At 64.5% G+C, this 56,093-nt stretch carries 64 protein-coding genes and 2 pseudogenes (1 of these 66 running past the window's edge); 55 read left to right on the top strand and 11 right to left on the bottom strand.

What is annotated here, in order from left to right:
* Positions 1-3 precede the first annotated feature (3 nt).
* Entirely contained in the window at positions 4-1,308 is a 1,305-nt protein-coding gene (hemL, locus tag QMC81_04395; GenBank protein ID MDI6906717.1) for a glutamate-1-semialdehyde 2,1-aminomutase, read from the top strand.
* A 135-nt stretch (positions 1,309-1,443) separates the two neighbouring features.
* On the opposite strand, the gene QMC81_04400 is transcribed toward hemL, so the two are convergent.
* Complete coding sequence (locus QMC81_04400) at positions 1,444-1,869, bottom strand: Hsp20/alpha crystallin family protein (GenBank protein MDI6906718.1); 426 nt, start codon at positions 1,867-1,869, stop codon at positions 1,444-1,446.
* Positions 1,870-2,053: 184 nt separating this feature from the next.
* Positions 2,054-2,488 carry an Hsp20/alpha crystallin family protein gene (locus tag QMC81_04405; protein MDI6906719.1) on the bottom strand — a complete coding sequence of 145 codons (435 nt, stop codon included), beginning with the start codon at positions 2,486-2,488 and terminating at the stop codon, positions 2,054-2,056.
* A gap of 138 nt (positions 2,489-2,626) precedes the next feature.
* Between QMC81_04405 and QMC81_04410 the strand changes: the two genes are divergently transcribed.
* Positions 2,627-3,172: an NUDIX hydrolase gene (locus tag QMC81_04410; GenBank protein MDI6906720.1), complete on the top strand. Its 546-nt coding sequence runs from the start codon at positions 2,627-2,629 to the stop codon at positions 3,170-3,172.
* A gap of 44 nt (positions 3,173-3,216) precedes the next feature.
* Here QMC81_04410 and QMC81_04415 read toward each other — a convergent pair whose 3' ends face one another.
* Positions 3,217-3,834, bottom strand: coding sequence for a septum site-determining protein MinC (locus QMC81_04415; protein MDI6906721.1), 618 nt, complete (start codon positions 3,832-3,834; stop codon positions 3,217-3,219).
* 149 nt (positions 3,835-3,983) lie between these two features.
* Here QMC81_04415 and galT point away from each other — a divergent pair, with 149 nt between their 5' ends.
* The 3 genes from galT (at position 3,984) to QMC81_04430 (ending at position 7,954) form a co-directional block, all read left to right on the top strand.
* Positions 3,984-5,036 carry a galactose-1-phosphate uridylyltransferase gene (galT, locus tag QMC81_04420; GenBank protein MDI6906722.1) on the top strand — a complete coding sequence of 351 codons (1,053 nt, stop codon included), beginning with the start codon at positions 3,984-3,986 and terminating at the stop codon, positions 5,034-5,036.
* Positions 5,029-6,537, top strand: a complete 1,509-nt coding sequence (gene glgA, locus QMC81_04425; protein MDI6906723.1) for a glycogen synthase GlgA — start codon at positions 5,029-5,031, stop codon at positions 6,535-6,537. The genes galT and glgA overlap by 8 nt, the downstream gene beginning before the upstream one ends.
* A gap of 226 nt (positions 6,538-6,763) precedes the next feature.
* On the top strand, positions 6,764-7,954 hold the full coding sequence (locus QMC81_04430; GenBank protein ID MDI6906724.1) for a Xaa-Pro peptidase family protein: 1,191 nt from the start codon (positions 6,764-6,766) through the stop codon (positions 7,952-7,954).
* Positions 7,955-7,976: 22 nt separating this feature from the next.
* On the opposite strand, the gene QMC81_04435 is transcribed toward QMC81_04430, so the two are convergent.
* Positions 7,977-8,579 (bottom strand): TIGR04086 family membrane protein, encoded by a 603-nt coding sequence (locus QMC81_04435; protein MDI6906725.1) that lies wholly within the window; start codon positions 8,577-8,579, stop codon positions 7,977-7,979.
* 144 nt (positions 8,580-8,723) lie between these two features.
* Between QMC81_04435 and QMC81_04440 the strand changes: the two genes are divergently transcribed.
* Together QMC81_04440 and QMC81_04445 are read left to right on the top strand one after the other, a co-directional pair.
* Positions 8,724-9,356: an ATP-binding protein gene (locus QMC81_04440; protein MDI6906726.1), complete on the top strand. Its 633-nt coding sequence runs from the start codon at positions 8,724-8,726 to the stop codon at positions 9,354-9,356.
* Positions 9,334-10,191, top strand: a complete 858-nt coding sequence (locus QMC81_04445; GenBank protein MDI6906727.1) for an endonuclease/exonuclease/phosphatase family protein — start codon at positions 9,334-9,336, stop codon at positions 10,189-10,191. Before QMC81_04440 ends, QMC81_04445 begins: the two co-directional genes overlap by 23 nt.
* Here the strand turns inward: QMC81_04445 and QMC81_04450 are convergent.
* The 6 genes and pseudogenes from QMC81_04450 to QMC81_04475 form a co-directional block, all read right to left on the bottom strand.
* Positions 10,075-10,371, bottom strand: a pseudogene (locus QMC81_04450) (sigma factor-like helix-turn-helix DNA-binding protein). The gene QMC81_04445 and the pseudogene QMC81_04450 sit on opposite strands and share 117 nt — an antisense overlap.
* Entirely contained in the window at positions 10,307-11,893 is a 1,587-nt protein-coding gene (locus QMC81_04455; protein ID MDI6906728.1) for a recombinase family protein, read from the bottom strand. The pseudogene QMC81_04450 and the gene QMC81_04455 overlap by 65 nt, the downstream one beginning before the upstream one ends.
* Before the next feature lie 23 nt (positions 11,894-11,916).
* Positions 11,917-12,123, bottom strand: a complete 207-nt coding sequence (locus QMC81_04460) for a hypothetical protein (GenBank protein MDI6906729.1) — start codon at positions 12,121-12,123, stop codon at positions 11,917-11,919.
* Between the two features lie 489 nt (positions 12,124-12,612).
* Complete coding sequence (locus QMC81_04465; protein ID MDI6906730.1) at positions 12,613-12,747, bottom strand: hypothetical protein; 135 nt, start codon at positions 12,745-12,747, stop codon at positions 12,613-12,615.
* Between the two features lie 27 nt (positions 12,748-12,774).
* Entirely contained in the window at positions 12,775-13,164 is a 390-nt protein-coding gene (locus QMC81_04470; protein MDI6906731.1) for a 4Fe-4S binding protein, read from the bottom strand.
* A gap of 108 nt (positions 13,165-13,272) precedes the next feature.
* Positions 13,273-13,617 (bottom strand): annotated as a pseudogene (locus QMC81_04475) (sigma-70 family RNA polymerase sigma factor).
* Between the two features lie 173 nt (positions 13,618-13,790).
* Between QMC81_04475 and mobAB the strand changes: the two are divergent.
* The 19 genes from mobAB (at position 13,791) to QMC81_04570 (ending at position 31,734) form a co-directional block, all read left to right on the top strand.
* Positions 13,791-14,888 (top strand): bifunctional molybdenum cofactor guanylyltransferase MobA/molybdopterin-guanine dinucleotide biosynthesis adaptor protein MobB, encoded by a 1,098-nt coding sequence (gene mobAB, locus QMC81_04480; GenBank protein ID MDI6906732.1) that lies wholly within the window; start codon positions 13,791-13,793, stop codon positions 14,886-14,888.
* Positions 14,889-14,896: 8 nt separating this feature from the next.
* Complete coding sequence (locus QMC81_04485; GenBank protein MDI6906733.1) at positions 14,897-15,427, top strand: YqeG family HAD IIIA-type phosphatase; 531 nt, start codon at positions 14,897-14,899, stop codon at positions 15,425-15,427.
* A complete protein-coding gene (locus QMC81_04490; GenBank protein MDI6906734.1) occupies positions 15,420-16,313 on the top strand; it encodes a shikimate dehydrogenase in 894 nt (297 codons plus the stop codon). The genes QMC81_04485 and QMC81_04490 overlap by 8 nt, the downstream gene beginning before the upstream one ends.
* Positions 16,314-16,370: 57 nt before the next feature.
* Positions 16,371-17,537 carry a chorismate synthase gene (gene aroC / locus QMC81_04495; GenBank protein ID MDI6906735.1) on the top strand — a complete coding sequence of 389 codons (1,167 nt, stop codon included), beginning with the start codon at positions 16,371-16,373 and terminating at the stop codon, positions 17,535-17,537.
* Entirely contained in the window at positions 17,534-18,082 is a 549-nt protein-coding gene (locus QMC81_04500) for a shikimate kinase (GenBank protein MDI6906736.1), read from the top strand. The genes aroC and QMC81_04500 overlap by 4 nt, the downstream gene beginning before the upstream one ends.
* Positions 18,042-19,142, top strand: coding sequence for a 3-dehydroquinate synthase (gene aroB, locus QMC81_04505; protein MDI6906737.1), 1,101 nt, complete (start codon positions 18,042-18,044; stop codon positions 19,140-19,142). Before QMC81_04500 ends, aroB begins: the two co-directional genes overlap by 41 nt.
* A gap of 17 nt (positions 19,143-19,159) precedes the next feature.
* Complete coding sequence (locus tag QMC81_04510; protein ID MDI6906738.1) at positions 19,160-20,851, top strand: ATPase, T2SS/T4P/T4SS family; 1,692 nt, start codon at positions 19,160-19,162, stop codon at positions 20,849-20,851.
* Positions 20,852-20,858: 7 nt separating this feature from the next.
* A complete protein-coding gene (locus tag QMC81_04515) occupies positions 20,859-21,953 on the top strand; it encodes a type IV pilus twitching motility protein PilT (GenBank protein MDI6906739.1) in 1,095 nt (364 codons plus the stop codon).
* 194 nt (positions 21,954-22,147) lie between these two features.
* On the top strand, positions 22,148-23,380 hold the full coding sequence (locus QMC81_04520; protein MDI6906740.1) for a type II secretion system F family protein: 1,233 nt from the start codon (positions 22,148-22,150) through the stop codon (positions 23,378-23,380).
* 109 nt (positions 23,381-23,489) lie between these two features.
* Positions 23,490-23,996 carry a type II secretion system major pseudopilin GspG gene (gene gspG / locus QMC81_04525; protein ID MDI6906741.1) on the top strand — a complete coding sequence of 169 codons (507 nt, stop codon included), beginning with the start codon at positions 23,490-23,492 and terminating at the stop codon, positions 23,994-23,996.
* Positions 23,996-24,748 (top strand): prepilin peptidase, encoded by a 753-nt coding sequence (locus QMC81_04530; GenBank protein ID MDI6906742.1) that lies wholly within the window; start codon positions 23,996-23,998, stop codon positions 24,746-24,748. Before gspG ends, QMC81_04530 begins: the two co-directional genes overlap by 1 nt.
* A 38-nt stretch (positions 24,749-24,786) precedes the next feature.
* Positions 24,787-25,305: a prepilin-type N-terminal cleavage/methylation domain-containing protein gene (locus tag QMC81_04535; protein ID MDI6906743.1), complete on the top strand. Its 519-nt coding sequence runs from the start codon at positions 24,787-24,789 to the stop codon at positions 25,303-25,305.
* 4 nt (positions 25,306-25,309) lie between these two features.
* Positions 25,310-25,699 carry a type II secretion system protein gene (locus tag QMC81_04540; protein ID MDI6906744.1) on the top strand — a complete coding sequence of 130 codons (390 nt, stop codon included), beginning with the start codon at positions 25,310-25,312 and terminating at the stop codon, positions 25,697-25,699.
* The gene (locus QMC81_04545; GenBank protein ID MDI6906745.1) at positions 25,696-26,220 is read left to right on the top strand and encodes a prepilin-type N-terminal cleavage/methylation domain-containing protein; all 525 of its coding nucleotides are present in this window, start codon (positions 25,696-25,698) and stop codon (positions 26,218-26,220) included. The genes QMC81_04540 and QMC81_04545 overlap by 4 nt, the downstream gene beginning before the upstream one ends.
* A gap of 68 nt (positions 26,221-26,288) precedes the next feature.
* Positions 26,289-27,587, top strand: a complete 1,299-nt coding sequence (locus tag QMC81_04550) for a polymer-forming cytoskeletal protein (GenBank protein MDI6906746.1) — start codon at positions 26,289-26,291, stop codon at positions 27,585-27,587.
* 119 nt (positions 27,588-27,706) lie between these two features.
* On the top strand, positions 27,707-28,633 hold the full coding sequence (gene pilM, locus QMC81_04555; protein ID MDI6906747.1) for a pilus assembly protein PilM: 927 nt from the start codon (positions 27,707-27,709) through the stop codon (positions 28,631-28,633).
* A complete protein-coding gene (locus tag QMC81_04560) occupies positions 28,633-29,328 on the top strand; it encodes a PilN domain-containing protein (GenBank protein MDI6906748.1) in 696 nt (231 codons plus the stop codon). Before pilM ends, QMC81_04560 begins: the two co-directional genes overlap by 1 nt.
* Positions 29,309-30,088, top strand: coding sequence for a hypothetical protein (locus tag QMC81_04565; GenBank protein ID MDI6906749.1), 780 nt, complete (start codon positions 29,309-29,311; stop codon positions 30,086-30,088). The genes QMC81_04560 and QMC81_04565 overlap by 20 nt, the downstream gene beginning before the upstream one ends.
* A gap of 194 nt (positions 30,089-30,282) precedes the next feature.
* Positions 30,283-31,734: a TldD/PmbA family protein gene (locus tag QMC81_04570; protein MDI6906750.1), complete on the top strand. Its 1,452-nt coding sequence runs from the start codon at positions 30,283-30,285 to the stop codon at positions 31,732-31,734.
* A 40-nt stretch (positions 31,735-31,774) separates the two neighbouring features.
* On the opposite strand, the gene QMC81_04575 is transcribed toward QMC81_04570, so the two are convergent.
* Positions 31,775-31,930: a hypothetical protein gene (locus QMC81_04575; GenBank protein MDI6906751.1), complete on the bottom strand. Its 156-nt coding sequence runs from the start codon at positions 31,928-31,930 to the stop codon at positions 31,775-31,777.
* 172 nt (positions 31,931-32,102) lie between these two features.
* Between QMC81_04575 and QMC81_04580 the strand changes: the two genes are divergently transcribed.
* The 29 genes from QMC81_04580 to argR all read left to right on the top strand — a co-directional run.
* Positions 32,103-33,455, top strand: coding sequence for a TldD/PmbA family protein (locus QMC81_04580; protein MDI6906752.1), 1,353 nt, complete (start codon positions 32,103-32,105; stop codon positions 33,453-33,455).
* 25 nt (positions 33,456-33,480) lie between these two features.
* On the top strand, positions 33,481-33,933 hold the full coding sequence (aroQ, locus tag QMC81_04585) for a type II 3-dehydroquinate dehydratase (GenBank protein MDI6906753.1): 453 nt from the start codon (positions 33,481-33,483) through the stop codon (positions 33,931-33,933).
* The gene (locus QMC81_04590; protein MDI6906754.1) at positions 33,930-35,003 is read left to right on the top strand and encodes a Xaa-Pro peptidase family protein; all 1,074 of its coding nucleotides are present in this window, start codon (positions 33,930-33,932) and stop codon (positions 35,001-35,003) included. Before aroQ ends, QMC81_04590 begins: the two co-directional genes overlap by 4 nt.
* A gap of 43 nt (positions 35,004-35,046) precedes the next feature.
* A complete protein-coding gene (gene efp / locus QMC81_04595; GenBank protein MDI6906755.1) occupies positions 35,047-35,604 on the top strand; it encodes an elongation factor P in 558 nt (185 codons plus the stop codon).
* A gap of 122 nt (positions 35,605-35,726) precedes the next feature.
* Complete coding sequence (locus QMC81_04600) at positions 35,727-36,137, top strand: hypothetical protein (protein MDI6906756.1); 411 nt, start codon at positions 35,727-35,729, stop codon at positions 36,135-36,137.
* A gap of 139 nt (positions 36,138-36,276) precedes the next feature.
* Positions 36,277-37,272, top strand: a complete 996-nt coding sequence (gene spoIIIAA / locus QMC81_04605; protein ID MDI6906757.1) for a stage III sporulation protein AA — start codon at positions 36,277-36,279, stop codon at positions 37,270-37,272.
* Positions 37,266-37,784 (top strand): stage III sporulation protein AB, encoded by a 519-nt coding sequence (locus tag QMC81_04610; protein MDI6906758.1) that lies wholly within the window; start codon positions 37,266-37,268, stop codon positions 37,782-37,784. The genes spoIIIAA and QMC81_04610 overlap by 7 nt, the downstream gene beginning before the upstream one ends.
* 31 nt (positions 37,785-37,815) lie before the next feature.
* Positions 37,816-38,019, top strand: coding sequence for a stage III sporulation protein AC (spoIIIAC, locus tag QMC81_04615; GenBank protein MDI6906759.1), 204 nt, complete (start codon positions 37,816-37,818; stop codon positions 38,017-38,019).
* Between the two features lie 40 nt (positions 38,020-38,059).
* Positions 38,060-38,437 carry a stage III sporulation protein AD gene (spoIIIAD, locus tag QMC81_04620; GenBank protein ID MDI6906760.1) on the top strand — a complete coding sequence of 126 codons (378 nt, stop codon included), beginning with the start codon at positions 38,060-38,062 and terminating at the stop codon, positions 38,435-38,437.
* 14 nt (positions 38,438-38,451) lie between these two features.
* On the top strand, positions 38,452-39,642 hold the full coding sequence (gene spoIIIAE, locus QMC81_04625) for a stage III sporulation protein AE (GenBank protein MDI6906761.1): 1,191 nt from the start codon (positions 38,452-38,454) through the stop codon (positions 39,640-39,642).
* A 25-nt stretch (positions 39,643-39,667) separates the two neighbouring features.
* The gene (locus QMC81_04630; GenBank protein ID MDI6906762.1) at positions 39,668-40,249 is read left to right on the top strand and encodes a stage III sporulation protein AF; all 582 of its coding nucleotides are present in this window, start codon (positions 39,668-39,670) and stop codon (positions 40,247-40,249) included.
* A gap of 20 nt (positions 40,250-40,269) precedes the next feature.
* Positions 40,270-40,887: a hypothetical protein gene (locus tag QMC81_04635; GenBank protein MDI6906763.1), complete on the top strand. Its 618-nt coding sequence runs from the start codon at positions 40,270-40,272 to the stop codon at positions 40,885-40,887.
* Between the two features lie 53 nt (positions 40,888-40,940).
* Positions 40,941-41,486 carry a SpoIIIAH-like family protein gene (locus QMC81_04640; GenBank protein MDI6906764.1) on the top strand — a complete coding sequence of 182 codons (546 nt, stop codon included), beginning with the start codon at positions 40,941-40,943 and terminating at the stop codon, positions 41,484-41,486.
* A 183-nt stretch (positions 41,487-41,669) separates the two neighbouring features.
* Complete coding sequence (gene accB / locus QMC81_04645) at positions 41,670-43,559, top strand: acetyl-CoA carboxylase biotin carboxyl carrier protein (GenBank protein MDI6906765.1); 1,890 nt, start codon at positions 41,670-41,672, stop codon at positions 43,557-43,559.
* A gap of 29 nt (positions 43,560-43,588) precedes the next feature.
* Positions 43,589-44,935: an acetyl-CoA carboxylase biotin carboxylase subunit gene (accC, locus tag QMC81_04650; protein ID MDI6906766.1), complete on the top strand. Its 1,347-nt coding sequence runs from the start codon at positions 43,589-43,591 to the stop codon at positions 44,933-44,935.
* A gap of 69 nt (positions 44,936-45,004) precedes the next feature.
* Complete coding sequence (locus QMC81_04655) at positions 45,005-45,412, top strand: Asp23/Gls24 family envelope stress response protein (GenBank protein MDI6906767.1); 408 nt, start codon at positions 45,005-45,007, stop codon at positions 45,410-45,412.
* Positions 45,413-45,430: 18 nt separating this feature from the next.
* Positions 45,431-45,961: an alkaline shock response membrane anchor protein AmaP gene (amaP, locus tag QMC81_04660; protein MDI6906768.1), complete on the top strand. Its 531-nt coding sequence runs from the start codon at positions 45,431-45,433 to the stop codon at positions 45,959-45,961.
* A gap of 12 nt (positions 45,962-45,973) precedes the next feature.
* On the top strand, positions 45,974-46,189 hold the full coding sequence (locus QMC81_04665) for a DUF2273 domain-containing protein (protein ID MDI6906769.1): 216 nt from the start codon (positions 45,974-45,976) through the stop codon (positions 46,187-46,189).
* 4 nt (positions 46,190-46,193) lie between these two features.
* Entirely contained in the window at positions 46,194-46,637 is a 444-nt protein-coding gene (gene nusB, locus QMC81_04670) for a transcription antitermination factor NusB (protein MDI6906770.1), read from the top strand.
* 204 nt (positions 46,638-46,841) lie between these two features.
* Positions 46,842-48,071 carry an exodeoxyribonuclease VII large subunit gene (xseA, locus tag QMC81_04675; GenBank protein ID MDI6906771.1) on the top strand — a complete coding sequence of 410 codons (1,230 nt, stop codon included), beginning with the start codon at positions 46,842-46,844 and terminating at the stop codon, positions 48,069-48,071.
* Positions 48,072-48,137: 66 nt separating this feature from the next.
* On the top strand, positions 48,138-49,010 hold the full coding sequence (locus QMC81_04680) for a bifunctional 5,10-methylenetetrahydrofolate dehydrogenase/5,10-methenyltetrahydrofolate cyclohydrolase (GenBank protein ID MDI6906772.1): 873 nt from the start codon (positions 48,138-48,140) through the stop codon (positions 49,008-49,010).
* Positions 48,998-49,633 (top strand): cyclodeaminase/cyclohydrolase family protein, encoded by a 636-nt coding sequence (locus QMC81_04685; GenBank protein ID MDI6906773.1) that lies wholly within the window; start codon positions 48,998-49,000, stop codon positions 49,631-49,633. Before QMC81_04680 ends, QMC81_04685 begins: the two co-directional genes overlap by 13 nt.
* 56 nt (positions 49,634-49,689) lie before the next feature.
* Positions 49,690-49,914, top strand: coding sequence for an exodeoxyribonuclease VII small subunit (gene xseB, locus QMC81_04690; protein MDI6906774.1), 225 nt, complete (start codon positions 49,690-49,692; stop codon positions 49,912-49,914).
* Positions 49,911-50,810, top strand: a complete 900-nt coding sequence (locus tag QMC81_04695) for a polyprenyl synthetase family protein (protein MDI6906775.1) — start codon at positions 49,911-49,913, stop codon at positions 50,808-50,810. The genes xseB and QMC81_04695 overlap by 4 nt, the downstream gene beginning before the upstream one ends.
* A 767-nt stretch (positions 50,811-51,577) precedes the next feature.
* The gene (locus QMC81_04700) at positions 51,578-52,171 is read left to right on the top strand and encodes a hypothetical protein (GenBank protein MDI6906776.1); all 594 of its coding nucleotides are present in this window, start codon (positions 51,578-51,580) and stop codon (positions 52,169-52,171) included.
* A gap of 57 nt (positions 52,172-52,228) precedes the next feature.
* Complete coding sequence (gene dxs / locus QMC81_04705) at positions 52,229-54,130, top strand: 1-deoxy-D-xylulose-5-phosphate synthase (GenBank protein MDI6906777.1); 1,902 nt, start codon at positions 52,229-52,231, stop codon at positions 54,128-54,130.
* An 11-nt stretch (positions 54,131-54,141) separates the two neighbouring features.
* Positions 54,142-54,954: a TlyA family RNA methyltransferase gene (locus QMC81_04710; GenBank protein MDI6906778.1), complete on the top strand. Its 813-nt coding sequence runs from the start codon at positions 54,142-54,144 to the stop codon at positions 54,952-54,954.
* Positions 54,955-54,976: 22 nt separating this feature from the next.
* Positions 54,977-55,828, top strand: coding sequence for an NAD(+)/NADH kinase (locus QMC81_04715; protein MDI6906779.1), 852 nt, complete (start codon positions 54,977-54,979; stop codon positions 55,826-55,828).
* A gap of 12 nt (positions 55,829-55,840) precedes the next feature.
* Positions 55,841-56,093 carry the 5' portion of an arginine repressor gene (argR, locus tag QMC81_04720; GenBank protein MDI6906780.1) on the top strand. 206 nt of this gene lie beyond the right edge of the window, so the window shows 253 of its 459 coding nt (coding positions 1-253); it begins with the start codon at positions 55,841-55,843; its stop codon lies beyond the right edge, outside the window.

The following is a 56,093-nucleotide window of genomic DNA, read 5'->3' on the forward strand; positions in this document are numbered from 1 at the left end:
GGGATGGCCCTGTTGGCCTCTAGAGAGGATAACAGGTCGCGTGAACTTTTTCGCCGGGCGCAGCAGGTAATCCCCGGCGGGGTAAACAGCCCGGTACGGGCGTTCCGTGCCGTGCAGGGAAACCCGCCCTTCATCGCCCGCGCCGAGGGGGCCTGCATCTTCGATGTCGACGGCCGTCGCTACATTGACTATGTGAGTTCCTGGGGGCCGATGATCCTGGGACACGCGCACCCGGAGGTCCTCGCCGCCATTAAGGCGGCGGCCGAGAGGGGAACGAGCTACGGGGCGCCGACGGCGTCCGAGGTCGAGATGGCCGAGCTGATTGTCGACGCGCTCCCCGGCATGGAGATGGTGCGCCTGGTGAACTCCGGCACCGAGGCCACGATGAGCGCCATCCGCCTGGCCCGTGCGGTCACCGGGCGGGAGAAGATCGTCAAGTTCGCGGGCTGCTATCACGGGCATGCCGACGCCATGCTGGTCGCCGCGGGTTCGGGCGCTCTGACCCTCGGGGTGCCGTCAAGCCCGGGCGTGCCGGCCCAGACGGCCGCGCATACCATTGTGGTGGGCTACAACCACCTGGAAGACGTGGAGGAGACCCTGCGTGCGAACCCCGGCCAGGTTGCGGCCGTCATCGTTGAGCCCGTGGCCGGCAACATGGGTGTTATCCCTCCTCAGTCCGGCTTTCTGGAAGGGCTGCGGCGGCTGACGGCGGAATACGGCGCCCTGCTCATCTTCGACGAGGTCATTACCGGTTTTCGGCTCGCCTACGGCGGCGCGCAGACGCTATACGGCATCACGCCGGACCTGACATGCCTGGGTAAAATTATCGGCGGCGGGCTGCCGGTAGGGGCTTACGGCGGCCGGCGGGAAATTATGGAGCGGGTCAGCCCGTCCGGGCCCGTCTACCAGGCCGGAACCCTGTCGGGGAACCCCTTGGCCACGGCCGCCGGCATCGCCACGCTGCGCGCTCTGGAACGCCCGGGCGTCTACGAGGAACTGGAGCGCAAAGCGGCGCTCCTGGCCGACGGCATCGGGGATGCGGCCCGCGCCGCCGGGGTGCCCGTTACCCTGAACCGGGTGGGCTCGATGATGAGCACTTTCTTCACCGCCGTTCCGGTAACCGATTTCGCGAGCGCCTTGACCTCCGATACGGCGCGCTTCGCCCGCTTCTTCCACGCCCTGCTCGACCACGGAGTCTACATCGCTCCGGCCCAGTTCGAGGCGATGTTCGTCTCCCTGGCCCACACGGAGGAAGATATCGCCCGCACGGTGGAGGCCTTTGAGGCCGCCTTCCGCGCCGCGGCCTGAACGCGGTATTAGAAATAAGGAATTAGAAATTGGAAATTGGAGTTAGAGATTACAGGCCGGTTCCAATTACCGATTACCGATTTCAAAAAAAGGGGGGCTGGTGAGGCCCCCTGCTGCCGATACCGCGCTCGGCGGCTATTCGATCTTGATCTGGTGCTCCTTCTTGCGCCCTTCATCGTTTATGGGCACCCGCACCTCTAAGACGCCGTTTTTGTATGTGGCCTTCGCCTGCCCGGGCTTGACCTCCATCGGCAGGGGCACGGTCCGGGAAAAGCTGCCGAAGTACCGCTCGCTCAGGTAATAGTCTTCGTCTTTGACCTCCTTTTCCCGCTGGACGTCGCCCCGGAGCGTGATCGAGTCGGCGGTAAGTGTCACGTCAATATCGTCCTTGGAGGCGACGCCCGGTATTTCCGCCGTGACGACGACGTCGTTACCCTCCTGGGTGATGTCTATGCGCGGGATGCCGATGTCACGGCCCGGCCGCAAGAAGTCCCACATACGGTTCATCTGCTCGCGAAGGCTCTGAAGTTCGCCAAACGGGTCCCATCTTCTCACACTCATGTGGTGCACCTCCTGTTTTAGGATATGGGGATTCATGGTTGCCAATATCGTAAGTAAATCCACCAATGCAGACAAGTTCTTGTGCGCTCAATCACAAGCTGCATACCCCGGCGTCATCTGTTGTACCAAAAAGGCTGTCGCCAGAAGCGCCGGGAAAAGCCGGGAGGCCGAAAGGCTGGTGTCGTTACTGGATGGGCACGCGGTAGGGCTGCCGTCCGCGGTTGACCTCGGTCTTGGGAAGATGGATCTCCAGCAGGCCGTTTTCGTAGGAAGCCCTGGCCTCCTCGGGCTTGACCTCCACCGGGAGAGGCAGGGTACGGGAGAACCGCCCAACAAAACGCTCGGCGTGGATGAAGTCCTCATCCCGGGCATCGTAGTTACGCTTCAATTCGCCTCGGATGGTGAGGGAGTCCGGGGTGACGTGGATCTCAATGTCGTCCTTGGACGCCACCCCCGGCAGTTCCGCCGTGGCAATGAGTTCGTCGGGTGTTTGGTGCAGGTCGATACGGGGCGCCCCGCCGTCACGGAAGGTGACGGGGCGCAGGAAGTCCCACATGCGGTTCATCTGTTCGCGGATGCTTGAAAGCTCGCTAAGAGGATCCCAGCGTCTGATGCTCAAGAATAACGCCTCCCTCAGGGTTTGTTTGTGTCCTTAAGATTCCCCGCCGGCCGGAGTGTATACGCCAGGGGCAGGGCCTTGCTGGCGCGGGCGGCATGCATTGGGTAAAATAGTAGGGATTGATTAAGAGACGGGGGAGTGGCTGTGGATCTTACCGAGAAGCGCCTGGAAAGCTGTTATGTATACCGCGGCAAGGTCCTGAATATGCGGGTCGACACCGTCGAACTGCCCGGCGGGAGACGCGGCACGCGGGAGGTGGTGGAATACGCGGGGGCGGTGGCGGTCGTGGCTCTGGACAGAGACGGGCGGGTGCTGCTGGTACGGCAGTATCGTTACCCCGTGGGCCGAGAATTGATTGAGATCCCGGCGGGCAAGCTTGAACCGGGTGAAGATCCGGCGGCCGCGGCGCGGCGGGAACTCGCGGAGGAAACAGGATCCACCGCCGGGCGCCTGGAGAGGCTGCTGCGCTTTTTCTCGACACCGGGGTTTACTTCGGAGGAGATGCACCTTTACCTGGCCACCGACCTTGAGCCGGGGCCGGCGGCGCCTGATGAGGATGAGTTCGTCGAGTTGGTCAGGGTGCCGCTGGATACAGCCCGGCGCATGGTGGAGCGGGGGGAGATCTGCGACGCGAAGTCCATCGTGGGTATTCTTACGGTCTGCGACCGCCTGCAAGACCGTTGAAAAACGAAGTTTTCAACGGTCTTGCAGGCCTCTAACGGGCTTCCTCAGCCCTCCAGTACCACCTTGCCGTCCTTAAGGCGGGCGGTGTGCAGGGTCTGGCTGCCGGGAGAGGTGTGCAGGTCGTCGGCCAGGACCCCGGCGATCGAGAGCATCGGGGATCCAAAGCCAAGGGCGACGACCACCGCCTCCGGGTCGCCAACGGTGCCGGCGCGGACCGTGCCGGTGCAACGGCCCATAACGAGGATGCTGCCGGCTGCGTCGACCCTGGCTCCGGGGTGGATATCACCCAGGACGACAACGTGGCCGTGGTCGCAACGGACATCCTGCCCGGAACGCAGGCTCCGGTCCACGAGCACCGCGGGTTCAGCGTCGGGAAGGCCCGGGAAGGCCGGGGCCTTCCCGGCGACCGGAACCGGGCGCGCCACGGTCCGGGGTTTGTCCTTGATGGGGATAAGCCCGTAACGGCTCACCAGTTGCTCAAGTTCCTGCTGCTGTTCCACCGGAATAGGGGCTGCGGCGGGGCGAAAAGTGAACCGGGCGCCCCGGAAAAACCCTCGTGCCTGTTCTAGTTTTTGATGCAGGTTGGCCTTGATGTCTTCAAAGTCCGCCGGGGGCAGGTAGATGACCAGCCCCTGTCGCGTTCCCTTAATCTGCACTTCCATGGCCAAATCGACCACCCCGCCTAAGAACTGCCAATAGTAGTGGTTTTTCGATAGGGACAGACATTTTCCCTCCCCTTCTGCATAAAAAAAAATCATCCCGTGCACGCTCACCTTTAGGTGTTTGGAAATCGCGCGAAGGAGGTCCCCGCATGCCGGAGTGGAGGAAGGATCCGGTTGTCAACCGCTGGGTGGTCATCGCCACGGAACGGGCCAAGCGGCCGACCGATTACCGCTGTACGGTTGACGAACTGAACCCCCAGGCCTGCCCGCTCTGTGTAGGGCACGAAGGTCAGACGCCACCCGAGATCCTGGCTTTCAGGGAGCCGGGAACGGCCGCCGACCGGGAAGGCTGGTGGGTCCGGGTGGTCCCCAACAAGTTCCCCGCGGTGCGGGCCGACGAAAGGCTTTTTTCCTGGTGGGACGGCGTTTACGAGGCGATGAACGGGGTCGGGGCGCATGAGGTAATTGTCGAGACGACGGAGCACGTGAGCAGCCTGGCGACCCAAAGTGACAAGCAGGTTGAAGAAGTGGTCTGGGCCTGGCGTGCCCGGTTGCTTGACCTCCGGAAAGACAGCCGCTTGAAGTACATCCTCATTTTTAAAAATAAAGGCCGGGTTGGGGGGGCCTCCCTGGAACACGCCCACTCCCAGCTGATCGCCACCCCTATGGTTCCGGTGGATATCGCCCAGGAGGTGACCGGCGCGGAGGAGTACCGCCGCCAGAAAGGCACCTGCGTGTACTGTGACGTTATCGCCCAGGAGACGGCACAGGACCAGCGGGTGGTTATCGATGGGGAAAGGTTCATCAGCCTGGCGCCCTTCGCCTCCCGCTTCCCGTTTGAAATGTGGATCCTTCCGAAGCGCCACCAGCCGGACTTCGGCCAGATCGTGGAGGAAGACGTCCGCGACCTGGCCCGTATTTTGCGGAGTTCTTTGGGCAAGCTGGCGGCCACGGTATGCGATCCGCCGTACAATATCCTCCTGCATACCGCACCGGTCAACGTGGAAGATGCCGGCCATTATCACTGGCACCTGGAGATACTCCCGCGTCTGACCGTCATGGCCGGCTTTGAACTGGGCACGGGGTACTTCATCAATCCCACACCGCCCGAACTCGCCGCGCGGGCGTTGCGGGATGCTTCGGCCGTGGCCCCGCACATGGCCGCGGCGGAAGCGGGAAGGGAGGCACGGCCGTATGTTTGATCGCCCGTTGAAAATCCTGCTGGTGGCCGCGGAGGTGGTACCCTTCGCCAAGACGGGGGGGCTGGCCGACGTCGCGGGCTCCCTTCCCAAGGCGCTGGCCACCGTGGTTGACCACGGTCTGCCGCGGAACGATGTCCGGGTGGCCATGCCGCGGTACAAGATGATCGAGGGAGCACAATACGTCACCGACTTCCCGGTTCCCGTCGCCGATAGCCTGCGCACGGCGGTCGTGCGCAAGAAGGAGATCGACGCTCACTTCCAGGGCACGCACGCCGCGGTCCCGGTGTACATGATCGACAACTATCACTATTTTTACCGTGACGGCATCTACGCCTTCCAGGACGACGCCGAGCGGTACACCTTCTTCTGCCGCGCCGTCCTGGAGATGCTGCCGCGACTGAACTGGCAGCCGGACATCATCCACTGCAACGACTGGCAGACGGGGCTCGTCCCGCTTTACCTGCACCATCTCTACGGCGACCGTCCCTTCTACCGGCGGATCGCCACCCTGTTCACCATCCACAACCTGCAGTACCAGGGGAATTTCCCGCGTGAGGTCCTGCAGGTGATCGGCCTGGGGCCGGAATTCTACCACCCCGACCGGCTGGAGTTTTACGGCACGGTGAGTTTTATGAAGGCCGGCCTGCTGTGGGCCGATGTCCTGAACACCGTGAGCCGGACCTACGCCCGGGAAATCCAGACCCCCGAGTTCGGCGAGAGGATGGACGGCATCCTGCGTCTGCGGGCCAAGGACCTGTACGGGATCGTCAACGGGATCAACTACCACGAGTTCGACCCGAAATCCGATCCCCGCCTGCACCGTAACTACGACGCCGAGCACCTGGAACACAAGAAGGAGAACAAGTACACGCTGCAGCGGGAGATGGACCTGCCGATCAAGGACGTCCCGGTGCTGGGGATCATCTCCCGCCTGGTGAACCAGAAGGGCCTGGACCTGATCGGGGAAATCATCGATGAACTGATGCATCTGGACATCCAGGTTGTGGTCCTGGGGACAGGCGACCAGTATTACCACCAGCTCTTTTCCACCATTAAGGCCCGGTACCCACAGAAAATGGGGCTGCACCTGGGCTTTAACGCCGTGCTGGCGCAGCGCATCTACGCCGGGGCGGACATGTTCCTGATGCCGTCCCGCTTCGAGCCCTGCGGGCTCGGCCAACTCATCGCCCTGCGTTACGGGACGATCCCCATCGTCCGCGAGACCGGCGGCCTGGCCGACACGGTGACGGAATACAACCCGGCGACCCGGGTCGGGAACGGCTTCGCCTTCCACGAGTACAGCGGGCGCGCGCTCCATGACACGATCACCCGCGCCCTGCGGCTCTATCGGGAGGACGCCGGCGCCTGGCAGCAACTGGTGCGCAACGCCATGGAGATGGACTTCTCCTGGGCGCGTTCCGGCGTCGAGTACCTCCAACTCTACCGCACGGCCATTGAGAAGCACATTGAGGAGCAGAAGAGGGCCGCCCGCATCGCGTAGCAGCCGGCGGACGATCTCTTGCGGACTGTTCATGGGCGCTTCTTCGGACCGGATGCCGCCTGGCCGGCATCGGGCAAGGTCCCGGGGAAGCGCCCCTTCACGTCCAGCCGGGCCGTTGGGTGAGGCCTGGAGGGGGTTCACGGCCGCCGGGCGACTTCTCGGCGGGCGTTTCTTTACGGTCCGGCGCCGTCCCGGCTAGAATCGGGAAAACGAAGGAGGGGAAACGATGACCGATACCGCTCAACGCCGTGCCGAGTACCGGCGCCGGCAGACGGCCTTCCAGCGCCTCCTGGCGGAGAACGGGCTGGACGGAGCGATGATCGTGGAGGCCGCGGACCTGGTCTACCTGACCGGCACCCATCAGAATATGCACCTCTACGTCCCGGCCGAAGGACAACCGCTGTTGATGGTCCGGCGCGACCTGAACGCGGCGCGGGAAGACGCACTGGTGGATAATATCGTGCCCCTGCGCAGCTTCCGCGACCTCCCGCGGCTGATGGCCGAGGCCGGGCTGCGCCCGCCGGCCCGCCTGGGCCTGGAGTTCGACATCCTGCCGGTGGCCTTTTTCCAGCAATACCAGCGGGTCTTCCCGGAAACCCGTTTCGCCGACTGCTCCGCTATCCTGCGCCGCCAGCGGGCGGTCAAGAGCGACTACGAGCGGATGCTGCTGCGCGAGGCGGGCCGGCGCATGGACGCCCTCTACGCCCGCCTGCCCGAAGTGATCGCCGTCGGCCGCGGCGAGGCCGAAGCGGCCGGGCGCTTCGAGGCGCTCGCGCGGACGGCCGGGCACCAGGGGCTGGTGCGCATGCGGGGCTTCAACGCGGAGATCTTCTGGGGGCATTTCCTGGCCGGGGAGAGCGCGGCGCGGCCGGGACCCTTCGACGGCGCGGCCGGGGGGCCGGGACCGGGACCCGCGTTCCGCTTTGGCTCAAGCGGACGTCCGATCATGCGCGACGAGCCGATCCTCGTGGACTATCCGGGGGTTTTCGACGGCTACCTTGTCGACATCACCCGCATCGTGGTCGTCGGCCGCCTGAGCGCGGAGCTGGTGAGGGCGCATGAAGTGGCGCTGGAGATCCAGGAGCATCTGGTGCGGGAGGCGCGGCCGGGAGCGACGGCGGGCGCCCTCTACGACCTGGCCCTCGGGATGGCCCGCGACGCGGGGCTGGATGCCTACTTTATGGGATACGGCAATCCCGTGCCGTTCGTCGGGCACGGGGTGGGGATCGAGCTGAACGAATGGCCGGTGATCGCCCGCGGCGCCGCGGACGTGCTGGAGGAGGGGCATGTCCTGGCCCTGGAGCCGAAGTTCGTTTTTCCCGGTCAGGGCATGGTGGGGATCGAGAACACCTTCATCGTTGGCGCGGCCGGCCTGGAGCGGATCACCAACTTCCCGGACGCCGTAATGGAGATCTAACACCCCGGCACGAAGGGGTTTCTCAGGCGGTTACCCCAAAGATGCCTCCCAGAACTCCTGCGGACGCGGTCAGGAGCAGCTTGGTTCCGATGCCGAGCAGGGTAAGCGGCTCGGAGAGGATGAAGGCGGATACGAACAAGGTGAGCAGGAAAAAGCCGAGGCCGACGGCAAGCCCGTGCCAGAGACCTTTGCCCCCCGCCTGGCGCGAAGCGGCCGAGGCGCCGAAGGCCACGCCGAAGAAGATGGCGAAGGACGTGGCCCAGGGAAGCAGGGCCTCCGAAAGGCTGGAAAAGTAAAAGACGACAGAGGCGAAAAGGCTCAGCGCAATCACGCCGAGCACGGCCAGGAGCAGGCCCCGTCCGACCGCTTGCCAGTTTAGGAGCCCCGCCCGCGGTGTTTCATTGTTAAAGGCCATAAAGCATTCTCCTCCCGGGCATTCGTCTGACGCATTGTTATGCCGCGCGAGCCCGGGATATGTTTTCTTTTTGCCGCCCGGCACCGGCGCGGGAGGCCTGAATGGGACGGCCGCCTCGGTGGAGAGGCGGGACAGCCGGACAAGGGGACCGAGGACGGACGTGAAGCGGTCCAGGACGTCGATATCCCTCAGGATCTCGATTCCCAGCATCCTTCCTTCCGCCCGGGCGAACGCGGCGGCGATCCGCATAGGGAACCGGATACCTAGTTAAGAATGAGGTTGAGGCTGTGGGCGAGCGGGAGCACAAACATAAACACTAGCACCGCCCGAACGGGGCGGCAAGGGGGAAAGGAAGTGCGCGTGGGGCTGACCGGCGCGCAAGGGGTGGGAAAGACCACCTTGGCGCGGGAACTGGCTCGGATCCTGGGCTGGCGTTTGATCGAAGAGCAGGCGCGCGTCGTTTTCGCGCGCTGCCCGCAGACCAAGGGTAAGTTCAGCAGCGCCTTTCAGTGGCGTTGCCTTGCGGAGCAGATCAGGCTGGAGGAGGATGGGGACGACTTCATCGCCGACCGGACGGTGATCGATAACGCCGCCTACTGGATCAAGTGGCGCATGGCGCACTCTTCGAGTGCCGAGAACCTCGCCTATTACCGGCGCTGCCAGGCCCAGGCCGCGAAATACGACCTCGTGATCTATGTGCCGCCGGAGATCCCCCTGGTCGCCGACGGCTTCCGCAGTACAAACACGGAATACCAGGCGGAGATGGACTGGCTGATCAGCACCCTGATGCGAGGCCTGGTGCCCCCGAAACGCCGCCTGACCGTTACCGGCTCCATGGACGAGCGGGCGGCCCGGGTACTGGAGCGCATCAAGAAGCTGGCATCGATGCCACAAGCTTCATATACTGGGTGGTATGAAGGACCGGGGGAGTGGGCCGATGCGCCTCCGCGTGATGACCTACAACATGCGCCACGGCCAGGGCATTGATGGCCGGGTGTCGCTGAGGAGGGTACGCCGGACCATCGCCGGGGCGGTCCCCGACCTGGTAGCGCTGCAGGAGGTCGACCGCCTGGTATGGCGGTCGGGTTTCGTCCCCCAAGACGCTTGGCTGGGCCTGTCGCTGAAAATGTACCGGGCTTTCGGCCCTGCCATCCGGTGGAGGGGGTTTACGGCTTTCGGGAACGCCATCCTCAGCGGCCGGCCTCTTCTGGGTGCGGTGAACTACTCCCTTCCCGGCAAAGGGGAAAGGCGGGGCCTCCTGGTGGCCCGCCGGCCGGACTTCACGCTGGCCTGTACCCATCTGGGGCTGGACGCCGGGGAGCGCCGGGAACAGGTGGCGGCGATCCTCGAGATCCTCCGCCGCTACGACGGGCCGCTCATCCTGGCCGGAGATTTTAACTGCCGCAGGGAAGACCCCGAGCTGGAGGAACTGCATTCTTTCCTGCGGGATACGGCGCCGGACGCCCTACCCTACACCTACCCGGCCGAGCGCCCCTCGGTGAAGGCTGATTACATCTTTGTTTCCCCGCATTTTACCTGCCATAGCCTTTACGCCCCTCATTCGCCCGCATCGGATCACCTCCCACTGTGCGCCGACCTCGAGGTCGTGCTCCTGGAAGACTGCGGGCTTATTGGTCAGAAGGCGTCACTGGGCGCTTTCCAGACCGAATTCCCTGGTGAGCTTGGTGAGAGCGCGTTTTTCGATACGGGAGACATAGCTCCGGGAAATACCCAGCTTGCGGGCTATTTCCTGTTGGGTACGCTTAGCACCGTCGACCAGGCCGAAACGCAGGGCGATGACTTTCTTCTCCCGCCGCGTTAGGTGTTTGAGTTTATTCCGCAGGCGGTCCTGCTCGAAAATGGTCTCCACGTGGGCCTCGACCGCCTCCGGTGCGGTTCCCAGCACATCGCTGAGAGTGATCTCATTGCCTTCCTTGTCAACCCCGATCGGGTCCTGGAGGGAGACCTCCGCCCGCGTCTTTTTCACGGCACGCAGGTGCATCAGGATTTCCTTCTCGCTGACACCAGGTAAAATCTCCGCCCCGGGAGACCCTGACGTGGATGGTGACCTCCTCTCCGGGACCGATCAGGACGGCGTCAACCATGCGCTCTACTAACCGCCGTCGGTTTTCGGTTTCAAGGTCGTCCATGGCGTCAAGTATTCGGCAGGCGGCGGCAATGAGTTCCCGGTTGTTCCGGTGCAGGTTAAGGAGCCTGGCCTCGAGCCTTTTACGTTCCTCGGCCAGGGCCGCGGTCCGGACCGACGTCTGCCGCAGGACGGTCTCCCACTCCCGGCGGTCACACAGGCCGGCGGCGAAGGCCCGGCTGGCGGCGGCACGCCGCTCTCCCAGGCGGCCCGTCTCCTTCTCCAGACGGGCCAGGGCGGCCTCGGGGTCTTCCGCCGGGAGGTCCCGAGTATCGCGGAGGACCTCCGCCAGGCACTCCGGGGCGTAGAGGGTTTCCTTCGTCCAGGCCCAGACCGCCCCTTCCAACAGGCCGGCGGACCAGCGCACCTTTTCCGGATGGGTCCCGGGGCAAAAGTAGTAGGCGTAGGGATGAGGGCGGGCGCGGACCTGTTGGGCCCGGGCGGGGGCCCCGCAGACGGCGCAGCGGACCAGTCCCTTGAGGAGGTAGGCCCGCCGGCTGCGCGACCCCTGCCGCGCCAGGCCGGCCGCGACCCGCTCCTGGGCGGCCTGCCAGCGGGCGGGATCCACCAGGGGCGGGACGGGCACCGCGATCCATTGGTCCCGGTCGCGCAGGAGCGGGCGCCGCCTTTCTTCGGGGGGGCGGTAACGGTTAAGGGCCAGATCCTTGCAGTCATAACGGTTGGCCCAGAAGATGCCGGTGTAAACGGGGTTGGTCAGGATTTGCCGGATAACCTGGCGGTGCCAGTGCGGGGCGCTGCGTGGGGGGATTCCGAGGGCGTCCAGACGGCGGGCAATGGCGACGTAACTCAGTCCGTCCCTGACAAACAGGTCGTAGATCGTCCGCACCACCGCGGACTCCGCCGGGTGGGGGACAAGCGTCGCCGCTTCCGGGTCGTAGGCGTAGCCGTAGGGGCGGTGGGCCTGCGGCATCCGCCCGGCGCGAGCCTTCTGGATACGGCCCGCCATGGTCCGTTCGCGGATTTTCTCCTTCTCATACTGGGCCACGGCCCCGCGGATGGCATAGAAAAGCTGCCCCTCCGGCGTGTTCCGCCACTCGAAGTTAACAAACTCCAGGGTGGCCCCGGAGCGCTCTATCTCCTCGGTGATGAGGAGTTGGTGGACAACGTTGCGGGCAAAGCGGTCCGGATCCAGAACCACGATCAGGTCGACCCCGCCCTGCCTTAGCGTCTCACGCAACCGGGTGAGGCCGGGCCTGGCCAGTACCGCCCCGCTGACCCCTTCGTCCCGGTAGACGGCTACTTCGGTGGCCCCGAGCCGCCGCGCGCGCTCTTCACAGGCGGCCGCCTGGTAGTCCAGGCTGTAGCCGCATTTCGCCTGTTCTTCCGATGAGACGCGGACGTAGATCGCCGCCCGCACGGTCCGGCCGCCACCCTCCGCCTTTACCGCCGGGGCGCCCCTTTGCGCCGGTATAACCCCCGCCGAAGGATCGTCAGCCAACGGGCCAGGTCGCGCAGGCAGGCCAGCTTGTGCCGCCGCTCCTCGCCCGGAGTGGCGACGGGGACAAGTCGCAGCCTGGCTGCCCGCCGCTGGGCCTTGGCGGCTTTGCCCCGGGACTTGGCGGGCGCTTTATTTCCTTTTTTAGGCACTGTTTTCACGGGATCTCCCCTCCCCATTCCCGATGTATGGTCCGAACCTCCGTGGCTGACCAGGGATTTCATGGCATCATGCCGGGGCTGCTATTCTTAGCCGGCGGGCAGGGGAATATATCCAAAAAGGGAGGGAGAAGACGGCCAACAGGAAAAGGGGGGGACGGCGGGCATGCTGATCATGTCCTTTGCGGGGAAGGCGCGGGAGTTCAGGGTTTGGCTGAGCGCATGGCGGAGAACGATCGATCCGGAGGGGCGCACGGCGCTCTTCCGGCGCTGGGTGCACTAAAATGCGAAGTGAGATGTGGGGTGTGAGATGTAAGAACAGCGGATGGGAATTCGCGAAGCGAATTCCTTCAAGCCTCTCACTTCTGACTTCTCACTTCCCACCTCTCTTATGGCGGGCTCGGCTGACGGGCGTTAGCCCGGGGGCACTTGAGGAGGCGGGGGAGCGGCATGAGCAAGGGCGCCGCTAGCCGGCGTCCTTGCTCATTTTCCCTTACGGGTCTTCCCACCGCGGCGGCGCTCCTGTCGTTCGGCCGCCTGGCGGTGCTTGAACTCCAGGATCTCCAGGAACCCCATCGGGCTGTTGTTGATCTTCGTACCGCGAGCCTTCTCGTCCAAGGCCGATGCCCCCTTTGACTTTCAAGGTTAGTGACCGTGGATGAGCGCCGGCAGGCAGCGCACGCAGGTCCAGACGCTTTCCCCCTGGCGGCGGATGGGAAGCAGGGCGCGGTCGTTGTCGTCGGCGCCACAGAAGGAGCAGCGGATGCGTGAGTCGCCCACGGCGTGTTCCCGCCGTTCGGCGAGGTGGCGCTCCACGGCCTTCTCGTCAAAGGCCGGCGCCTCTCTTTCCTCGATACTCAGGGCGCCGGTGGGGCAGACCCCCAGGCAGAATCCCGCCCCGTCGCAGAGTTCCTCGCGAATGACCTTGGCTTTTCCACCCCGCATCTCGATCGCGCCCTCGGCGCACGGGATGACACACCGCCCGCAGCCGTTACAGAGTTCCTCATCAATGCGGACGATCTTCCGGCGTGCCATAACAGCTCCCCTCCTCCGGGTCCTGATATTTATACTTTACCGGGGCGGTGCGGGGGATACTGTGACCGCGGTCACGGCGGCCCCGTTTTTACTTACGGTCAGCGAGAACTCGTTTTCGATGCAGCGTGCAGCGTAGGTAGCCAGGCGCGCCCCCCGGATGGGGTTGAAGGTGTTAATGGCTTTGATCAAACCGATGGTACCGATAGAAATGAGGTCGTCCAGGTCCTCACCCGTGTTATCATACTTTTTTATTATGTGGGCCACCAAACGGAGATTGTGTTCGGTGAGGATGTTGCGCGCCTCCTCATCGCCGGCCAGCATCCGTTCCAGGCATTCCTTTTCTTCCTCCGGCGAGAGGGGCTGGGGGAAAGTGTTGTTGGTGATATACGAGAGGAGCAGCAAAAGGCCATTGATAACCGAGAGCATACCCAGGCTAAGGATAGCCGGTAGCATCGACGCACCTCCCAGGTTAGGCTGCATGTAGATTATATGACGCTGTTCGACTCCTGGTGCCGGGGGGCGCGTCCTTTTCTGCGGCGGCGGGGAATCCTGGGAAGGGAAACATCCGGCCCTTGCCGAAGAATGGGGGAAAACGGCCGGGGTGTCCGGTTTGGGGGGAACGATGCTTGGAAGCGGCAGCTTCGGCGGCCATCCTGGCCGGGGGCAAAAGCACCAGAATGCGGACCGCCAAGGCCTTCCTGGAGGTTGGGGGGCAGGCGGTCATCTCCCGTATCGTGACCGAACTGGCCTGCAGGTTCGACGAGGTCCTGGTGGTAACGAACGAGCCGTCCCGGTATGAGGGTGTGGGCGGGCGCGTGGTGACCGACATTATCCCCGGCAGGGGCCCGCTGAGCGGCATCCACTCCGCCCTCCACCATGCCGCCCATCCCCTGGTTTTCGTTACCGCTTGTGACATGCCGTTTGTCAGCGGCATTCTGGCCCGCGGGCTGGTGGCCCTGATAGACGGCTACGACTGCGCGGTCCCTGTGGTGCACAACTACGTCGAGCCGCTGTTCGCCGTCTACCGCCGGTCCTGCCTGAAACCCATCGAGGATTGCCTGAATGAAGGCCGTCTGAAGGTGGTTGATTTATTTTCCCGGGTGCGGGTAAAGTATATCAAAGAGTCGGAGATCCCCGGGCCGGTAATGCCGGAGACCTTTTTCAACATCAATTATCCGCGGGACTGGGCGCGTGCCCGCGCCATGGTCCGCCACGGCGGGACGCCGCCTGAATTACCCCCCTTTATCTGTATCGCGGGCACCTCGGGTGCCGGCAAGACCGTCCTGGTCACCAGACTGGTGCACGCCTTGCGGAGGCGGGGGCTGAGGGTGGGGACGGTGAAGCACGCCCCGCACGGGGCCGAACTCCTGGTGGAGGGCACTGACTCTTGGCGGCACTTCCAGTCCGGCGCGGAGATGTCGGTGGTCGTTACCCCGGACGCGGTAGCCGCGGTACGGCGGACGGGGGAAGAAACGCCGTTGGAGGATGTTCTGGCCGGAATGACCGGGGTCGACCTCGTCCTGGTGGAAGGCTATAAGGGAAAGACCTATCCGAAGGTTATTGTGAATTCCGGCGACCCTGGACCGGTAGACACGGCCGGCGCGGTGACCGTGGCCGGGGCCGCCGTTCCCGGCCTGGCGGTGCCGACCTATGACCGCGACGACATAGCGGGCCTGGCGCGGGAGGTCCTGCGTTACTTGGGGCTGGAGCTAAACGAGGAGTGAGGCGTTTCGTGTTGCGACTGCTGAATCCCGACCAGGTCGTATCCTCATTGTTCGACATCGACCTGGACGCCCTGGCGTGGCGGGGCATCAGGGGCTTGATCTTCGATCTGGACAATACCATCGTCGAACGCGGCGCGCCGGCCTTCACCCCCGAGGTCCTGGACTGGCTGGAGAGCGCACGGCGGCGCGGGTTTGAGATCGCCATCGTTTCCAACAACCGCACCCGGCGCGCCGTGGCCATGGCCCGCGAGCACGGAATTCCCGCCGTGTTTCGTGCCGCCAAGCCCCGGCGCCGGCCCTTCCGGAAGGCCCTGCGCTTCCTCGGCCTGGCGCCGCACGAGACGGCGGTGGTAGGTGATCAGTTGTTTACCGATGTCTTCGGCGGCAACCGCCTGGGCATGTACACCATCCTGACGCGGCCCCTGCCGGGACCGGAGTTCATAGGCACTCGCCTGATTACCCGGAAGCTGGAGAAGCTGTTTTTGCCCAGGATCTGGCGCCGCCACGGCTTCGTGTCGGGAGAGCAGGGCCATGCCTGACGCCGCGACTAGGCTCTGCGGTCTGTTGGGCCATCCGGTACGTCATTCCCTTTCCCCCGCGATGCAGAACGCCGCCTTTCAGGCGGCGGGGCTGAATGTGGTGTACCTCGCCTTCGATGTGCTCCCATCGGAGCTGCCGGCTGCTGTGGCCGCCGTCCGCGCCCTGGGCCTGGCGGGGGTCAACGTCACGGTGCCGCACAAGGAAGCCTGTCTTCCGCTGTTGGACGAGCTGGACCCGGAGGCGTCGGCCGTCGGGGCCGTTAACGTGGTCGTGGTCCGTGACGCCCGGTTGGTGGGGTACAACACGGACGGGGACGGCTTCATCCGCGCCCTGCGGGAGGCCGGGGCCGAACCTCGCGGGCGGGCGGCGTTTATTCTCGGGGCGGGAGGGGCGGCACGTGCCGTCGCCGTGGCCCTGGCCCTGGCGGGTGCGGCGCGGATCACCATCACCAACCGGACGCCCGAACGCGCGGCGCGACTCGCCGCCGACCTGACGGCCCTCGGCGCACAGGCCGGAACCCTGTCCTGGGAAGCCCTGGCCGAAGAGGCCCCGGAGGGAAAAACCGCCGTGGCCGCTTCCGAGTTGATCATTCAGACAACGACGCTCGGCATGCACCCCCGCGCGGACGCCGTCCCGCCGTTACCGGCGCGGTGGTTCAGTCCGCGCCACATCGCCTGCGATCTGGTCTACAATCCTCGGGAGACAAGGTTCCTGGCCGCGGCCCGCGCCCGGGGGGCGCGCGTTGTGGACGGTCTGGGGATGCTGCTGCACCAGGGGGCGGCCTCGTTCGAACTGTGGACGGGTCAGCCCGCGCCCCTGGAGGTCATGCGGCGTGCACTCGAGGCGGAGATCACATGTCGTCAAGGTAACTGCCACAAGACTTAAAGGACTGTTGAAAAAACGAGCATGCCGTTTTTCAACGGTCTGACGGGAGACTGATCAATGTTACGCTATCTAACGGCCGGCGAGTCCCATGGCCGGGCCCTGGTCACCATTGTCGAGGGGCTGCCCGCGGGCCTCCCGGTCAGGGTGGAACAGATCGATGCCCAACTCGCCCGGCGCCAGGGCGGATACGGCCGTGGCGGGCGCATGCGGATTGAACAGGACCGGGCGCGGATCCTTTCCGGGGTCCGGGGGGGCCGGACCCTCGGCTCGCCGGTGGCCCTGTTGATCGAGAACCGGGACTGGGCGAACTGGTCCGAGGTGATGGCTGCCGGCCCGGAGGCGCGGGTCGACGGGCGGGTCGTCACCCGGCCCCGCCCGGGGCACGCCGACCTGGCCGGGGCGCTGAAGTACGGGCACCGCGACCTGCGCAACGTGCTGGAGCGCGCCAGCGCGCGGGAGACGGCGGCGCGGGTGGCCGCCGGTTCCCTGGCGAGGCGGCTGCTGGAGGAACTGGGGATCGAAATCGTCGGGATGGTAGTGCGGGTCGGCACGGAGACGGCCCAGATGCCCGACAAGCGCCCGGACGAACTGCGGGCGCGGGCGGCGGCCTCGGCGGTGATGTGCCCGGACCAGGTCGCATCCCAGCATATGATGGAGGCCATCGACCGTGCCCGGGACACCGGCGATACCCTGGGCGGGGTCTTCGAGGTCCACGCCTACGGCGTCCCGCCGGGCCTGGGCAGCCACGTTCACTGGGACCGTAAACTGGACGGTCGGCTGGCACGGGCATTAATGAGCATCCAGGCCGTCAAGGGGGTGGAGATCGGGGACGGCTTCGCGGCCGCCGCCAGCCCCGGCTCCGCCGTCGGTGATGAGATCTACTACAGCAGAGAACGCGGGTTATACCGGATGACCAACCGTGCCGGAGGCATCGAGGGCGGGATGACCAACGGGCAGCCGGTGGTTGTGCGGGCGGCGATGAAGCCCATCCCCACTCTGCGCCGCCCGCTGGCGAGCGTCGACCTGGCGACGAAGGAACCGGTGGCCGCGGCCTACGAGCGTTCCGATATCTGCGCCGTACCCGCGGCCTGCGTCATAGGGGAGGCGGTCATGGCCTGGGAACTGGCTGCGGCCTGCCTGGAGAAGTTCGGCGGCGACACCCTGGACGAGGTGCGCGAGGCTCTTGTCCGCTACCGGGAGCGTCTTGGGGCGTTCGAATCGTGAAGAACATCGTTCTGATCGGCTTCATGGGCACCGGGAAGAGTTCGATCGGGCGCCGGCTGGCGCGACGCCTGGGACGGCCCTTCCTGGACACCGACGCCGAGATCGAGCGCCTGACCGGTAAGACGGTGGACCGCATCTTCGCCGAGGACGGCGAGGTCCGTTTTCGTTCCGAAGAGAGGCTCCTGTGCGCCAAGCTGTCCCGGCCGCAGGGCCTGGTCGTCGCCACCGGCGGCGGTATGGTCCTCAACCCGGAGAACGTGCGGTTGCTGCAGGCGGGAGGGGTCCTGATCGCCCTGCGCGCCGACCCGGAGACGATTTACCGGCGGGTACGGCGCAAGAGAACCCGCCCCCTTCTCCGGGGGGACCTGAGAGAGCGGATCGCCGTCCTGCTCCGCCAGCGGCAGGGCGTTTACGCGGTCGCCGAGTTTTCCGTGGACACCGGGCTCCTGACCATTGACCATGCAGTGGGGCGTATCCTGGGCTACCTGAAGGAGAGACATGGGATTGAAGACGCGGGAACTGATTGTACCGCTGGGCCGTCGTAGTTATCCGGTAATCATCGGCGCCGGTATCCTTGACCTGGCGGGGCTGCAGTCGGCCGCGGCCGCCCAGGGCGAGAAGGTGATGGTGATCACCAACTCCACGGTGGGGGGCCTGTACGGCCGTCCGGTCCGGGAGAGCCTTGAACGGGCCGGGCGTACCGTCGTGTGGGCCGAGATGCCGGACGGCGAGGAATACAAAACGCTGGAGACCGTCGCCGCCCTCTATGACCAGGCTTTCTCCGCGGGACTGGACCGCGGCGGCCTGGTCGTCGCCCTGGGCGGGGGCGTGGTCGGGGACGTGGCCGGATTCGCGGCCGCGACCTACATGCGGGGAGTGGCCTTCGCCCAAGTTCCCACGACCCTGCTGGCCCAGGTGGACAGCAGCGTCGGGGGCAAGGTGGGGGTGAACCACCCCAAGGGCAAGAACATCATCGGCGCCTTCTACCAGCCCCGCTTTGTCCTGGCCGATGTCCGCACGTTATGCACTTTGCCGGCGCGGGAGATCCGTGCCGGCCTCGCCGAGGTCATCAAGTACGGCGTCATTCGCGACGCCGCTTTCTTCGCCTGGCTGGAAGAAAACCTGGACCGGCTCCTGGGGCTGCGTGAGGACGCGCTCGCCGAGGCCGTATACCACTCCTGCCGCATTAAGGCCGAGGTCGTGGCCGCGGACGAGACAGAACAAGGGCTGCGGGAGGTCCTGAACTTCGGGCACACGGTGGGCCATGCCCTGGAAAGCCTGACCTCTTACAGGGCCTATCGCCACGGCGAGGCCGTCGCCGCCGGGATGGTGGCGGAGGCCCGCCTGGCGATGGCCGAAGGGATGCTGAGCGAAGCGGACTACCGCCGCCTGTGCGCCCTGGTGGCGCGCGCCGGGCTGCCGGTTGAACTGCCGGACCGCTGGGGGCCGGAGGAGTGGCTGGAGCATTTCACCCGGGACAAGAAGACCAGGGATGGGCGGGTGGCCTTTGTTCTCCCGACGGCCATCGGGCGGGTGGTGGTCCGCCAGGATCTGCCTTCGTACGCGGTTGTGTCCGGTTTGTTCGGGACGGCAAAAGGTGGGTGAGGCGGGTGCCTGAGGAGATGGAAAGCCACGCTAAAAAACTGCTGGGGGAACTCTTGGTCGAGGCCGGGGTGATCACCGTCGATCAGTTGCGGCGTGCCCTGGAAGAGCAGGCACGCAACGGCGAGCGCCTGGGAAGGGTGCTGGTGCGAATGGGTTTCGCCAGGGAGGAGGACATCACCACCGTCCTGGGGGAGCAGTTGGGCTTCGGACAGGCCGGGCAACTGCAGCCGGACGACCTTGGCCTCCTGGATCTGTTGCCGGAACAGGTAGTGAAACGCTATCGAGTCTTTCCTCTCCGGCGGGAGTCGGACCGCCTGACGGTGGCCATGGCCGACCCCACGAACCTGATGGCCATCGACGATCTGCGCCTGCTCACCGGCCTCGAAATCAGGCCGGTACTGGCCGGCGAGTGGCAGATCGACGGGGCCATTAAGAAATATTACGGAATGTCCGAACTGGAAAAGGCCTTCAGGGAGATCCAGATTGTCGAGGACGAAACCCTGTCCTTGGACCAGGGAGAGGCGGCCAACCCCGACGAGCCGCCCATCGTCCGCCTGATCAACGGGATTATCGTGCAGGCCGTGGAGCAGGGAGCCAGCGATGTCCACATCGAACCGGGCCCGAAGGATGTGCGCGTGCGCTTCCGCATCGACGGGATGCTGCGCGAGGCAATGCAATTGCCACTGAAGGCACGTGCCTCCCTGGCGGCCAGGGTGAAGATAATGGCGCAACTGAATATTGCGGAACGCCGCCTCCCCCAGGAGGGGAGGATCCACATCAGGTACCGCGGCCGGGAGATCGACCTGCGTGTTTCCCTTCTTCCGACCATCTTTGGCGAAAAGGCGGTTATTAGGCTCCTGGACCGTAACCAGTTAGTGACCGACATTGCGCGGCTGGGTTTTGCGCCGGCCAACCTGGAGAAGTTTTGCCGCCTCCTTCAGGCCGGTCACGGAATGATCCTGGTTACTGGTCCCACCGGCAGCGGGAAAACCACCACCCTTTACGCCGCGCTCAAGGAAATCTGCGTGCCGGAGCGGAACATCGTTACTGTCGAAGACCCGGTGGAGTACGTCCTGGATGGCATTACGCAGTGCCAGGTCCGGCCCGGGATCGGCTACACTTTCGCGGTCGCGCTGCGGGCCTTGCTGCGGCAGGACCCGGACGTGATCATGATCGGAGAGGTACGCGACTCCGAGACCGCCCAGATCGCCGTCCGAGCGGCGACCACCGGCCACTTGGTCCTTTCCACCCTGCATACGAACAACGCCGTGGGGGCGGTGGTGCGCCTGGCGGATATGGGTATTGAACCCTATCTTGTGGCCTCGTCCGTCCTGGGTGTCGTCGCTCAGCGGCTGGTGCGGGTGATCTGCCCCCGGTGCCGCGAGCCTTACCCCCTTGAAGCTTTCTCCCCGGAGCGCGCCTTTCTCGGATTGGGACCGGATGAGCCAGCGATGTTGTACCGCGGCCGGGGCTGCGGGCACTGTGGGCAGACGGGCTACCGCGGCCGCACGGCGGTCCAGGAGTTGCTCCTTCTCGACCGGGCACTTCGCGCCCTGATTACCGAAGGCCCCCCGGCGCATGAGATCTGGCAGGCGGCTCGTGAGAGGGGCCTTATCAGCCTGCGTGACGATGCCGTGGGCAAGGTCCGGGACGGCATTACCACGGTGTCCGAAGCCGTGCGGGCCGTATTGATAGACGAGGAGGATTAGGGAGCCGATGAGAATGGAATCCCTCTTGAAGCTGGCCGTCGAAACGGGGGCTTCGGATCTGCACCTTACGGTAGGCAGCCTGCCGGTCCTGCGCCTTGACGGGCGCCTTACCCCCCTGGACGACCCCGCCCTTGGCGCCGCGGGCGTCATGCCCGACCTGACGCACAGCCTGACCCCGGAGGACACCGAAGACCTGGCCAGACAGGTGATGGACGAGAGGCAGCGCCGGGAATTCTCAGCACGGGGGGAGATCGACTTTTCTTTTTCCCTGCCTGGGAAAGGGCGCTTCAGGGTCAATGCCTACCGGCAGCGCGGCAGCGTTGCCATGGCGATACGCCCTGTGAAAATGGAAATCCCTTCTGTGGCCGAACTCGGGCTGCCGTCGGTGGTCACGCAGCTGGCCCTGTTGCAGCGGGGATTGGTCCTGGTCACGGGTCCGACCGGCAGTGGCAAGTCGACCACCCTTGCGGCTATGATTGACCTTCTGAACAGTGAGAGGCGCTTGCATATCATCACCATCGAGGACCCCATCGAGTATATTCACCGCCACCGCCGCTGCCTGATCAACCAGCGGGAGATCGGGCTGGACAGTGAGTCGTTTGCCTCCGCCTTGCGGGCGGCGATGCGCGAGGATCCGGACGTTATCCTGGTCGGCGAGATGCGCGACCTCGAAACGATCAGCACCGCGATTACCGCCGCCGAGACCGGCCACCTGGTCCTGGCCACTCTTCACACCCTGAACGCCGTCCAAACCATCGATCGTATTGTTGATGTTTTCCCTCCGCACCAGCAGCAGCAAATCCGGTACCAACTCGCCCTTGTGTTGCAGGGGGTCATCTCCCAGCAGCTCATCCCGCGCCAGGACAGCCGGGGGCGCGTACCGGCCGTCGAAGTGATGATCGTTACTCCCGCCATCCGCAATTTGATCCGGGAAAATAAGACGCACCAGATCGCCAGCCATATCCAGACCGGCGCCCGGAGCGGGATGCAGACCATGGAAAGTTCACTTGCGCATCTCTATCGGCAGGGGCTGATCAGCCTGCAGGAGGCCCTGGATCGTGCCCCCGATCCGGAGACATTGAGGCGGTTGCTAAATATGTAACAATACTGAATGCTTTTATTTAAATCTTTGTTGAATAACCCATTAATCGTCGATTATAATCATAAAAAACATGTCTTAGGGCAATTTCTCTAAGACCAGAAATATGCAAAACCACGGATCCCCGGAAAGTGTTTTCCAGTGCAGCCGGGCTGCCAAAAAAATTGAGCCAACTGTCGAATGAGCCGGAGGGCAGGATGCCGCAGACCTATCTTTACAGGGCCCGTGACATTCACGGCCGGCTGTTCAGGGGCCGGATCGAAGCGGAGACGTCCCTTGCGGCGGCAGCCACCTTGCGTTCCCGCCATTACTTCGTCACGGAAATGCGCCCGGCGCCCGACACCAGCCGCGAACTTGCAATGCGCATACCGTGGGTGGGAAAAGTCGGCGTACGAGAGATGGCCGTTTTCTGCCGCCAGTTTGCGACCATGATTGAGGCCGGAGTGCCTATCCTCGGGGTCCTGGAGATCCTGGTTCGCCAGACCGACAACGTTGCGCTGCGAAAGGCGTTGATCGCGGTAATCGCCGACCTGCGGGGCGGGCGTACTCTTGCGCAGGCCCTGGAAGCACAGCCTTGCGTTTTTCCGCCCCTCCTCGTGAGCATGGTTAAGGCCGGCGAGGTAGGCGGCGTGCTCGATACCGCTCTCACCCGCATGGCCGAACACTTCGAGCGGGAACACGACCTGCTGGAGAAGGTAAAGTCGGCCATGACTTACCCCTTGATACTGCTTGTCGTGGGCTTTCTAGCGGTCGGTTTCCTGGTTACGTTTGTTCTGCCAAGTTTTATTGACATCCTGGCGAACGTGGGCGTTCCACTGCCCCTGCCGACGCGCGTGTTGATGGCCATGAGCGGGTATTCGCACCAATACTGGTACCTGGTCCTGGCCGTTACCATCGGCGGGTTCCTTGCCTTGGGCCAGGCCTTGCGGCAGCCCAGGGTACGCGAAGCCCTGGACGGTTTATCCCTGCGCCTGCCTGTTTTCGGACCTCTTCTGACCAAGGTGGGTGTTTCCCGCTTCTGCCGGATGCTGGCCACCCTCCTGGGAGCCGGTGTCCCGCTCCTGCAGGCACTGGAGATTGTGAAGGGCACCGCTGGCAACGCCGTTCTGGCCCGGGTCGCTGCGGCCGCCCGGCAGGCCGCCAGCGAGGGCCGGGAGCTGGCCGCGGTTCTGGCCGAAAGCCCGATCATCCCGCCGCTGGTCGGGCGTATGGCGGCAGTCGGGGAGGAGACCGGCGCGCTGGACCGGATGCTGGAGAAAGCCGCCGACTTCTATGACCGGGAGACCAACGCTACCGTGTCCCGCCTGTCGTCTCTGCTTGAGCCCGCGCTGCTGGTCTTTATGGGGGTGGTGGTAGGGACGGTGGTCATAGCCATCCTTTGGCCGATGTTCAGGGTCATCAGCGGCGCCGGGCTGATGGCGGGGATGTAAAGTTCCGCAGTAAGATGCCTCAGGCGAGGAGGGGTGATGAGGGCTTTCGGGGAGGGGAAACCTTTCGACCCCAGGATTCTTGAAAACCGTTGAGGAGGTTGGAAAAAAGATGCATACATGGATTAAACGGTATGCCGGCAACGAGAAAGGCTTCACGCTCATTGAACTCATGGTTGTGGTGATTATTCTGGGCGTATTGGCGGCCATTGCCGTCCCGAACTTCACGGGCCAGACCGACCGGGCCAAAAAGGGCCGGGCCATTACCGAACTGAAAAGCATGAAGACCATCATTGATCTCTACAAGATGGACAATAATGAGTTTCCCGAGGTAGGCAATACAGTTGCGGACGAAGTGAATACCATTGCGGAGGTCCTTCAGAAGGATGGCATCAATTGGACCGGAGACAGCGACGGCATCAAGGACCCGTGGGGCAATCCTTACACGTATGCCGTAAATGATGATAAGGATAAGTATGTCGTATTCTCCATGGGCCCCGACGGAGACGCCGGTGATAATGATTCGAACAAAGACAACATTTATGTGACAAAGGATAAGAACCCGACGGAAGGTGCACATGACATTGCCTATAGTGAAGATGTTGAATCGGCCGACTGATGCTTCTCCTGTTTATTTTCGGCCTGCTGGTCGGCAGCTTTCTTAATGTTATTATCCACCGCCTGCCGCGGGGCGAGTCCATCGTCCTTCCCCCGTCCCGCTGTCCGCACTGCGGGGGAAGGCTTTCCATTTCGGACCTGGTGCCGCTCTTCAGTTACCTCTGGTTACGGGGGCGATGCCGTCGCTGCGGAACCGGGATCAGCCTCCGCTACCCGTTGGTGGAACTCCTGACCGGGGTGCTCTTCGTGTCGCTCTATGCCCAATTTGGGCTGCAGCCGCTGCTGGCCAAACACCTCTTCCTGGCCTCGCTTCTGGTAGCGGTAGCCTTTATCGATATGGAGCATTACCTTATTCCCAACCGCGTGGTCCTGGTCGGTCTGGCGGGGGGAGTGCCGCTGAACCTCTGGGTACGGGACCTGACCTTCCTTTCGGCCGTCCTGGGGGCGCTGGTCCCGGCGGCCTTTTTCTTCCTGCTGGCCCTGGCAACGCGGGGCGGGGTGGGCGGCGGAGACATCAAGCTCGCTGCTGTCATCGGCCTTTTTTTGGGCTGGCCCTGGGGGTTGCTGGCGGTCTTCCTCGGCGCCCTGGCCGGGGGTATCCTGGGACTGGCTCTGCTCCTCACCGGGCGGAAGAAGCGGAAGGACCCTCTTCCCTTCGGTCCCTTCATAGCCCTGGGGGCGATAGTCACCGTCTTTGCCGGGGAGCCTCTGGTCTGCTGGTATCTGTCCCTTACAGGGCTCACGGCCGGGTAGGAAACGCAGGTTTATGGCCCCCCGGGGGAGTTATTGAAATGAAGCGCTCCATAACAAGACTCGTCCCGGCCCCTGAAGGTTTTACCCTGGTGGAACTGGCCGTTGTACTGGTCCTGATGGGCTTAATGGCCGCCGTTGCCGTGCCCGGCCTGCACGACTTCCACGCCCGTTACGCTCTACGAACGGCGGCCTACCAGATGGCGGCGGACATCCGCGGCCTGCAGGGCGAGGCTGCCGGCTGCCGGAGCAAGGGATTGACCAGTGAAGGCACGATATTCCTGGTCTGTTTCTATCCCGAGGCCGAGAGCTACAAGCTCCAACGTACTGGTGGCGGTAGTTGGTCGCGCACCGTGACTCTTAATCCGGGGATTGACCTTTTGGGCAGTACTTTCACGGGCGGTAGACTGGTGATAGGTCTGAGCGGCGTCCCGTCCGCCGGGGGGACGGTTTCCCTGCGGAGCACGGCAACGGGTGATGTTTTGTACGTTATCGTGACTTCACTTACCGGCCGGGTGCGGGTCAGCCGGACCCCGCCCGAAAGCTGGGAGGTCGGCTGAGGTTATGCGTGCCGTTCGCCTTGCCCGGGAATGTTCGAGAGACCGGCGCGGGTTCACCCTGATAGAGGTGATGCTCGCCCTGGTCATCATCGGGGTCGCCCTGATCCCGGTTCTGAACCTCTTTCAGACGGCAACCGGGAATGTGGTGACCGCGCAGCGGGAAACGCGCGCGACCTTTTTGGCCCAGGCCCGGCTGGACGAAGTCAAGGGCCTTGGTTATGAGGCCATCAATAACGTGTCAAGGACAACATGTCCGGAGGATCCCGATTACGAATATGCCGTCGCGGTCGAACTACAGGGAGTCGCTAAGAAGATAGCGGTGACGGTCTATTATACCGGGGGAGACGGCGGGGAGCGGACGGTCGTCCTGACCACGGTGCGGGCGGCACGATGAGCGGGTGGGGCCGGTTCCGGCGTGACCAGGGGGGATTCACCCTGTTTGAGATGGTACTGGCCACCGTGCTGGCGGGGCTTCTTCTGGCGGCCGTCCTGCAGTTCTGGCAGACCGGGGTGAAGGGCTGGCTGCGGGTGGAAAGGCAGGCGGACACCGCGGAGGGAGTGCAGATGGCCCTGGACCGGATGGGGCGTGAAGTCCGGGAAGCCAGGCAGGTGCTCGAACCGGCGCCGGGAGATCCCCCTGGTAATCGCCTGCGGTTCATCAGCGGCCGCGACGGGACAACCGTCATTACCTATTACACCGATGCATTGCATTCCGGTTGGCTCTATCGGCGGTCGGGAAGTTATCCCGGCAGGCCCGTTGCCGAGAAAGTTAAGGAGTTCCGGGTTGCGTCCTACGCTGACGGCGGAGTGCCCGGTACGCCGCGCCGGGTGACAATCACCTTGGTCGGGGAGGCGCCGGGTTTCCCGGACCTTGTTTTCCAAACCTCGGTGCGGTTGCAGGTGGATTCTCCCTGACAACGACGCCTGGATCTCGGGTGGTGAGAAGGTTGCTCTGGCGGGATGAACGGGGCTATATCGGCGCCGTGGCCGTAATGGTGCTGGTGGTGTTGATGCTGCTCGCTTCGGCCGCGGTCACTCTCGCCGCGCAATACCGGACCCTGGCGGCGCACCAGTACCGGCAGACACGTGCTTACTACATCGCCGAGGCGGGGGTTGAGAAGGCTCTGGCCGACCCGGCTTTCCTCTACGGCTTGGCGGTTGATTCCGGCGGCACGTTGGATGACGACTACGCGGACGCCACCGTTTACCTTAACGATGCGGAATTTGCCGGCGGAACCCTTACCGTCGCCGTAACACGCAAGGCTGACGACCGGGGTATGGGTGTCTTTCGCATTTATGCCACCGGGCGGGTGGGGAATGACGCGCGGGTACTCAAAGCCGAGGTACGCATGCCGTTGTTTGCTTTCTATCACGGCCTGCTTTCTGGTAAGCAAATTAAAATTACTCTCTCTGAAGTTGCAGGGAATGTAAACGCCGAGCAGGACATTGACGTCTTGGCGTCTAGGGTTACAGGGGATGTCTCCGCGGGGAGGCAGGCTGACGTCAACTCTCTGGCCTTGATTTCGGGCGATGTTGGTGCCGGTCAGGACGTTAAGATTCACGATCTTTGCGTAGTGGCCGGTAGCGTTTGGGCGGAGCAGGATGTTGAAGTGAGAGACCTGAGTCTCATAACGGGAGACGCAAGGGCCAACAAGGAGGTTAAGGTGCTTGACGGCGGGTGGATAGACGGTATTGTTTATGCGCCCAAACTCGTTACGCGGTGGCCCGAGGGGATGCTGGACTGGCAGGAAGTTGACCCGGGTGTCAGTGTCAGGATACCCCGGGTCCCCGACCTGAATGTTGAGTATCTTAAACAAATTGCCGATTTCATTTATGCCCCTTCAGGGAAAAACTCTCATTTTAAAAAGACTTTTACAACGGCGGAGCTTACGGGGATCACTGGCGTGTACTTCGTGGATGGCGATGTCGAGATCCTAGGGAGATACTCCGGCCAAGCGACCATCGTCTGTACCGGCGAGGCCGTCATCCGTGATCTTACCCGTGACGGGGAAGACGATGTTCTGGCGGTTATCGCCGCCCGGAACGTAACCCTTGATGGTAGCGCGCAGGCCCTCATTTTCGCGGGCGGGACCGTATCTCTAAGCTTTATGGACAGCCTTGGCGGGGCCATTATCGCCGGTGGGGACGTGAAGGTTGAGAACGGGTCCAGGTTCTTATATGAGCAAGAGATGGCGGAGAACCCTCCGCCTGGGCTGGCGGGCAAACCGGTGATTACCACCTGGCAGGAGAAGTATCCGCCCTTCCCCGAAAAAGAAAAGTAGTATCGCCTGAAAGGTTGCGAATTAAGATTCAAAAAGCAACGGCGAAGCTTAAGAATCTCTTCCGAAGGCACAGGCCGTACCTAGGTGTGTCCATCGTCGGCTCCGAGGTTCGGGCGGCTATGGTCGCGTTTGTTGCCCGCCGGCCGCAGGTGGCATGGTGCCGCCGACTGCCAGTTCCGGTAGCGCCGGATGCGAACCCCGGCGCGCGGGAACAGGCCCTGGTCGACGTTTTGGTGTCCCTTGCCGGTATGGTGCCGCGCTGCCGGGTGGTCACGGCGCTCCCCGGCGCGGCCGGTATCGAGCGCCTCCTGCGCCTTCCGGCGATGCCGGAACGGGAGATGGAGGGGGCCGTGCGGTGGGAGGCCGAGCAGCAGATCCCGGTGCCCCTGGAAGGGATGCTCCTGCGCCACGTGGTCCTGGGCCCGGCCGACGGCGAGGGCAACCAGGCCAACGTCCTTATTGTGGCGGCCCCTGAACAGCGGGTGCGGGACTGGCAGATGCTCTTCGCCCGCGCCGGGCTGGTGCTGGCGGCGATAGATCTGCCGGCCCTGGCCCTCTGGCGTATTGTTTTCGGTGTGCCCGGCACCGTCCCCGGAGACGGAGTGGTCGCCGTGGCCGACCTGGAGCCCGGCCTAGTACACCTGCTCGTCGCGGACGAGGGAACCATCCTGGTCACCCGCAACGCGGCGGTGAATGGTTCGTTGGAGTCCGAAACGTCGCTTTTACACCTGGATGTGGCTGCAGCGGCTGAAGGACGGGGTGAACCGGTTTTGGATGCGGCTGCCTACGGGTATGCGCTGGCGGAACTCCGCCGGTTCCTGGAATACGTTCAAAGTGCTTACCGGCAGCGGCCGGTGGAACGGCTGTTGTTGACCGGGTCCGGCGCCGGGGTACCGGGGATCGCGGAACGGCTTGCCGGTGAGCTTGGTCTTTCTGTAGAGGTGGCCCGGCTGCCGTTAACCGTCGCCGAGCCGGAGGGGGAAGCGGATCTGGGCCCGGCCTTCGCCATCTCCGCCGGACTGGCGCTCTGGGGGGTGGAAGGCTGATGTACCGGGTAAACCTCCTGCCCCCGGACCTCTTACCCGGCCCGCACGTAGACCGGCGACGGCTGGCGTTGGTCGCCGCCGTGACCCTGACCCTTGGCCTGGTCGTTGTCTTCGGGGCCGTCTGGGCATCACGTTTTGTCATGGCACGGCAGGAACTGGCCTGGACACGAGCCGAACTGGCGGCGCTGCAGGAGACCGTGACGCGGGCGCGTGAGGTGATCAATGAGCGGCGCAGCCTAGAGGAGGCGACCGAGGTCCTGAACGGCCTCAAGGCCGGTGTAAGACCATACAAACCCCTGTTGGACCGGATCGGCGAAAAGATGCCGGTGGACCTCTGGTTCACCTCGATTGAGATTTGCTACGACGAAAAGCGGGCCGAAAAAAAAGGGGAGGCCCGGCAGCCGGGGAACACGCCACCCTCAAGGGTGGATGAGAGTAATAATCCCCTGGCGGAGGGGGATGTCGCGGGGGCGGCCCTGCCTCCGGCACCGGATACGATCCTGATCAAGGGGCGGTCCCGCTCGGTGCCCTCGATCGGCGTCCTGGCGCGCTACCTGAGCGGAAACCCGGCCCTGGCCGCCGTGAGCCTCGGCGAGATCCAGGAACGGAAAGAGGACCAGACTTTCTCCTTTGTCATCACCTGCCGGCTGGCGGGGACGGAAGGGGGTGCGCCCGTTGTGGTCCCGTCTGAGTAGGCGCGAGCGGGTCCTTGTCGTCCTGGCGGTGGCGGTATTGGTGGGCTTCCTGGGCTACCGCTGCCTGTGCACGGGGTTAGCCGCTCAATGGAACGGCACCTTTGCCGAATTGGCCCAGGCGCGCAAGGAACTTGCGGCGGCGCGGGCGGCACAAGACGGCCTGCCCGCCGAAAAGGAACGGCTGGCGGGGGCGCGGGAGACCTACCAGCGTGCCCGCGCGGATTTCCGGAATAATGTCGCCGACGGCGGGGCGGTCGTGAAGCTGGGACTGGCGGCCATCGAAACCGGGGTGACCATCACCGGCTACCACGCGATGGGTCTCGTCGCGGACAAGCATTACCTCGCTCTGCCCGTAGTCCTGGAAGTGCGCGGGCCATATCCCGATGTTCTGGCCTTTCTGGCACGGATCGAGGAAAGGCGTGACGTGCCTGCCCTGGTGGCCGTGCGCCGCTTGGCGATCGAACAGAACAAGGATGATACGGGGAATGCCGCCGGAACAGTAGACGGGCGGTTTACACTGGTCTTCTACGCCGAGCGGACCGCCGGGGGGCGGCTGGCCCTGGCCGAGATCGCGGGCTGGAAGGTTGGGCGGCCTGACGGCTTCGCCCCCGCCGGGGCGGAGTCCCCTTATCCGGGGGTGCCCGTAACGATCCCCCCGCCGCCTGTTCAACAACCCGCGGGTGGCGACAGTTCCGGTACCGAAGGCCATCTGTTGCCGGGCGCAACGGGGGGAAGCATACCATCTTTGCCGGTGCCTTAGATCACCGGAGCTTGCCCGATGACGACTCTCCGGGGGAGCCGTATCAAAAAACACCGGGGCGCGTAAACTTAAGCTTGGCCGGGAATTCACTTTGCGCAGCCGATTGATGGCACTGCGACCATGAAGCGGCAGGAAAAGGCACGCGTTACCGCGAAGGTTAAAGATCGGCATTATTAGCTGGGGGATGAATCCGCGTGCTCGAAAAGGACCTTTTGCAGGATGTGCTCCGTACCGCCCTGTCCCGCGGCGGGGATTTCGCGGATATCTACCTGGAGCAGCGCCGGGTTACCGGGGTCGGCTTCGAGGATGACCGTATCGAGCGGGTGCAGTCGGGTTTGGACGCCGGGGCCGGGATCCGGGTCGTGGCCGGGGAGGCTACGGCTTACGCCTACACCAACCAGCTCGACCGCCGGGGGTTTCTGGACGCGGCCGAGGTCGTGGCCCGCGCCGCGGCCGGGGGGAACGGGAAGGACGTCAGCATCGACCTGCGGCGCCTGGCTCCCACGGTGAGCTTCGATATCGAGAAAATGCCGGATGAAATCCCGACGGCGGAAAAGGTGGACCGCGTTGAGCGGGCCAACCGCGCGGCGCGGGCCGTGGACGGGGAGAAGATCAAGCAGGTCATCGTCGGGTACGGTGACGTGGTCCAGCAGGTGACGATCGCCAACAGCGACGGCACCCTGGTCGAAGACGAACGGGTGCGGACGCGTCTGGTCGTGCACGCCATCGCCGCCGCCGGGGACGTCATCCAGACCGGTTACGAGGCCCTGGGCGGCGTTAAGGGCTTTGAGCTTCTGGACGGCGGGCAGCCCGAGGAGATAGCCCGCCGGGCCGCCAGGCGGGCCTGCGACCTCCTGGAGGCGCAGCCCGCCCCGTCAGGCCGTATGGCCGTTGTTCTTTCGGGGGAGGCCGGCGGCACCATGGTCCACGAGGCCTGCGGGCACGGGCTGGAGGCCGACCTGGTACAGAAGGGGGTCTCGGTATACGCCGGCAAGCGGGGTGAGACGGTCGCCTCTCCCGCGGTATCGGTGATCGATGACGCCACCCTGCCCGGCCGCTACGGATCCTATACTTTTGACGACGAGGGGGTTCCGGCGCGGAAGGTCACCCTGATTGAGAACGGTGTCCTGACCGATTACCTCTACGATACGCTCACGGCCCGCAAGGATGGGCGAGCCTCAAACGGCCACGGGCGCCGGGAGTCTTACCAATACAAGCCGATCCCGCGGATGGGCAACACCTTCATCGCCCCCGGCAAGGACGACCCGGAGGGGATTATCCGCGAGGTGCGTGACGGCCTGCTGGTCCGGAAGATGGGCGGGGGTCAGGTCAATACGACCACCGGTGACTTCGTGTTTGAGGTTGCCGAGGGCTATCTCATCGAGGACGGCCAAATCGGCCCGTTGGTACGCGGTGCCACCCTTGCGGGTAACGGGCCCGAGGTCTTGCGGAAGGTGGACCGGGTCGGGCGTGACCTGGGGTTCACCATCGGCACCTGTGGGAAGGACGGCCAGGGGGTGCCGGTGAGCGACGCCCAGCCGACTCTCCTGCTTGGGCAGCGGCCAGGGGATGACCCGCCGATCATCGTGGGCGGTACCGGGAAGGCCAGAATGAACAAGAAGGCTCCCCGGATTGTAAGGCTCTGACCAATGGCCGGGCTGCGCGGGCAGCCCGGTTCCGTTTTCTTCACTCCTTGTCCGCCAAGATATCGGTCAGGTAGGCGCGGTCGCCGACTTCCTCGCCGGCCACTGCGTCCTCATTGAGGAGTTCGAGGCCCGGGTCCAGGTCCTCGTTAACGGGGCGGGCCGTTTTCTTTTTGTCCGGATTTTCCTCGGGTTTCATGGGTGTAGCCTCCTGTCTGAGTGATGGTGCTATTCTTCCCGTCCTCAAGGCTTCTATGAATGTCTTGTCCTGAAACAGCAGGGTTTTCCATTCCGGCGGCGAACAATTGTAAGCGGTTTTTCGCGAGGCATACTATAGGTATTAACGTCACGGAAAGGATGCTGGCCCAGGCATGTCTGCAAACGAGTTCTTGAATTTGGCCCGCGCGGGGATGGAAAAGGCCGGCGCACAGGGAGTGGAGTCGGCCGAGTCTTACCTCAGCCACAGCCGCGAAATCGAAATCGAGGTGCGGGACGGCCGTATCGAAACTATTAAAAGCGCTGAGGAACGGGGCCTTGGATTAAGAGTCTTCCGGGAAAAACGGATCGGGTTCGCCTACACCACCGACCTTTCGCCGGGGGGGCTGGACCGCCTGGCCCGGGATGCTGCGGCCAATGCCTCGCAAACCGCCGAGGACCGTTTTCACCGCCTGCCCAAGCCGTCCGCTTCATACCCGGAGTTGGAGCTGTTTGATCCCGCCATTCCCCAAACGGCCATCGAAGCCAAGGTGGAACTGGCCCGGCGGATGGAAAAGGCCGCGCGCGCCTATGACCCGCGGATTAAGATCATCGAAAGCGCAACGTACCAGGACGGTGAAGTGGAAGTCGGCCTGGTCAATACGGAGGGACTGGCCAGCCATTACCGGGCCGCGATATGCGGCCTCTACATTTCACTGACTGCGCAGGACGGTGACGGGGACAGCCAGACAGGTTTCGCCATGGATTTCCGCCGCCGCCTGGGCGAACTGGCTCCCGAAGCTGTTGGGCGCGAGGCGGCGGAGCGCGCTGTACGCATGCTCGGGGCCCGCACGCCGGGCGGCGGCGAGGTGCCGGCCGTTCTCGACCCCTTTGTGGTGGTGAGCCTCCTCGGAGTCCTGGCCCCCTCCCTGACCGGCGAGGCGGTGCAGAAGGGCCGCTCGCTGTTCGCCGGGAGAATCGGCCAGCCGGTGGCCTCTTCCCTGGTGACGGTCGTTGACGACGGCGCCCACCCGTCCGGTATCCGTTCCGCTCCCTGTGACGGGGAGGGAGTGCCCACCGGTCGCACGGTCTTAATCGAAAACGGAGTGTTAAAGGGTTTCCTGCACAACACCTATACCGCGGCCAAGGACGGCTCCGCCAGGTCGACCGGCAACGGGGTGCGGGGCTCCTTCAAGGGGACGCCGGAGGTGGGGACGACGAACTTCTTCCTCCAGCCGGGGGACGCCGATCCGCAGGAGATCGTCGCCGACACGCCGCGGGGTTTTTATGTGACGGAAGTGATGGGGATGCACACGGCCAACCCCATCTCAGGGGACTTTTCGGTCGGGGCCTCGGGCCTCTGGATCGAGGACGGACGCCTGGCCTACCCGGTACGCGGGGCGGCCATTGCCGGCAATATTCGCGACCTGCTGGCCGCCATCGACGCCGTGGGGCGTGACCTGAGGTTCTTCGGCGGCACCGGGGCGCCGACGGTGAGGGTGAGCAAACTGGCCGTCAGCGGAAGCTAGACAGGTCGCCGGGGAGTTGAAGCGATTGAAAATCCTGGTCTTGCACGGACCAAACCTGAACCTCGTGGGGACGCGGGAACCCGAGATCTACGGTTCGGTTTCCCTGGAGACGATTAATAGAGAGCTTGTTGACTTAGGCGGCCAGCTCGGGGTGGAGGTGGAGTGCCACCAGTCCAACAGCGAGGGGGAACTGGTCGACCGGTTGCAGGCTGCGCGTACCGATTACGCCGCCGTGGTCTTTAACCCCGGGGCCTATACCCACTACAGCCTGGCCCTGCGGGATGCGGTGGCGGCCATCGGCCGGCCGGTGGTCGAGGTCCACCTTTCCAACATCCACGCACGGGAGGAGTTCCGCTCCCGCTCGGTGATCGCCCCCGTGGCGGCGGGCCAGATCAGCGGCCTGGGCCCCTTGAGCTACCTCCTTGGCCTGCACGCCGCCGTCGCCCTGGCCCGGGGAAGGGAGTGCCGCGACCGGTGAACGGACGCCTGGCAGCCGTGCGGGAGAAAATGGACGAGGCCGGCCATGCGGCCCTGCTGGTCACCGGAGAGCACAACCGCCGCTACCTTGCCGGTTTCACGGGTACCACGGGGGTTCTCCTGATCACCGCGGCGCAGGCCTATTTCCTCACGGATTTTCGTTACCTCGAACAGGCGCGTGCCGAGAGCCCGGACTTCGAACTGGTACGGGTGGAACGGACCTGGGTGGAGTCCCTTGCACAGCTTGCAGCGGACCTGGGACTGTCCGAACTGGCCTTTGAAAGCGACCATCTCACGTATTACCAGCATGCCTCCCTCCAGGAGAAGCTGCCCGGGGTTTCTTTGTCCCCCACCCGGGGCCTGGTGGAACAGATGCGGGCGGCGAAGGACGAGGATGAAATCGCCGCCATCCGCCGGGCGGTGGGGATTGTGGACGAGGTCTTTGCGGATGTGGTACGGGAATTCGCCGCCGGCCCGTCCGAGAGGGAACTGGCGGCGGAACTGGAGTACCGTTTCCGGAAGGCCGGAGCGGACGGCAGTTCTTTTGCCACCATTGTGGCTTCCGGGGCCCGGTCCGCCCTGCCGCACGGGGTAGCCTCGGAGAAGCCGCCCGCCCCCGGCGATCTGGTGATCATCGACTGTGGTTGCGTTCACCGGGGTTATTGCTCTGATTTTACCCGCACCCTGCACTTGGGGCCGCGGCCCGCCGACTGGCAGGAAGAAATCTACCGCATCGTCCTCGAGGCCCAGCAGGCGGCCATCGCCGCCATCCGCCCCGGCGTCCCATGCCGCGAAGTGGACGCCGCGGCCCGCGAGGTCATCACCCGCTACGGCTACGGGGATTACTTCGGGCACAGTACGGGCCACGGTCTGGGGCTGGAAATCCACGAGGAGCCCCGGCTGTCGGCCCTAGAGGAGCGCCTCCTGGCCGAGGGCAACGTGGTCACCGTTGAGCCCGGGATTTACCTGCCGGGCAAGGGCGGGGTGCGTATTGAAGATGTGGTGGTGGTACGGGAAGACGCGGCCGAGATCCTCACCCGGACGCCCAAAAACGGTCTGATTTTGGTATAATTTTGGACGGAGTGTGGCAAAAACCGGTAAGGAGGCGGAGGACTTGATCTCAACCAACGATTTTCGCACGGGCCTGACCATCGAACTCGACGGTGAGGTCTACCAGGTGGTGGACTTCCTGCACGTCAAGCCGGGCAAGGGCTCGCCCTTCGTGCGGTCGAAACTCCGGAACATGCGGACCGGGGCCGTTGTCGAACGGACCTTCAACGCCGGGGAAAAAGTGCCGCGGGCCCGCCTGGATAAGCGTGAAGTCCAGTACCTTTACAACGACGGCGAGAACTATAACTTCATGGATACCGAAACCTATGAGCAATTCGCCCTCGGGGGGGATATCCTCGGGGACGCCGTCAAGTACCTGAAGGACAATATGAACCTGTTCCTCCTGTTCCATAACGGGAAGGTGCTGGACATCGAACTCCCCAACACGGTGGAGCTGACCGTTGTTGAGACAACCCCGGGCATCAAAGGGGATACCGCCTCCGGAGGTTCCAAGCCGGCTACCCTTGAGACCGGCCTGGTGGTGCAGGTACCGTTCTTCGTCGAGGAGGGGGATGTCCTGCAAATCGACACCCGCACGGGCCAGTATATTAAACGCGCCTAAAAAGGTCTTCACCTATAACAAACCGGCTGACGTTTAGAACCCCCCTGACAGAGAGATAATATGAGCGTCAGGGCCGTGTGGAACCTCTTTCCACAACGGCAAACAAGAGGGGGTGTTCCTGCGTGAGCGATCTCAAGAGCCGGGTGGCCTACCTGCAAGGATTGGCAGCGGGTCTCGACCTGCCCGAGGATGACAAGCAGGCCCGGCTGCTCCACGGCATTGTCGAGGTGCTGGGCGAATTTGCCGGCAACGTGGAGGACCTGGAGGAGGCCCAAGACAATCTGGAGGACTATCTGGAGAGCATTGACGAGGACCTGTACACCCTGGAGAACAGGATTTACCAGGACGGCGGCGAGGACGCGCTGGCCGACGACTACGTCGAAATCGAGTGCCCGGAATGTCACAGCCTGGTCGCCGTCGACTCCGACCTGGTGGATGACGGGGATTTGAGCGACATTCAGTGCCCGAACTGTGAGGCGGTCATCGACCTCGACACAGGGGCCGACGAAGTGCCGAGCAACGATGTCGTTTAGACCGCATCGCACTAACGCCTAAGGGGGCGCCATAACCGGCGCCCTTTTCGTTTTCGGGTAAAGGAAGTGGGGGCCCGGGTTTGCTGGCATAAAGTGGGAGGAAAGCCCATAGGCATTAACGTAAGAGGGGGGACAAACCGTGCGACGGGAGCTGCCAACGGGCACATTGGAAACTCTGCGGGATGATGTGTCATCTTTCTTCCCGCCCCGCCTGCGGTCCATTCTCCTGGGCCTTTCCCTTGATGTATGGGGGAGAGTGGAGGAGATCCGCCTGCGCCTGGGGCGCCCCCTGGCGCTCAACCTTGGCGAGGGGGAGGTCTTCGTCGACGCCCGGGGCCGGGCGGTTGACGCCCGCGCCGCCTGCGCCGTTTCGGCGGATGACCTTCAGCGGACGGTGCAGCTGGTTACCGGCGCCTCCCTTTACGCCGTCGAGGACGAACTGCGGCAGGGCTTCGTGACCGTGGCCGGCGGCCACCGGGTGGGCTTCGCCGGGCGGGTGATCCTGGACGGCCGGAAGGTCCGGACCATTAAGCACCTGGCCGCCCTCAACTTCCGTATTTCCCGCGAAGTGCGGGGCGCGGCGGACGCCGTTATGCCGCTCCTGATTGACGGGAGCACGGTCCGTCACACCCTGATTATCTCGCCCCCGCGGTCCGGCAAGACGACCCTGCTCCGCGACGCGGTGCGCCAGCTTTCCGACGGCATACCGGCCCTCGGTTTCCCGGGGGTTACCGTCGGCCTGGTGGACGAGCGCTCCGAGGTGGCCGGCTGCTTCCGGGGTGTGCCCCAGCGCGATGTCGGAATGCGGACCGACGTCCTGGATGCCTGCCCCAAGGCCGAGGGGATGATGATGCTCCTGCGCGCCCTATCCCCGCAGGTCATTGCCACCGATGAGATCGGCCGGCGGGAGGACGTGGGGGCTTTGGAAGAGGTCCTGAACGCCGGGGTAAGCATCCTGGCGACGGCCCACGCCGCTTCGGTCGACGAACTCCGGCGGCGGCCGGTGTTTCGCGACCTCCTCGCCCTGGGGATTATCGAGCGCTTCATCGTCCTCGGCCGCGCGCGCGGTCCCGGGACGGTGGAGGCCGTGATCGAGGGGCGGGCCCTGCGAAGGGAGGCGGCGGCGGCATGCTGAAGGCCGTTGGAGCGCTGTGTGTCATCGCGGCCGCCGGGTCATACGGCGTCGTCGTGGCCCGGGATTACGCGCGCCGGCCGAGGGAGTTGCGGGAGGCGCGGGCGGCCCTGTCGATGCTGGAAACCGAAATTGCTTACGGCGCGACGCCCCTGCCCGAGGCCCTGGAAACGGTGGGCCGGCGTTGCGACGGGGCGCTGGCCCGTTTCTTCACCGGCGCCGCGGAGGCGCTGGCGGTACGGGACGGCACGACGGCGGGGGAGGCCTGGGAACACTCCCTGGCGCGTTACAGCGCCCATGCCCCTTTACGACCGGAGGACCTGGCAGCCCTGGGCAGCCTGGGGGCGGTACTCGGCAATTCCGACCGCGAGGACCAGACGCGTCACCTGCGTTTGGCGGGCGAGCGGCTGAAGATCCTGGCGGCCCGCGCCGACGACGAGGCACGCCGTAACGTGCGCCTGTGGCGATACCTGGGGTTCCTGGCCGGGGCGGCCGTGGCCCTGGTCATCTGCTGATACGGGCGGTCTTATGCGAGGAGGGAAGGCCTTGGACACCAGCGTGGACCTGATCTTTAAAATCGCCGGGGTGGGCATTCTCACCGCCGTCCTGCACTCAACCCTGAAGCTTGCGGGAAAGGAAGACCTGGCCCAGCTTTCAACGCTGGCCGGAGTGGCCATTGTCCTCTTCTGGATCGTCGGGCTGATCGCCGACCTGTTCGGGCAGGTGAAGACGGTGTTCCGTCTCTTCTGACCGCTTCACTTTCGCCTTAGGGGTGAGCCGCTTGGAAATCGTGCAGTACGTGGGGTTCGGCCTGATCGCCGCCGTCCTGATCGTTCTCATCCGGCAGCACAAACCCGAACTGGCCCTGCTGCTGAGTATCGGGGCCGGGGCCGTCCTGTTCCTCCTCGTACTGGGCAAGGTCGGGGCGGTGATCGACGTCCTGCGAGACCTGGCGGCCCGCGCCAACGTCAACATGGTCTACCTGGGAGTGGTGCTGAAGATCGTAGGCATTGCCTACATCGGGGATTTCGGCGCCCAACTCTGCCGTGACGCCGGGGAAGGGGCCCTGGCGTCCAAGATCGAGTTCGCGGCCAAGGTCCTGATCCTGGTGCTGGCGGTCCCGATCGTGCTGGCTGTGATGGAGTCGTTGCTGAAGATCCTGTCCTGAGGCGGGGGCCTGCAATGCATAAAAGATGTTTTTTCCCGGTCCTTCTCTTGCTGGTCTGGCTCTTCCTGCCACCCGCTTCCTGGGCGGCCGGGGCCGAAAACACGGGCCGGCAGCCCGCGGCGGCGGCCGACGGAATGCTCAGTGAACTCGACCTCGGGAAGGTGGACGGGGCGGCGAAGATCCTGGAAAAGGAACTGTCCCCCGCCGTGCCCGAGGTGAGTTTCACCGGCCTGGTCCGTTCCCTGGTCCGCGGAGAAGGAGGGATGGGGGCCGGCGATATCCTGGACGCGGTTCTCCGTTATCTCTTCGGCGAAGTGGCCGGCAGCGCCGTGCTTTTGGGGAAGCTGGTCGTCCTGGCGGTGATCGGCGCCGTCTTGCAGAACGTCAGCTCGTCCTTTGAAAAGGCCACCGCCGGCCGGATGGCCCAGGCCGCGGTCTACCTGGTGCTCATCGTGATCGCCCTCGGCTCCTTTACCGCCGCGCTGCGGATCGGCCGGGAGGTTATCGACGGCATGGTCTCCTTTATGCACGCCCTGCTCCCGGTGATGATCACCCTGCTCTGCGCCGTCGGCGGACTGACCACGGCGGCCCTGTTTCATCCCGCAGTGGTGGCGGCGGTAAACGTCACCGCCACCCTGGTGAAGAACATCGTGTTCCCGCTTATCTTCTTTTCGGCCATCCTGACGATGGCGAGCTACCTGGCCTCCGGGTTTTCGGTGACTCGCCTGGCGGACTTCTTCCGGTTCGTGGGGCTGGGCCTGATGGGACTTTTGACCACAGTCTTCCTGGGGGTGTTGGCCATCCAGGGGGTGGCGGGCGCCGTTACCGAGGGTATCGCCTTCCGCACCGCCAAGCTGGCCACCAGCACCTTCATCCCCGTGGTGGGCAGGGTCTTTGCCGACGCCATGGACGCCATGGTCAGCTCATCGCTCCTGGTGAAGAACGCGGTGGGAATGGCGGGGCTGCTGATCGTTTTCCTGATGGTTGTGTTTCCGTTGCTCAAGATCCTGAGCCTTGTGGTTGTCTACAAGCTGGCCGCAGCCCTGGTTCAGCCCTTGGGGGAGAAGAACCTGGCCGATCTGATGAACGCCCTGGGGAACGCCATCGTTTCGATCTTCGCCGTGGTGGGGACGGCCGGCATCCTGTTTTTCTTCGCCCTGGCCATCGTGACCGGCCTGGGGAATATCAACGTTATGCTGCGCTGAGGGCGCCGGCTGCGGGGAGGGAGGGATGGACCTGGAAGCCCTGCACGTGCTGGTTCGGGAACTGGTGGTGCTGGCGGTGTTGGCCCTCTTCTTAGAACTCCTGCTGCCCGCCGGTGATATGCGCCGTTACGTGCGGATGGTTTTCGGGCTGCTGGTTATCGTCGCCGTGGTGCAGGCGGCTGCCGGTCCCTGGCGGGGGCTGGCACAGGAGTTTTCGGCCCTTTCGGTGCAGAGCGTTCCGGCGGCGGGGGACGCCCTGGATGATGGCCGACGATTGTGGGAGGAGAACCAGGCGCGGGCCCAGGCGGGATACCGCGACGGCCTGGCCAAGCAGATTAAGGCCCTGGCGGCCTTCAATCCGCACCTGGAAGTGCGGCACGTGGAGGTCCGCCTGGCGGAAGGAGCAGAAGCCGACCCGGGGGCGATCGAGGAGGTCCTGCTGACCGTGGCCGGGAAGAGCAGGCCCGTCGAGGAGGTCCGGATCGGCGAAGGAGATACGGGGGGCGCGTTTGCGAAGCAGGAAGAAGAGGGCGAACGTCTGCGAACGGTCATCGCCGGCTTCTATAACCTGCGGCTGGAGCAGGTCGTGATAAGTTACGAGCGGTAACACCAAGGGGGATGATGACAATGCCGAAGCTGAACGAGATACTGGCGCGGTTGCTGGGCGAGGGACAACGGCGCCAGCAGATTTTGGTCCTGCTGGCGCTGGGCGTCCTGGGCCTGGTACTGCTTTCGGTGGGATCGGCGGGAGGGGGTGGAGGGGGACAGCCAGGGGCGGACGCGGGGACACCGCGCCCGGAAGAAGGAATGCCGGTTACCCGGAGCGCAGCGCTCAAAACGAGAGCCGAAGAAGAGTACCTGGCGGCCCGCCTGGAGTCCATGCTCTCCCAGGTGGCCGGGGCCGGGGCCGTGGACGTGACGGTCAAGCTGGAAGGGTCGAGCGTCCTCGAGTATGCCACCAGCGGTTCGGTAAACCGCCGGGTTACCGAGGAAACGGACCGGGACGGCGGGCGGCGGGTGATCACCGAGGACAACCTGGACGACCAGGTCGTGGTCGTCCAGGCCGGCGGGGGACAGCAGCAGCAGGCGGTCGTCGAGCGCGAGGTCGCTCCCCGGGTGACCGGGGTACTGGTGGTGGCCGAAGGGGCCCGCGATCCGCAGGTGAGGATGGAACTCTTCCGGGCGACGCGTGCCGCACTGGGCGTGGAACCGCACTTGATCGAGATTATGCCGCGGAAGTTTTAGGGCTGAAACATTGGGCGGGGCACCGCGAAACTGGTGGAGGGGGATGAAGATCCATGCGCCTGGTGTTGGTGAGGCGGCAATGGATAGTACCGGTGATGTTCATTCTCGCCCTGATCACGGCTGCCGTGGCCGGATGGCAGGCGACCGACGGGTCGCGGCGGCCGGCGCCGGCGCCCCCGCCGGCCGCGCCGGCCGCCGGGATCGTCCAAGACCGCGCGGCGGCGGCCGGCGACGCCTTCTACGTCGACTGCCGCCTCGACCGGGAACGGTCCCGCGGGCGGCAGGTGGAGTACCTGCGGGAGATCATCAACGATACCAAAGCGGCGGCCGAGGAACGCAAAGAGGCGCAAAACGAACTCCTGCGCATCACGCGCGAGATTGAACGGGAAACGAGCACGGAGAACATCCTGCGCGCGCGGGGCTTTCCCGACGTCGCGGTCCTCTTCCAGGGCCGGACGGTAACGGTGGTCCTCCCGCAAAGCCTGAACGCGGACGAGCGTACGAGCGTCATTACGCTGGTCGCGCGGGGGACAGGGGTGGCGCCGGAGGACGTGATGGTCATCGACCGGGCCGGCGAGGGGACGGGGACACCCCGTTAACCCGCAAGAGATGAACCCCGGCGGACATGTGTGGCCGTTCGGTCTTGAAAGTGTATTGTATACTTTTTGGGGGCTATATTCCCAATCTACGGCCCCCCAATTATAATAAGGAGCGTATTCCGCTTGTTTTGTACGTTGGGTTGTCAGGTTTGACAACCCAACTTTAATCGGGAGGGGAAGTCTTTGCCGCCGGTCAGGATCACCGACACTACGCTTCGTGACGGCCACCAGAGTTTATGGGCGACTCGTATGCGCACAAAGGAAATGCTCCCTATCGTGGAGAAGTTAGATCAGGTAGGGTATTTTTCCCTGGAGGTCTGGGGTGGGGCGACGTTCGACGTCTGCCTGCGTTACCTGGGGGAGGACCCCTGGGAGCGCCTGCGGCTCCTCAAGAAGGCTGCGCAACGCACCCCGCTGCAGATGCTCCTGCGGGGGCAATCCCTGGTCGGTTATGCCCACTACCCGGACGACGTGGTCGAGGCCTTCGTGGACCGGGCGGTGGCCAACGGCATCGACATCATCCGCATCTTCGACGCCCTTAACGACGTACGCAACATGACCACGGCGATAAGGGCGGCGAAACGCGCCGGGGCGCACGTTCAGGCGACCGTCGTTTACACCCTGAGTCCGGTGCACACCGTCGAGCACTACGTGGCCACGGCGGTGGAACTGGCCGATCTGGGCGCGGACTCGATCTGCATCAAGGACATGGCCGGAATGCTTGCCCCCTACCGGGCCTTCGAGCTGGTCAGCACCCTGAAGCGGAAGCTGTCGATCCCCGTGCAACTGCACTGTCACTACATCGGCGGTATGGCCGTGGGCGCCTATCTTAAGGCGGCCGAGGCGGGGGTCGATGTGATCGACACGGCCTCCGTACCGCTGGCCTTCGGCGCTTCCCAGCCGCCGGCGGAAACCGTAGTCCGTGCCCTGCGGGAGACGCCCTACGATACCGGACTCGACATTCGCCTGTTGTTCGAGATCGCCCAGTACTTTGAGGATCTGCGGAAAGAGCGCGGTTTTGAGCGGGGCGTGACCCGTATCCACGATATGCGCGTCTTTGACCATCAGGTGCCCGGCGGGATGATATCCAACCTGGTCAGCCAGCTGAACGAGCAGCGTGCCCTGCACAGGCTCGAAGAGGTCCTGGCGGAGATCCCCCGGGTACGGGCGGAACTGGGTTATCCGCCGCTGGTCACCCCCACCAGCCAGATCGTCGGCACGCAGGCGGTGCTTAATGTTCTGACCGGACAGCGCTATAAGCTGATCCCGGGGGAGGTCAAGAACTACGTCGCCGGGCTTTACGGGCGTCCGCCCGGGGCTCTTGACCCGGAGATCGCCCGGAAAGTGCTTGGGGACCGCGAACCGGTAACCTGCCGGCCGGCCGACTTGTTGGAACCGCGAATGGAAAAAATGAGGGAAGAAATAGGGGACCTGGCGCAGTCCGAGGAAGATATCCTTTCCTACGTCCTCTTCCCCCAGGTTGCCCGGAAGTTCCTTGAGGCGCGCGCGGTCGGACAGGCGCCGTCCCTGGCGGACGGTGAAAAGCTCCGGCCCGGCTCCGGCCAAAAAACCGCCGGTCCGCCGAACGCTAAGGAGGAAGGCAGGAAGAAAATGAATTTAGAGGAGATCAGGGAACTGATCCGGCTCCTTGACGAGACGGACATCACGGAGTTCTCCCTGGAGAGCCAGGGCATGCGCATCGCCATCAAGAAGGGCGTGCTGCGCGAGGCCGTCCCGCCGTCCCAGGCCGAGGTCCAATCCGGCGGTCCGCCTATAGCCCCGGCGGATACCGGGGAAGAGGCGCCGGATGGTGCGCCCGTGGTCGAAACGTTCACCGTGGTGGCGCCGATGGTGGGCACGTTTTACCGCGCCCCGGCCCCGGACGCTCCTCCGTATGTGGATGCGGGGGATATGGTGCGCGAGGGTCAGGTGCTTTGCATCATTGAGGCCATGAAGCTAATGAACGAGATAGAGGCCGAGGTCGCCGGCGAAGTGCTCGAGATCCTGGCCGACAACGGCCAGACGGTGGAATACGGCCAGCCGCTTTTCGTCATCGCCAAGAAACAGGGTTAGCATTGAGACTACGGTGATGGGAGCCATTCATGTTTAACAAAATCTTGATTGCCAACCGGGGAGAGATTGCGCTCCGCATTGTCCGCGCCTGCCGTGAGCTTGGCGTGCGGAGCGTCGTGGTTTACTCGGAGGCCGACCGAGACAGCCTGCCCGTTCGCCTGGCCGACGAGGCCCTCTGTATCGGCCCGGCCGATCCGGGGCGCAGCTACCTGAACGTGACAGGGATTATCAGCGCGGCCGAGGTCTCCGGCGCCGACGCCATCCACCCCGGTTACGGGTTTCTGGCGGAAAACGCCCGTTTCGCCGAGGTGTGCGAGAGCTGCGGGATCACCTTTATCGGCCCGCCGTTGGAGGCCCTGGAGCGGATGGGTGACAAAGCGGCGGCGCGGAAGGCCGTAAGTGAGGCCGGCGTCCCCGTGGTTCCGGGTTCTGAGGACGTGGTGGGGGACGGCGCGCAGGCCCTCAAAGTGGCCCTGGAAATCGGCTACCCTGTCCTGGTGAAGGCCTCGGCCGGCGGAGGCGGGCGCGGGATGCGCATCGCCCATAACCGGGAAGACCTGTTGCGGGCGCTGCAGACCGCCCAGGGCGAGGCCCAGGCGGCCTTCGGCAACGGCGCCGTCTATCTGGAGAAATACGTTGAGGAACCCCGGCACATTGAAATCCAGGTCCTGGGGGACAAATACGGAAAACTGGTTTACCTGGGGGAGCGGGACTGTTCCATCCAGCGGCGCAACCAGAAACTCCTGGAAGAGGCCCCATCCCCCGCCCTGACACCGGACTTGCGCCGGCGGATGGGCGAAGCCGCCGTACGGGTGGCGGCCACGGTCGGCTATTACAGCGCGGGAACCGTTGAATTCCTGCTGGACCGCCAGCACAACTTCTACTTCATTGAGATGAATACCCGTATTCAGGTTGAACACCCTGTAACCGAGATGATTACCGGGGTGGACCTGGTCAAGGAGCAAATCCGTATCGCTGCAGGGGAGGCCGTCCCTTTCGGCCAGGAGGATGTCGTGCTGCGGGGGGCGGCCATCGAGTGCCGCATCAACGCCGAGGATCCCTGGCACGGTTTCACTCCCTCCCCGGGCCTGATCGAGCAGTGGCTGCCCCCGGGCGGGCCGGGCGTGCGGGTGGACAGCGCCGTTTTCCCCGGGTATGTTGTGCCCCCGTACTATGACTCCTTGCTGGCCAAACTGATCGTTTGGGGGGCGGACCGCGAGGAGGCCGTGGCGCGCATGCAGCGTGCCCTTGACGAATTCGCCGTCGACGGGGTCGCCACCACCATCCCCTTTCACCAGCGGGTCCTGGCCAACGCCTTCTTCCGCCGGGGCGAGGTGTACACGAACTTTGTACAGCGGAGGATCTTCGCCGAGTAGGTTGCCGGGTTGCGCCGGGGGACAGGCCTCGGGTATAATCGATAATAGAAAAATATGGAGGTGACTCTAATGGAGTCAAGAACCCCTACCATTCCTGAACTCAAGGGCGAATTAGGGGCGGTCCGGATCGCCAACGAAGTTGTGGCCATTATCGCCGGCCTGGCGGCGACCGAGGTCCCGGGCATCGCGGGCATGAGCGGGGGCCTTGCCGGCGGCATCGCGGAGATGCTTGGCCGGAAGAACCTTTCCAAAGGGGTCAAGGTCGAAGTCGGTGAGAAGGAGGCCGCCGTTGACCTGTTCATCATTGTTGACTACGGCGTGCGCATTCCGGACGTTGCGATTCAGGCCCAGAGCGCGGTGAAGAGGGCCATCGAGGCCATGACCGGGCTCAACGTCGTGGAAGTGAACATCCACGTCCAGGGGGTCATCTTCTCCCGCGAGGAGGCTCGGGAGGAAGAAATGCCGCGGGTGCGCTAGCCCCAAGGAGGTAAGGAGATGGGTCCTTTTGACCGGGGCCTGACGGCACTCTACAGCCTGGTTGTTTCCGCCTTCGCCGTCGCGGCCCTGTTGGAGCTTTTCGGTTATTTGCCCCCAATGGACGGCCTGCACGCCCTGCCGGCGAAATCCCGGGACGCTGTGGCTGCCGGGTTGGGGGTTTTACTTCTGGTCGGGTTGAGGCTGCTCTGGGCCGGCGTCCGCCGAAGCCACAGGGAACGGCAGGCTGTGGTTGAGGATAACTCCCTGGGCCAGGTCCGCGTCGCCTTAACGGCCATCGAGAACCTTATCAACAAGGTCGTGTCCCAGGTGCCCGGGGTAAGGGATGTCCATTCGCGGGTGGTCGGTGACCCTAACGGCATAGCCATACGGATCAAGGCGACCGTCACCCCCGAGATCAACATCCCCGAAATCTCAAAGGAGATCCAGCAGCAGGTCCAGGATCGCGTAAAGGACGTTACCGGCATTAACACGGCCAGTGTGAGGATCCTGATTAACAATATCGCTACCGTTAAACCACGTGTGGAATAGTGAGGTGTAACCTTGCCACCGCGCTGGATTGAAATTCTGGAACAGCACTGGGGCAAGATTTTGGGGATTTTCCTCGGTCTTGTCTTTGGTTTGATCGCCATTGTCTGGGGTTTCCTGAAGGCCCTCTTCGTGGCGATCTGTATCGCCGTGGGCTTCTACATTGGAAAGCGCATCGATGAGCGCACCGACTGGAGCCGGTTATGGGAACGGCTCTTCGGGGAAAAATAACAAGATGATGGAAATGAGCCGCCGGCGGGCGCGCGAGCTGGCCTTGCAGGTCCTTTACCAGGTCGACATCGGGCAGGCCGAGGCGGACCAGGCCCTGGCGTGCACCATTGAGATCCTCGGCCTTGAAAGTCGCGGCGACCCGGGTTTCGCGCGTGACCTGATTCTGGGCGTACGGCAGCACGGCCCGTACCTGGACGGCGTGATCGCCCGGCTGAGCAAAGACTGGCGCCTGGAGCGCATCACCTATGTCGACCGTAACATCCTGCGCTTGGGGCTGTATGAAATCCTTTTCCGGGCGGCGCAGGTCCCGCCGAACGTAGCCGTCAACGAGGCCGTTGAACTGGCGAAGAAGTACGGGACCGAAGAGTCGAGCCGGTTTGTGAACGGCATCCTGGGCCGCGTGGTGGAAAACCCCGAGTCGTTCGCCCCGGAAAAGGGAGAAACCTAGAGGGATTACCGGCGGGAAGCGGCCGGTAACGGAGGCTCGTAAAAAGGCGGGGCCGCCTTGGATGGGGCGCGGCCGGCGGGCGGCAAGCCGGAAGGGGTTTCGGCAGAGAGTTCCCCGGGGTCAGGGAGGCGGGAGAGGTATGCCGGCCCTCTGACCCCGGGGCCTTTACGGAAAGACGCGAGTGGAGGGGAGGTCGGGCAGCGGGTGCGGATCGTTGGGGTCTCCGAATTGACGGCGTATCTGAAAGAGCGCCTTGAGGGGGATCCCTTTCTGGCCAACGTCTGGGTCCGGGGAGAAGTTTGCAACTGCCATTATCATTCCTCGGGACACGTGTACTTTGCCCTCCGGGAGAAAGGAGCTTTATTGCGGGCGGTGATGTTCCGCTCCCGGGCCGGCCGTCACAGCTTCAGGCTGCAGAACGGGCTGGCGGTGGTCGCCCGGGGGGCGATCGGCCTTTACGAGCGGGACGGTCAGTACCAGCTGTACGTGGAGGAGGTCGAGCCGGAGGGGGTCGGGGCCTATTACGCCGCTCTCGAACAACTCAAGGCGCGCCTTCAGGCCGAGGGGCTCTTTGACGAGCGGCGGAAACGCCCGCTTCCGGCACTGCCGTTAAGGATCGGGCTGGTGACCTCACCCGTAGGGGCCGCGGTACGGGATGTGATCACTATTGCCGCCAAGCGCTGGCCTCTGGCGGAGATCGTTCTGGCACCGGTGAGCGTTCAGGGCGATTCGGCTCCTTATGAGATTGCCCGCGGCATCAGGATGTTAAACGGTGTGGACGGCATCGACGTTATCGTCGTCGGACGGGGCGGCGGGGCGCCGGAGGAGTTGTGGGCCTTCAATACGGAGATGGTGGCCCGCGCCATCTTCCATTCCAGGGTTCCGGTGGTATCGGCTGTCGGCCACGAGAAAGACGTTACCATCGCCGACCTGGTCGCCGACCGGCGGGCGGCGACGCCGTCGGCCGCGGCGGAGCTTCTCTGTCCGGACCGGATGGATGTCGCCCGGTACCTTACGGGTCTCGCGCACCGCCTGGCCAGGGCCGTTAACGCCCGTCTGGACCGCGGACAGCACCGGCTTTCCGCCCTGCTGCGCAGCCGGGCGCTGGCCCGGCCGGTTGAAACAGTGTGCGGGCAACGACACCGGGCCGTCGACCTCCTGGCGGTTCGCCTGCGCCGCGGGGCGGAGGCTGTTATCAGCCGGCGGAGCGCGGATCTGGGCCAAGCGGCCGCGCGCCTGGATCCTTTAAGCCCCCTGGCCACCCTGGCCCGCGGCTACAGTATTTGCCGCCGTGAGGCTGACGGAGCCATCCTGAGGGATGCGGCGATGGTAGGGGTCGGGGAGAAGGTCGGTGTGCTACTGCACTCCGGGCGTCTCCGCTGCACCGTATCGGCGGTGGAAACAGAGCAGCCGGTCCCCGGACCCGGGCTGTGACCGCCGGCGGGCCGGGGTGCCTGCATCCGATGGCCACCCGGGAATGCGGGAATTGGAGGTGGAGGATTGGCCCGGTTACTGGACGGCAAGAAAACTGCGGCAGCGATCAAGGATGAACTGAGGGAGGACACCGCCCGCTGGGTGCGACGCGGGGTTCAGCCGAAACTGGCCGCGCTGTTGGCCGGCGATGACCCGGCAGCGCTCGCCTACGCCCGCTCCAAAGAAAAGGTCTGTGCCGGCCTGGGAATGGACTATGAGATGCATCATCTGCCGGGGGAGACGCGTGAAGAGGCCGTACTTGACCGGATCAGGAGCCTTAACGGTGATCCGGCGGTCCACGGGATTATCCTGGAGATGCCCCTGCCGCCGCAGATCGACCGCCGGCGGGCCATGGAGGCCATTGACCCCCTCAAGGACGTGGACGGAGTCCACCCTTTGAACAGGGGGCGCCTGATGGCCGGAGACCGGGGCCTGTTCCCCGCGACGCCGCTGGCCTGCGTGGAAATCCTGCGCCGCCACGACGTCCCCCTTGCCGGGCGGGACGTGGTCCTGGTCGGCCGCGGCGAGACCGTCGGCAAGCCCCTGATTTTTCTGCTCTTGCAGGAAAACGCCACGGTCACGGTCTGCCATACCCGTACCGCCGACCTGGCCTCGCATACGCGCCGGGCCGAGGTCTTGATTGTTGCGGCGGGGAGGCGTGGGTTGGTGACGGGTGATATGGTCCGGGAAGGGGTGACTGTGGTCGACGCCGGGATCAACCCGTCCCCGGAGGGCAGGCTCTGCGGGGACGTGGACTTCGAAGGTGTGGCGGCGAAGGCGGCGGCGATTACGCCTGTGCCGGGCGGGGTGGGAAGCCTGACCACGGTTCTCCTCTTAAGAAACGTGTTAAAGGCCGTAGCCCTCCAGGCCGGCGGGGAGGGAACATCGTGGAAAGCCTGAGCCACTGGACATTACAGGACTTTCTCGCCCGTGCCGCGTCCCGCGAGGCCACTCCGGGAGGAGGCAGCGTGGCCGCCCTGGCGGGCGCTCTGGCAGCGGCTATGGCGGCGATGGTGGCCAACCTGACCGTGGGGCGGCCGCGGTATGCCGCGGTGGAGAGCGAGTGCCGGGAGGCGATCGCGCAAGCCGAGAACCGGCGCGCGGTCCTGCAGCGGCTGATCGATGAGGACGTGCGGGCCTTCGAGGCCCTCATGGCGGCATACCGCATGCCGCAGGACGGCCCGGAACAACAGGTACAAAGAGGCAAGGCTATTCAAGAAGCCCTTGGCGACGCCATCAGGATCCCCCTTGAGACGGCGCGTGCCGCGCTGGATGTCCTGAGGCTGGCCCGGCGCCTGGCGGAGATCGGCAATGCCAACGCTGTAAGCGACGCCGGCGTGGCGGCCTGCCTTGCGGAAGCGGCCGTGGCGGCCGCCCTGCGGAACGTGGACATCAACCTGCGGGGCCTGGCGGACGGTGCCCGCGCGGCGACCCTTGTTGCCGAGCGGGAGGCGCTGGCGGAAGAGGCCCGGCGCTTGGGTGAAGAAGCGGATCGTATATTGGATGCACGCCTGGACCGATGAACGCAGTGCGTGACCGTGCATCGTGTGCATGGCGGGAGGAGGCTGGGACAAAGAACATGGCTGCGGAGGCCACTTTCGAAGAATCCCTGGGGCGTCTGGAGGAAGTTGTGCGGCAGCTGGAGGACGGTGACCTCCCCCTGGAGAAGGCATTGGATCTTTACGCCGAAGGCGTTGCCCTGGCCAGGTACTGTCACGGTTTGCTGGAACGGGCCGAGCAGCAGGTCCGGGAGCTTTCGCTCGCCGGTGATGGTGATGACCAGCAGGGCGGGAAGCCGGAATGACGGGCCGGGATTACTTGGCGGATCTGAGCGCCAGGGCACGGCTGGTCGACACCGCTTTGGACCGCTATCTTCCGCCGGAGGACGCCCCTCCGGCGGTTATCCACCGGGCGATGCGTTACAGCGTTTTCGCCGGGGGGAAGCGCCTGCGGCCCGTCCTGTGCCTGGCCGCCTGCGAGGCTTCCGGGGGAGATCCGGCGGATGCGATGCCGGCGGCGTGCGCCTTCGAGCTGATTCATACCTATTCGTTGATTCACGACGACCTGCCGGCGATGGATAATGACGACCTGCGGCGGGGACGGCCCACGAGCCACCGGGTGTTCGGCGAGGCCATCGCCATCCTGGCGGGGGACGCCCTGCTCACCCTGGGTTTCAGCCTGTTGGGGGCCTGCGTGCGGAAGGGTGCCCCGGAAAGGCCCGGGCTCCTGTCCCTGGTCGAGGAAACAGCGCAAGCCTGCGGCACGGCGGGCTTGATCGGGGGGCAGGTGGCCGACCTGCAGGCCCCGGGAAGGATGACCAGTCTGGCTGAACTGGAGGCCGTCCACCGGGCCAAGACCGGCGCTCTTTTCCGGGCCGCCGTACGGGCCGGCGCGCTGATGGCGGGGGCCGGCACGGATGTCTTGGAGACCCTTACCGCGTTTGCGGAACGTTTTGGGTTGGCCTTCCAGATCACAGACGATATCCTGGATATTGCCGGCGATGAGGAGAAGCTGGGCAAGCCCGTGGGCAGCGATAGGCGCAACGAGAAAGTGACCTTTGTCTCGCTCCTCGGCCTGGACGAGGCGCGGCGGCGGGCCCGGATCGCCGTGGAAACCGCCGTCAGCGCCCTGGACGGTTTCGGCCGGGAAGCCGATTTTCTGCGCCGTACGGCGCTATTCGTCCTGGCGCGTGAGTTTTAAGGCCTGGGAAGGGTGCGGCGGGGCTCGCCTGTATCCGGCCGCGTCAGGGCGGGGGATGGCGATGTTTGAAGGGGCGTTTGCGGTATGTTATGATAGATACGCAGTCTTTGAAAACTGAATATCTGGGTAAGTGACGCAGTATCCTAGTCAGGCACTCTCTTTTCGAGGGCGGGCCTAAAAATCCGCCAAGGGCACATCGATGAAGTTCCTGGTGCCGGCTTGCAACGCCCAGTTGCGGGCTGGTACTGGGAGTTAAGGTTGCGGGGCGACCCACAACGGCATGTGGGCGTTGACCCTGCTTCCGCGGAGACCCAAGTACGTGGGGAGCGGCGCGAACTATGGCTTGGGGTAGAACCTGTATGTGGTGAAAGCTGCGTGCAGCGTAGCCTGCCTTGAGTGGCGATGGTGGATACCGTTCGATGCGCCTGGGGGCGGGGGGCCCTTCGCCTCCCGGCGCGGGTCGAAACCATCACTGCAAAAGAGGCTAGGAAAGGGAGCCGCCTGTCAAGGAAAACTTCTAGGCTGTCCGCATTGCGGGGCAGGCCGGGGATTACAGTGTAGACTGAGTGGCAATCCAGTCCCGGTACCGGTAACGGTCCGGAGACGGCCTTAAAGGGAAACCGCCGGGACGGCGACGCCCGGTGACCGTCTGGGAAAGCCTACTGGACCTAAGCTACAATGTTTATCCGGTCTGTTGTCACTTACCTCCATTAACTTATATTATTTTGTCAGACGTACCCCCTTCAGGGGGGAGAGGTGCAGGCCTTTTGGCTAACGGCCGATCACGGTCTTTTCTTCGTTATGTATTACTGGTTACACTGGCTTCCTTTACAGTAACCATCCTGCTCAGCTTCTTCAGCGAATTCGCCACACGCCGTCTGGCCAGTATCGCACTTGCGATCGCGATGCTGGTGGTAATAATTGCGATCAACGTTATCGCCGACATCCTTGGCACCGCGGCAACGGCGGCGCGGGAAACACCCTTTCACGCGAAGGCGGCGAAGAAGGTCTTCGGCGCCCAGCAGGGGGTCTACCTGCTGCGCAACGCCGATAAGGTAGCGAACTTCGCCAATGACTTCATCGGTGACATCGCGGGCACTCTTGCCGGCGCTCTTGGCATTTCACTTATGGTTCAGGTTTCCCGGGGACTTCCCGCTGCCGATGTCGTGACGCTGAATGTCCTGATTACGGCGCTGATCGCCGGCCTGACGGTCGGTGGTAAAGCTCTGGGCAAATACATTGCCGTCGGACATGCAAACGAGGTCATCTTCCTCGCGGGACGGGTCTTGGCGATCCTTCAAAGGCTTGCGTCCTGGCGGGGCGGCAACCGTAACAGCCGAAACCGAAAAGGCGGGAAGTAAGCCCCCTTCCGCTTGCCCGCCCCCAGGAAGTTGTGTGGACCGGGGAGTGTGCATCGCTTGAAGTTATTAGATGGAATCGATTCCTCGCAGGACCTTCGGCCCCTTTCCTACGAACAGTTGGATCAATTAGCGGCAGAGATCCGGGAGTCGATGGTGCAGACGGTCGCCCAAACCGGCGGCCACCTGGCCCCAAACCTGGGGGTTGTCGAGTTGGCTCTCGCTATTCACCGCGTCTTTTCGGTGCCCCAGGACCGCATCATCTGGGATGTTGGCCACCAGTGTTACATCCATAAACTTCTGACCGGGCGCCGCGAGCGTTTTTCCACCTTGCGGCAGTTCGGGGGCCTTAGCGGCTTCCCGTCCCGGGCGGAGAGCGAATGTGACGCCTTCGGCACCGGGCACAGCAGTACGTCCATTTCGGCCGCCCTGGGGATGGCCCTGGCCCGTGATTACGGCGGGGACGACCATGCCGTGGTCGCCGTTATCGGCGATGGAGCATTGACTGCCGGCATGGCTTTCGAGGCCTTGAACCATGCCGGCCATCTGCAACGGCGCCTGATCGTTATTCTCAACGACAACGAAATGTCCATCTCCCATAACGTCGGCGCCCTTTCAGGGTACCTTTCCCGCCTGCGCACCGATCCCATGTATACCCGCGGGCGGGCGGAGTTCGAGGAACTCCTGCGCCGCATTCCGGCCATCGGCCCCCGTGTGCTGAAGTGGGCGCTGCGTGTTAAGGACAGCCTCAAGTACCTCATCGTGCCGGGAATGATCTTTGAGGAGCTTGGTTTCACCTATCTCGGCCCGGTGGACGGTCACAACATCCGCACCCTGACGGAGGTCTTGCGGCAGGCCCGGGCCGCCGGGGGCCCGGTGCTCGTACACGTCCTGACGAAGAAGGGTAAAGGCTACCGGCCGGCGGAGGTCAACCCTGACAAATTCCACGGTATCGGGCCTTTCGATCCGGCGACGGGGAGGACGAAGCCGGCGCAGCGCGTCACTTATACGGAGGTTTTCGGGCGCACCCTGGTCAACCTGGCACAGGAAAACGATCGTATCGTCGCCATTACGGCGGCCATGACAAGCGGGACCGGCCTGAGGGAATTTGCCAGACTCTTCCCCGACCGGTTTTTTGACGTCGGCATCGCCGAGCAGCATGCCGTGACCCTGGCGGCCGGAATGGCTGCGGAAGGCTACCGCCCCGTTGTGGCCGTATATTCGACCTTTTTGCAACGGGCCTTCGACCAGGTGATTCACGATGTTTGCCTGCAGAACCTGCCGGTCGTCCTGGCTCTGGACCGCGGCGGTATTGTCGGCGACGACGGCGCCACGCACCAGGGAATCTTCGACCTCTCCTATCTGCGCATGATCCCAAATCTGGTGGTAATGGCGCCGAAGGACGAAAACGAACTGCAACACATGCTCCGGACCGCGATGACCCACCCTGGTCCCATCGCCGTGCGTTACCCGCGCGGCACCGGCACCGGCTGCGCGCTGGACCAGGAAACCCATGAACTGCAGGTGGGGCGGGCGGAGGTGCTTCGCCAGGGGAACGACACGACCCTGCTGGCGATAGGGAACATGGTCCCCGTCGCCCGGGAAGCGGCGGAACTCCTTGCCGCGAGGGACTACGACGTTACGGTCATCAACGCCCGGTTTGCAAAGCCGCTGGATGAGGAGTGTATCATCCGCTTTGCCCGCCGTACGCGTCGCCTGTTTACGCTGGAAGAGAACGTTCTGGCGGGAGGTTTCGGGGCCGGGGTTCTGGAGATGCTTTCGGGGCGCGGTGTAGCCGACGTCCGGACGACGCTTCTGGGCTTGCCGGATTCGTTCATAGAACATGGCGCCCCGGCCGTCCTGCGCGAAAAGTATGGTTTGACCGCCCGCGCCGTGGCCGAAAAAGTGGAACGCGAGCTGCAAAAGGTGGGCCGGTTACGCCTCGCCGGCAAGCAACGTTAAGGGTTTCAGCGATGGAACGGCGGCGCCTTGACGTGTATCTGGTGCAGAAAGGCTTTTTCCCGTCCCGTGAACGGGCCCGGTCGGCGGTCATGGCCGGGCATGTTTATGTGTCCGGGCGGTGCGTGGATAAGCCCGGTACCCCTGTCCCGCCGGACGCGGTTGTGGAGGTACGGGGCACCGACCGTCCTTACGTCAGCCGCGGCGGGCTTAAGCTGGAAGGCGCCATCACCGCCTTCGGTATCGACCTCCGGGGAAAGGTCGTCCTCGATGCCGGAGCATCGACCGGCGGGTTCACCGACTGCGCCCTGCAACACGGGGCACGGCGTGTTTACGCCGTGGATGTCGGCTATGGCCAGCTGGACTGGTCCCTGCGTACCGACCCGCGGGTCACCGTTCTGGAGCGCGCCAACATCCGCTACCTGGACTCCGAGGCGTTGGATGAAAGTCCGGACTTCGTTACCGTTGACCTTTCGTTTATCTCGCTGGGCAAGGTTCTCCCGAATATCGACCGCCTGGTGGCGGCTGATGCCGAGGCTATGCTGCTGGTGAAGCCCCAGTTCGAGGCCGGGCCGGAGAAGGTGGGGAAAAAGGGCGTCGTACGCGATCCCGCCGTGCACGCCGAGGTCCTCGGCCGGGTGCTGGATACCGTCCGGGGTCTCGGGTGGCAGGTCCGGGGAGTCGCCTTTTCGCCCATCCGCGGGCCGGAGGGGAACATCGAATACCTGGTCTACGCCACGAAGCGGCACGATCCGGAGCGGGAATGGCGGGGCACGGTGGGCGCCGTGGTAGAGAAGGCCCATGCCGCCCTGGGAAGCGGGAAGTGAGTCAGTCAAGAGGGGAGAAGGCTTGAGAACATTCGGCCTGGTGGTCAACCGACATCTTGCGGCGCCCGTGGTCCGGCCGGTGGTCGAGGAGATGCTGGCGCGCCTGGATCCGGCCGGGGTACGGCTGGTGATGCTCGGGAACGGCGCCGACCTGGCGTTGCCGGTAGAGGCGGCGACCGACGCGGAACGGGTGGAAATGGTCATTGCGCTCGGGGGCGACGGCACCGTCCTCAGCGCCGCGCGCTGGGCGGCGCCGAGAGAAGTGCCGGTGCTGGGCATCCGGATGGGACGCCTGGGCTTTCTGAGTGAGGTCGAGCCCTCGGGTATTTCAACCGCCCTTGGAAAATGCCTGTGCGGCGATTATGTCCTGGAACCGCGGGCGATGCTGGAGGCCGCTATCATTCGTGAAACCGGCCGGGTCGAGGCCGGGGTCGCCCTGAACGACCTGGTGATCACCAAGGGCACCCTCCTGCGCCCGGTCAGCACCGAAGTGCGGGTTAATGATGAGCCTGTCGCCAGTTTCCTCGGCGACGGGGTCATTTTGGCCACCCCGACCGGGTCAACAGCCTATTCCCTCTCCGCCGGCGGACCGATCCTGACTCCCGACGTCCAGGGCATCATTATCACTCCCCTTTGTGCGCACAGCATCGTGGCCCGGACGGTGGTCGTGGGTCCGAACAACGTTGTCCGGGTAACCCTGCTTTCGGCACGGAAGGGGGCGATCCTGGTCCTTGACGGCCAGGAAAGCCACAATCTTGCCCACGGGGAGGCCGTAGTGGCACGGCAGGCGGCGCGTCCGGCGCTGCTCATCCGCCTGCGTCCTTGGAGCTTCTTTGAGGTGCTCCGCGAGCGCCTGGAGAAAAGGGGAAGTTAGATAGACTTGAAGATGCGAAGGCAGAGACAAATACTGGAGATTATCCGCCAGCAGCCGATCGGCACGCAGCTGGAACTGGCCGAGGCTTTGCGCCGGGCCGGTTTCAAGGTTACCCAGGCCACCGTCTCCCGGGACATCCGGGAACTGGGGCTGGTCAAGTCCAGCGCCGGCCCGGTGGCGCGCTACCTGGCCCCCGGCGAGGAACCGCCGGCCCCGTCCGACGACCGGCTGCGGCGGTTCTTTCGCGATTACGTGACGGACGTCG

It is taken from the genome of Thermoanaerobacterales bacterium (genome assembly GCA_030019475.1).
GTDB lineage: Bacteria > Bacillota > Desulfotomaculia > Desulfotomaculales > JASEER01 > JASEER01.

Bases quoted from the DNA above. Each gene is read 5' to 3' on its own strand.
- hemL (MDI6906717.1), top strand. From the start codon at position 4: ATGGCCCTGTTGGCCTCTAGAGAGGATAACAGGTCGCGTGAACTTTTT.
- QMC81_04400 (MDI6906718.1), bottom strand. From the start codon at position 1,869: ATGAGTGTGAGAAGATGGGACCCGTTTGGCGAACTTCAGAGCCTTCGC.
- QMC81_04415 (MDI6906721.1), bottom strand. From the start codon at position 3,834: ATGGAAGTGCAGATTAAGGGAACGCGACAGGGGCTGGTCATCTACCTG.
- galT (MDI6906722.1), top strand. From the start codon at position 3,984: ATGCCGGAGTGGAGGAAGGATCCGGTTGTCAACCGCTGGGTGGTCATC.
- glgA (MDI6906723.1), top strand. From the start codon at position 5,029: ATGTTTGATCGCCCGTTGAAAATCCTGCTGGTGGCCGCGGAGGTGGTA.
- QMC81_04430 (MDI6906724.1), top strand. From the start codon at position 6,764: ATGACCGATACCGCTCAACGCCGTGCCGAGTACCGGCGCCGGCAGACG.
- QMC81_04435 (MDI6906725.1), bottom strand. From the start codon at position 8,579: ATGCTGGGAATCGAGATCCTGAGGGATATCGACGTCCTGGACCGCTTC.
- QMC81_04445 (MDI6906727.1), top strand. From the start codon at position 9,334: ATGCGCCACGGCCAGGGCATTGATGGCCGGGTGTCGCTGAGGAGGGTA.
- QMC81_04470 (MDI6906731.1), bottom strand. From the start codon at position 13,164: ATGGCACGCCGGAAGATCGTCCGCATTGATGAGGAACTCTGTAACGGC.
- QMC81_04490 (MDI6906734.1), top strand. From the start codon at position 15,420: ATGCCTGACGCCGCGACTAGGCTCTGCGGTCTGTTGGGCCATCCGGTA.
- aroC (MDI6906735.1), top strand. From the start codon at position 16,371: ATGTTACGCTATCTAACGGCCGGCGAGTCCCATGGCCGGGCCCTGGTC.
- QMC81_04510 (MDI6906738.1), top strand. From the start codon at position 19,160: ATGGAAAGCCACGCTAAAAAACTGCTGGGGGAACTCTTGGTCGAGGCC.
- QMC81_04515 (MDI6906739.1), top strand. From the start codon at position 20,859: ATGAGAATGGAATCCCTCTTGAAGCTGGCCGTCGAAACGGGGGCTTCG.
- QMC81_04520 (MDI6906740.1), top strand. From the start codon at position 22,148: ATGCCGCAGACCTATCTTTACAGGGCCCGTGACATTCACGGCCGGCTG.
- gspG (MDI6906741.1), top strand. From the start codon at position 23,490: ATGCATACATGGATTAAACGGTATGCCGGCAACGAGAAAGGCTTCACG.
- QMC81_04530 (MDI6906742.1), top strand. From the start codon at position 23,996: ATGCTTCTCCTGTTTATTTTCGGCCTGCTGGTCGGCAGCTTTCTTAAT.
- QMC81_04535 (MDI6906743.1), top strand. From the start codon at position 24,787: ATGAAGCGCTCCATAACAAGACTCGTCCCGGCCCCTGAAGGTTTTACC.
- QMC81_04540 (MDI6906744.1), top strand. From the start codon at position 25,310: ATGCGTGCCGTTCGCCTTGCCCGGGAATGTTCGAGAGACCGGCGCGGG.
- QMC81_04545 (MDI6906745.1), top strand. From the start codon at position 25,696: ATGAGCGGGTGGGGCCGGTTCCGGCGTGACCAGGGGGGATTCACCCTG.
- pilM (MDI6906747.1), top strand. From the start codon at position 27,707: ATGGTCGCGTTTGTTGCCCGCCGGCCGCAGGTGGCATGGTGCCGCCGA.
- QMC81_04560 (MDI6906748.1), top strand. From the start codon at position 28,633: ATGTACCGGGTAAACCTCCTGCCCCCGGACCTCTTACCCGGCCCGCAC.
- QMC81_04575 (MDI6906751.1), bottom strand. From the start codon at position 31,930: ATGAAACCCGAGGAAAATCCGGACAAAAAGAAAACGGCCCGCCCCGTT.
- QMC81_04580 (MDI6906752.1), top strand. From the start codon at position 32,103: ATGTCTGCAAACGAGTTCTTGAATTTGGCCCGCGCGGGGATGGAAAAG.
- QMC81_04610 (MDI6906758.1), top strand. From the start codon at position 37,266: ATGCTGAAGGCCGTTGGAGCGCTGTGTGTCATCGCGGCCGCCGGGTCA.
- spoIIIAE (MDI6906761.1), top strand. From the start codon at position 38,452: ATGCATAAAAGATGTTTTTTCCCGGTCCTTCTCTTGCTGGTCTGGCTC.
- QMC81_04630 (MDI6906762.1), top strand. From the start codon at position 39,668: ATGGACCTGGAAGCCCTGCACGTGCTGGTTCGGGAACTGGTGGTGCTG.
- QMC81_04635 (MDI6906763.1), top strand. From the start codon at position 40,270: ATGCCGAAGCTGAACGAGATACTGGCGCGGTTGCTGGGCGAGGGACAA.
- QMC81_04640 (MDI6906764.1), top strand. From the start codon at position 40,941: ATGCGCCTGGTGTTGGTGAGGCGGCAATGGATAGTACCGGTGATGTTC.
- accC (MDI6906766.1), top strand. From the start codon at position 43,589: ATGTTTAACAAAATCTTGATTGCCAACCGGGGAGAGATTGCGCTCCGC.
- QMC81_04655 (MDI6906767.1), top strand. From the start codon at position 45,005: ATGGAGTCAAGAACCCCTACCATTCCTGAACTCAAGGGCGAATTAGGG.
- amaP (MDI6906768.1), top strand. From the start codon at position 45,431: ATGGGTCCTTTTGACCGGGGCCTGACGGCACTCTACAGCCTGGTTGTT.
- nusB (MDI6906770.1), top strand. From the start codon at position 46,194: ATGATGGAAATGAGCCGCCGGCGGGCGCGCGAGCTGGCCTTGCAGGTC.
- xseB (MDI6906774.1), top strand. From the start codon at position 49,690: ATGGCTGCGGAGGCCACTTTCGAAGAATCCCTGGGGCGTCTGGAGGAA.
- QMC81_04695 (MDI6906775.1), top strand. From the start codon at position 49,911: ATGACGGGCCGGGATTACTTGGCGGATCTGAGCGCCAGGGCACGGCTG.
- QMC81_04710 (MDI6906778.1), top strand. From the start codon at position 54,142: ATGGAACGGCGGCGCCTTGACGTGTATCTGGTGCAGAAAGGCTTTTTC.